Origin of the sequence: Streptomyces camelliae, from assembly GCF_027625935.1 — a bacterium.
GTDB classification, from domain to species: domain Bacteria; phylum Actinomycetota; class Actinomycetes; order Streptomycetales; family Streptomycetaceae; genus Streptomyces; species Streptomyces camelliae.
Genome location: NZ_CP115300.1, coordinates 631,253 through 684,900, shown reverse-complemented (window position 1 = coordinate 684,900; position 53,648 = coordinate 631,253). Strand labels below are relative to the sequence as shown.

Here is a 53,648-nt window from a genome sequence, read left to right as displayed (position 1 = left end):
GGATCTCACCACTCACCGAAGGAGTACGACCATGACCAGCACCGACCCCAGGGCCGTCGTCATCCGCTACGTCGAGGCCGTCCGTGACGGCGACGCGGACGTCATCCACGACAGCTTCGCCGAGGACGCCACCTGGCACTACCCGGGCGATCTGCCCATCTCCAAGGTGTGGCACGGACGGGACCGGATCATCGGCGAGTTCCTCGGCAGCATGGGACCGATCCTCGTGCCCGGCACCCTGGAGATCGAGCTGATCAGCACGATCGCCGAGGGCGACCGCGTGGTGGCGGAATGGACCTCCAAGGCCAGGACCGTGTACGGCGGCGTCTACGACAACCGATGCCTCGGCATCTACACCGTCCGCGACGGCAGGATCACCTCGGTCGTCGAATACGCGGACACCCGCCATGTGGCCGCGACCCTGTTCCCGGGCCACGACGCCGAGTGAACGCGCCCCTTGGCCGCCGCCGGCCGACGTCTCAGAGGTCCTTTCGCATCAGCACGCACATCGTCTCGTACCGGTGGATCGACCCGTCAGGCCCTTCCACGTCCCAGGCATCCGGGGCGCGACCGTACGCGACGTACCCCAGGCGCTCGTACAGGGCCCGGGCCCGCGGATTGTCCTCTTCCACGGCGAGTTCGGCCCTGCCCAGCCCACGGCCCGCGATGCGCTGTTCGGCGGCGCGGATCAGCAGCGTACCCAGGCCGCAGGACTGCAGTGCCGGGAGCACGGCGAGCTGCCAGATGGTCCCGGCGCCCTCGTGGGCCCGGTAGTCGACACCGCCGATCGCCACCGGCAGATCCACCGGGGTGCACACGGCCAGATAGTCCACCTCGCCCGCCGTGGCACGCACCAACTCCCGCTCCACCTGGCGCAGATGAGCGGCCGAGCCGGACCAGGCGCAGGCGGGCAGATCCCGCGGCGACAGGTCGCGCACACGGACGGACGCGACGAGGGTGGCCCGGCCGGGACCGTCTTCGGTGACCATGGCCGTGAGCATGCCGCCCGAGCGACGGCAGGGCAACGCATTTCCCCCCCCGGCAGGGCCCGCACCGGCACCGCCTCGGAACCGAAATTCCCAGGTGGTCGTGGTGACGAATCCCTTACGGTGCCCAGATGGTGACGGTGCGAGAGATGACGGAAGCCGACATCAGGGCTGTCTCGGCGATACGAGTGACCGGCTGGAAGGCCGCGTACGCCGGGATCCTGCCTCGGTCCTACCTCGATGGCATGACGGTCGAGGCGGATGTGCGGCGGCGCCGACAGCACGTCACGAGGCCGCGGCACGGCATGGCCGACCTGGTGGCGGTCGGCGCCGGCGGAGCGGTCGTGGGCTGGGCCTGCCTCGGCCCCTGTCGCAGTGCCGACACCACCGCCGGGACCGCCGCCGAGCTGTACGCCCTGTACGTCCAGCCCGCGCTCATCGGTTCCGGTATCGGTCGCACACTGCTCGAAGCCGTGCATGCCCGTGCCCTCGGCCACGGCTTCGACCAGGTGCTGTTGTGGGTCCTCACCGGGAACACGTCGGCGCGTCGCTTCTATGAACGAGCTGGATATGTCCCCGACGGGGCGGTCCAGGCCGACGACTACGACGGTGTGTCCGTACCCGAACTCCGTTACCGGCGCGCCCTGTAGCAGGCACGTCCGGCGTGGTCAGGGGGCGGGGCGGTGGTCCGTGATCCAGTGGGCTGCGAGCAGGCCTCAGCCGGCGGTGAGGATCGCGGCGGTGACGACCGTGGCATCGAGGCCGAAGCCGTTCGCGAGGAGGCCCGCGATCAGGGCGTCGGCGGCGTAGCCGAGGTCGTGCCAGAAGCGGTAGGTGCCGAGGGCCACGGCGGACAGGACACCGGCGAGCAGCGGGCGTTCGAGCAGGGTCAGCGCGAGGACGAAGCCCGCGGCCTGGATGAGCATGCCGGTGACGATGAGGGGTTTGCGACCGATGTCGTCGGCGAGGTGGCCGGTGGGGATCTGGCCCATGCCTCACAGGATCGGACAGAAGCCCTTGATCAGTCCGACGGCGGCGATGCCCAGGCCGTGGTCGGTGAAGAGGAGCGGGAAGACGCCTCAGGTCAGGTCGTCGTTGCAGTTGTTGACCAGTCCGGTCTGGCCGGCGCCGCGCAAAGAGCGGTCGTACCAGGACGTCAGGGCGAAGGCGGCCCCGAGTCCGGTGCCCTCGCGGTCGGCCAACGACGTGGCGCGCTGGGCGAGTTCGAGAGCGACATGGGCCCCGTGTCGCGTACGACCAGGGCGAGCCCGAGCCCGGCGGCGACGAACACGGCGCCGATCAGCTCGGGATCGGGCGCAGACCGTAGGCCGTGGCGAGGTAGCCGGTGAGTAGCGCGGTCGTGCCCACGGCGGTGTATCCGGCGGCCTCGTTCAGACCCGTCGCCAGTCCGCGGCGGGCCGGGCCGACCGGGCCGATCTTCATGTTGACCGTCATCGACCAGGTCAGCCCCCGGTTGAGCCCGAGCAGCACGTTCGCGGCGACGATCCAGCCCCAGGACGGCGCCCGCGCGGGCGCGAAGGGGACCCGAGCGCGGCGAGGTTGGGGAGGGCCTTGGTGAGGCCGAAGGCGATGATGAAGGAGGAGACGGCCAGGTCGTCGGTGATGCCGAAGGTGCGGCTGCCGATGAGCGGAACGGTGGCGCGTTCCAGCCCGAAGACCGCCGACGCGCTCGTTGACGACGACGAGCGGGGACGCCGCCCTCACCGTCGACGGCACCGGCCTGCTCTGCCTCACCCCCCTGACGCGTCCGCGCAAAGGCACCGACAATGCCCCGCCGGGTACGGTCGTCCGCGTCATCGCCACCGACCCTGCGGCCCCGCTCGATCTGCCCGCCTGGTGCCACATGACCGGACACCACTACCTCGGCCCCGTGCCCGGCACCGGCCGTCCGGCCTCCGCGCTATGGCTCGCAACCGGCGCCCGACCCACCCGCCCCGACGCGCCCTGGCACCGCTCCGGCGACGACGGCAGTGCGGTCGTCTCGTAGTACGGCAGGGCGGTCGTCTCGTAGTCATGCAGAGCGGCGACCACATCGGTGCGAGGAATCCGTCCAGCTCGGTCAGGCCGCCCCACATGTGCACGCCTGTCTCGTTGAGCGGTACCGCACGGACGGCCGAGGCACTGCGCACCTTCGGCAGGGCCCAGTTGACGCCGTACAAGTGCCCCCGCGACTTCGTCTTCAGCTCGTCGCTGCCCCGTACTTCCTCCGGGAAGTTTCAGCGTGGCCTGTTGCGCGGATCGTAGGCGGCGGCGGTTAGTGTGCTGCCAGGAACGCGGCAGCAGTACCGGCACCCCGACGAGGAGAAGCGATGGTTTCCGCCGAGCCCACCTACGCCGTCACCGGTGCCACCGGGCGCCTGGGCGGACGAATCGCCCGCCGCCTGGCCGCGGCGGGCATCCCGCAGACCCTCCTGTGCCGGACCCCGGCCCGCGCCCCCGAACTGCCCGGAGCGACGGCCGTACCCGGTGCGTACGGGAACCACGACGCCGTCGTACGTGCGCTGCGTGGCACCGACCGCGTCTTGATGGTCTCCGCCTCGGAGTCTCCCGACCGCCTCGACCAGCACCGCACCTTCGTCGACGCCGCGGCCGAGGCCGGCGTCGCCCACCTGGTGTACATCTCCTTCTACGGCGCCGCGCCCGACGCGACCTTCACGCTGGCTCGCGACCACTGGCACACCGAGCAGCACATCCGCTCCAGCGGCGTGCCGTTCACGTTCCTGCGTGACAACCTGTACGCCGACTTCATGCCCGGCCTGGTGGGCGAAGACGGTGCGATCCGCGGCCCCGCCGGGGACGGCCGGGCCGCCGTGGTCGCGCAGGACGACATCGCGGACGCCGCGGTCGCGGTGCTGCGTGAACCGGGCCCGCACGCCGGTCGCACCTACGACCTGACCGGCCCCGAGGCACTGACGCTCACCGAGATCGCGGCCACGCTCACCGAGGTCACCGGGCGCCCGGTCTCGTACGTGCGCGAGACGGTCGAGGACGCCTACGCCTCCCGCGCGGGCTACCGGGCTCCCGACTGGCTCCTCGACGCCTGGGTCTCCACCTACACCGCGATCGCCGATGGTTCCCTCGCCGAGGTGAGCACCGCCATCGAGGACCTGACCGGCCACCCCGCCACCACACTGGCGCAGGTGCTGCGCGGCGCGGGCGCCGCTGGCTAGCCGGCTTCCCGCGCCATCACCCGGCGGGCCGCCTCGGACTCCGCCGCCGGCGGGGACAGCTCGTCCAGCGTGTCGAGCTCGTCGTCGGATTCCAGTTCCCGTTCCCAGGCCGCCGCCAGCTGTTCCTGCTCCTGGCGCGGCCTGGCGCTGACAGCATCGCGGTGTTCCGGGTCCAGGGCCGCCAGGAATCGTTCCACCGGGTCCGAGGTCATACCGTGCTCCTTGTCGCAGGGAAGGATGGGTGTCACTCGTGGCCCAGCATGGCCAGAACGGGCCCGCCCCGGCCGCCCGACACCACCTGGAAACACCCTGATGGCCCCGCCGCTCCCCCCCGGAGCCAGGAGGACGCCGGGCCGCTGCTCGCACCGACCGAGATCAACAGCCGTATGTACAGGACCACTTCAGTGGCCCACGCGCAGTGCGTCCCCGGAGGTCGATCCGGCCCGGCGTGCCGCGACGGCCATGATGACGACGGACGTCAGGGTGATGCCCGCGCCGACGTAGAGCGGGGCGGTGTAGCCGAGGCCCGCGGTGATGGCCAGGCCGCCGAGCCAGGCGCCGAGGGCGTTGCCGACATTGGAGGCGGAGACGTTGGCGCTGGCAGCCAGTGCCGCGCCGTGGGCGAAGTCGGTGACGCGGGTGATCAGTCCGGGGACACTGGCGAACCCGGACACTCCCATCAGGAACACCAGGATCACGGACGCCGTGGCGCTGCCGGCCAGCAGACCGAACACGGCCAGGGTGACGGTGAGTGCGAGGAGGGAGAGGAGCAGGGCGCGGTCGCGGTCGTGGTCGGCGGCCCGTCCGCCGATCAGGTTGCCGACGACCAGACCGACGCCGTACACCATCAGCAGCCAGGCGACGTCGGCGGGGGAGAAGCCGCTGACCTCGGTGAAGGTGTAGGCGATGTAGCTGAACGCGCCGAACATCCCGCCATAGCCGAGCGCGGTGGCCGCCAGTGTCAGCCAGACCTGCCAGGACCGGAAGGCGCGGAACTGGGCTCGCAGGGCGGTGGCCGGCAGCGGGCCCGAGCCGTCCGGGGCCGTCGGCGGCGGGGTCCGGCCTGCCCGGCCGGGGACGAGGACGGCGATGCCCACCAGCGCCAGCACGCCGATCGCGGTGACCGCCCAGAACGCCGCCCGCCAGCCCCACCGCTCGCCGACCAGCGCGCCGAACGGCACGCCCAGGACGTTCGCGACGGTCAGCCCGGCGAACATGACCGCCACGGCGCGGGACTTCCGCTCGGGCGCGACCAGGTCGCGCGCGACCAGTGAGCCGATCCCGAAGAACGAGCCGTGGCACAGGGCCGCGACGATCCGCCCGAGCAGCATCACCGGATAGCCGGGCGCGACGGCGGACAACAGGTTGCCGATGACGAACAACGCGACCAGGCCGACCAGCACGCTCTTGCGGGGCAGCCGCGTCGTCGCCGCTGTCAGCGCGATGGCGCCGATCGCCACACTGAGCGCGTACCCGGAGATCAGCCGGCCCGCCGCCGCCTCGGACACCGCGAAACTCGACGCCACCTGCGGCAGCAGCCCGGCGATCAGGAACTCGGTCAGCCCGATCCCGAAACCGCCGAGCGCGAGCGCGAGGAGGCCGCTCGGCATCCGCCGCGGTTCGGGCGCGAGGCCGGTTTCGCTCATGGGACGACCCTCACCCCGCGGCGGCGGATCCGTCCATGGACAAAGACCGGCGCCCCTTGGACGAAAGTGAAAGTGAAGGTGTCCGGTCCGGTCGTAACCGATGGGCGCCCGGGGAACCTGTGCTGACTGCCGCTTCCGGTGGTTGTGACGGGTCAACGGGCGCTCTGTGACAGGTCATCAAGCGTCTCCGCCTCGGGCGTGTGAGGATCGACGACCATGACCGGCAGCGAGCAGGAGCCCATGGACAGCGGCCTGGCCTGGGACGACGAGCAGGACTTCGCCGACGCGGACCGGGGGTTCGTCGCCCGGCTGGACCCCGGTGTGGTGCGGGACGCGGACGGCCGGGTGGTGTGGGACGCGGACGCCTACGCCTTCCTGGACGACGAGTGCCCGCCCACCGCGCATCCCTCGCTTTGGCGGCAGAGCCGGCTCGTGGCGCGCCAGGGGCTGTACGAGGTCGTGCCCGGCATCCACCAGGTGCGCGGCCTGGACCTGTCGAACATCACCTTCGTGGAGGGCGAGCGCGGTGTCGTCGTGATCGACCCGCTGATCAGCGCGGAGGTCGCCGCTGCCGCGCTCGCCCTGTACCGCGAGCACCGCGGCGAACGGCCCGTGACCGGCGTGATCTACACCCACTCCCACATCGACCACTTCGGCGGTGTGCGCGGCGTCGTCGATCCGGCCGAGGTGGCCGCCGGGCGGGTGCCGGTCATCGCGCCGGCCGGGTTCCTGGAGCACGCGGCCGGCGAGAACGTCGTCACGGGCACGGCGATGGCCCGCCGGGCGGCCTACATGTACGGGGCCGCGCTGCCCAAGGGACCGGCCGCGCAGATCGGCTGCGGGCTCGGACAGACGACGTCGACCGGCAGCGTCGGCCTGATCGCGCCCACCGTCGACATCACCGCCACCGGTCAGGAGGAGACCGTCGACGGGGTGCGGATCGTCTTCCAGCTCACCCCCGGCACCGAGGCCCCCGCCGAGATGAACTTCCACTTCCCGGACCTGCGGGTGCTGTGCGCCGCCGAGAACGCCTGCCACACCCTGCACAACGTGCTCACCCTGCGCGGGGCCCTCGTTCGCGATCCCAGCGCCTGGGCCCGGTATCTGACGGAGACGATCCGGCTGTTCGCCACGGACACGGACGTCGTCTTCGGCTCCCACCACTGGCCCACCTGGGGGCAGGACCGGGTCGTACGCTTCCTGGAGGAGCAGCGGGACGCGTACGCCTATCTGCACGACCAGTCCGTCCGGCTGATCAACACCGGGCACACGGGAGCGGAGATCGCCGAGCAACTCCGCTTTCCGCCCGCCCTCGAACGGGCCTGGCACACCCGCGGCTACTACGGCTCCCTCAGCCACAACGCCAAAGCGGTCTACCAGCGCTACATGGGCTGGTTCGACGGCAACCCGGCCCACCTGTGGCAGCATCCGCCCGCCGAAGCCGCCGGCCGGTACGTGGAGTTCATGGGCGGCGCGGACACCGTGGTCGCCAAGGCGAGGAAGTCCTACGAAGCCGGTGACCTGCGCTGGGTCGCGGAGGTGCTGAGCCACGTCCTGTTCGCCGAACCCGGCCACGGTGAGGCCCGCGCCCTGCAGGCCGACACCTTCGAACGGCTCGGCCGGGGCGCGGAGTGCGGACCCTGGCGCAACTTCTACCTGATGGGCGCGGCCGAACTGCGCGGCGGCATCCTCGGCACGCCGACCCGCCGGGCCCCGGACATCCTGGCAGCCCTGACGACCGAGCAGATCTTCCGGTCCCTGGCCGTACGCGTCAACGGCCCGCGCGCGGCCGCGGCCGGACGGCTGCTGCTGCGCTGGGAGTTCATCGACAGCGGCGAGGTGTGGACCCTGCTTGTGTCCAACGGCGCGCTGACGGCGACACCCGGTGACGCCCCGCGCGGTGAACGGCCCACCGCCGTGCTGCGGCTGGCCCGCACCACGCTCGACACCGTGCTGGCCGGCGCTTCCACCTTCGCCGACGAGATCGCGGGCGGCACGGTGGTCCTCGACGGCGACGCGCATGCCCTGATCACGTTCGGATCGCTGCTGGACGCCCCGGATCCGGACTTCGCGATCGTCACCCCGTGACGCCTGCGTCCGCCTCTGTCTCTGTCTCCGTCTCCCGCAGCAACAGGGCCGCGAGGACCAGGGCGGTGTCCCGAGGGTCGGCCAGGCTGACACCGGTCAGCTCCTGGACACGGGCGAGCCGGTGGTCGACGGAGTTGGGGTGCAGACTGAGCCGACGGGCCGTGGCCCGGCGGTCCTGGCGCTCCTCCAGATGCGTGCGCAGCGTCTCGACCAGTTCGGGCCGGCCGGCCAAGGGGTCGAGCAGGGCGGCGATCCGGTCGCTGCCCTCGCTCGGCCGGGACAGGTGGTACTCCAGCAGCACGTCGTCCAGCCGGTGCAGACCGGGCGCCCGGCCACACGCGGCCGCGACCCGGACCACCTCCCCGGCCAGCCGTGCCGCGCGCGGTATGTCACCGGTCCCCGCAGCGCGGGCCGCGGCCAGCCGTACCTCATGCCCGGTCGCCTCGCGCACCAACTCCACCATCCGGGTGGGTGGTTCGACTGCTCCCGGTACGACGGCCAGGCCGCCGCCGGCGTCCAGCAGAGCGGGCACGTCCATCCCGAAGACCCGGTCCAGCGCCGTCTGAACACGCCGCACCAGCCGCCGTACCCCGACCGCGGAACCCGAACCACCGCACGTGACTGCCGAGTCGCCGAAGCGCAGGCACAACACCAGTGCGGGCCCGCCCGGCACGGGTCCGCCGGTGACCGGCCGGCCGTCCAGCAGGGCGCGGGCGAGCGAGCGACGCTGTTCATGCCGTTCGGCGGCGAGGGCCGCCTGTTCGTCGAGATAGCTCTCGGTGACGGCGCCCACGACCCGGTCCGCCGCGGTGAACAGCGCCTCGGCGAGCTCCGCCAGGGCGTCCTGCTCACCGGGGCCGGCGGTCTCCCGCAACGCCCGGAACAGCTCCTTCGTACCCAGGGTGTAGGTGCGCAGCAGGAGGTGCAGCGGCATCCCCTCCTCGGCGCGCTGGGCGGCGCGCTCCTGGAAGTGCTCCAGCGCATCGGGCCGCGGCCGGGCGGACCCCCGGCGCAGGAACAGTCGCATGCCGTGCCGGGCCGTCGCGGCGATCTCCACGTCCTTCACATCGGCGGGCAGCTCCGCGTACCCGCGCACCTGCTCGAAGACGTCGCCTGCCATGCGCCGGGCCAGCTCGTTCACCCGAGGCTCGCACCGAGCGGCGAGCGCCGCCGCACCGGCGGACAGCTCCCGCGGACGCTCGCCGTCGCGCCGGTCCCCGTTTTCCTCCCGCGCCATGGATCACCTCGCCGCCGCTTGTGATCCGTCACGATAACGGGCGCCCCACGTCGGTGACCTCGAAGGGTGCCGGTCAGGAACCGGCGGGCCGAGGCCTGTTTCGGCACAGATCAGAGATCTCGGAGGAGCTCGATCAGAGTGTCGGTGAACTCGGCCGTGGTCGCGTGGCCCCCAGGCCGCGGGTGCGCACGTCGGTCGTGGCCAGGACCGAGGCGATCGCGTCGACGATGTCCATGGCCGCGGCGCGGTGGCCGCGGTGGCCGAGCATCACGGCCGCCGACCAGATCGCCCCCAGCGGACTGGCGATGCTGACGGATCCGACGACGGCGACGACGGCCGCGAGGCCGCTGCGCATGTCGCCGAAGAGGTTGGAGGCGACCACGACGTGGAAGTGGGCCGGTTCGAGGGCGAACGTGGCCGCCGGTGCGTCGATGTAGGCAGGAGCGCCACTCGGTGCCCGGTCTCGGCGGCGACGGTGGCGTTGACGCCCCGTTCCCGCAGCGCGTCGGCGCAGGCGCGCATCCGGGTCCCCGGCTGCCCGACGATCAGCCGTTGTCCCGCGAGCTCGCGACACTCCACCCGCGTCCGGCCGGCGAACGGACCGTCAGCCGGCACCACCAGCACGAGACGCCGGCTGCCCAGCGCATGCCAGGCGACCTCCTTGCCGGAGACCGGGCTAGGGGACGCGAGCAGGCCCAGCTCCGACCGCCCTCTGCTCCGCCCGTGCCGACGTCATCAGCGGCCGGCCGGCGACCGGCTGCCGAGGGCGGCCGCGAGGAGCAGTGCGGTGGTCGCGGTGAGGCCGATGCCCTGCCAGCCGAGGGTGTTCAGAAGTGGTGCGGTCACGGCGGTGCCGACGGCGCCGCTGGTGAAGTACAGCACGAGGTAGACGCTGCTGAGGCTGCCGGAACGTGCGGGGGCGAGGGCGATGATCCGGCTCTGGTTGGCAGCCTGGGCGGCGAAGCAACCGGCGTCGAAGACGGCGAGCCCGAATGCGGTCACGGGCGGGCTGTCGAGGCCGGTCGCGAGCAGCGCGGTGCCGGCCGCGGCGGCCAGTACGCAGGCGGTGCGCACCGTCGCCGGGGCGTACCGGTCGGCGAGGCGCCCGGTGAGCGGGAGCGCCGCGAAGCCGAGGAGCCCGGCGAGGCTGTACAGGCCGATGGCACCCGGGCTGAGCGAGTGGGGCGGCTGAGCGAGGGCGAGGGCGAGGGCGACCCAGATCAGATTGAAGGCGAAGTACCACAGCCCGCCCATGGCCACCGCGCGGCGCAGCTCCGGGAACTGGCGCAGCAGCGGCGGGAGTGTGGCCAGAGCCGCCCGGTACCCGCGGTCGGAGTGCGGGCGCTGCCGGGGCAGGAGCGCGGCGGCGGCGATCGCGCCGAGCAGGGCCAGGGCGGCGAACACGAGGAGCATGCCCCGCCAGCCGAGGACACCGGTGAGCGCTCCGCCCGCGAGCCGGCCGAGCAGGATGCCGGCCGACATGCCGGCGGCCACCGTGGCGACTCCCGTTCCCCGACGCCCTGTCGGGGCATGGCGACCGGCGATGTTGCTCGCCTGGGCCGCGACACTGGCGGTCGCGCCGATGAGGAGATACGCGGCCAGGAGCACGCCCGCGCCGGGTGCGGCCGCGGCGAGGGCGAGGGCGGCGGCCAGCGCGGTGAGCTGCGCGCCGACCAGGCGGTGGGGGGCGAGGTGGTCGGTGAGGGGCAGCAGGAGGGCGAAGCCGGCCATGCAGCCGGTGAGCGCCGCGGTCGGGACGAGTCCGATCACGGCGAGCGGCACGCCCAGGTCGGCGGCGACCGCGGTGAGTTCGGGCTGGATGGTGTAGTTGTTGGCGATCGCCGTCCCGGCTATGGAGGCGAGCAGAAACGTGCCGCCGCGGGGGAGCGGACGGGTCACGGGGTGGTGCCACGGGTGAGGATGACGGCGTAACGGCACTCGCTGTCCGTGGTGTTGGCGAACACGCGCTCGGCGGGCTCGCCCAGCTCGATGGTGTCGCCCGCGCCCAGTTCATGGACCGTGTCGCCGTCATGGAAGGTCAGGTGGCCGTCGAGGACCCAGACGACCTGTCGTACGAAGGCGAACGCGGCGGCCGGATACGGCACGCGGGCGTCGGCCGGCAGATGGATCTCGGCGATCTCCGCGGGGAAGCGTGGCCCGGTGATCTGGCGGCGCCGGTAACCGGTCGCGGGGTCGCGCCACTCGGCCGTGTCCGCCGGCCGGCGCACGCCCGACGCCCCCTCGGTGTCGTCCGGCGCCCCTTCGGCGAGGGCGAGCAAGGAGGCGACGCTGAGCTGGAAGGCCGCGGACAGCTTGCCCAGGACGACGGCGGTGGGGCTGCTCTCCGCCCGCTCGATCCGGCTGATCATCGCCTGGGACACACCGGAGGCGTCGGCCAACTGGGCCAGGGTCCAGCGGCGGCGTTCCCGCTCGGTGCGGACACGTGCCGCGATCCGCTCCACCAGGGGATCTACTATGTTGGACATGACTGCAATATACGCAAGGAATCCGGCGGCCGTGAGCGTCCGTCCCGCCCGGCCCGACGACGTGGAGGCGATCCGCGCGATCCGCAACCACGCCATCGAGCATTCGACGGCCCTGTGGACCCGGACTCCGCAGACCGCCGCCCAGGGCGTCGCCTGGCTGGCGGCCCATCTGGAGCGCGGTTCGGCGTTCGTCGCGGAGGCCGGTGGCGAGGTCGCCGGGTTCGCGGTCTACGGCCCCTGGCGGGAGCTGGACGGATACCGGCACACGGTGGAGAACTCGGTCTACGTCCGCGAGGACCGGCACGGACTCGGCATCGGCTCCGCGCTGCTGACCGCCCTCATCGCCGCCGCCCGCGAGGCCGGCCACCACGTCATGATCGCCGGCATCGAAGCCGGGAACACGCCCTCGATCCGCCTGCACGAACGCTTCGGTTTCCAGCACGCCGGCACGCTGCCGGAGGTCGGCACCAAGTTCGGCCGCTGGCTCGACCTGACACTGATGCGACTGCCCCTGAGCTGAGCCGCGGTGCCCCGGCCTGCCAGGTCACTCCGGCTGAGCAGGGATCCGCAGGCTGACCTCGTAACCCCCCTCGGCGGTCACGCCGGAGGCGAACGTGCCGTGCAGGATCTCGGCGCGCTCCCTGAGGCCGACCAGGCCCTGTCGCGAGCCGGGCAGGGGCAGGGAAGGACGGGTGGGGCGGCTGTTGGTGACCGTGACGCCGACATGGTCGCCGTCCCGCCACAGCTCCACCGTCGCACCGGCTCCCGGAGCGTGCTTGCGCACGTTCGTCAGCGCCTCCTGCACCGTGCGGTAGATCGCCCGCTGGGCGGGAGTGCTGACCGTGTCGGGCAGCCGGCCGGTCAGCTCCGCGTCGATACCGCTCGTGGCGACCAGCCGTCGTACGTCGGCCAGCGTGGGCTGCGGGGTGAGCTCGGTGGCACGGCCGCCGGAGGCGCGCAGCAGGGCGACCATGTTCCGCAGTTCGTCCAGCGTGGAGACGCTCAGCGAACGGATGGTCCGCGCGGCCTCCCGGGAGTCCGTGTCCTTGGCGGCGACCTGCAGGGCGCCGGCCTGGACGGCGATCAGGCTGACCTGGTGCGAGACGACGTCGTGCATCTCACGGGCCAGCTGGGCGCGTTCACGGGCGAGCACGGCCTGGGCGTGCAGCGCCCGCTCGTGCTCCCTCGCCTCCTCGATCTCGGCCAGGCGCTGCGACAAGTCCCGCCGCGCCTGCACCAGTTGGCCGAGCAGCACGGGGGCGGCGGTGCCGGCCAGGGTGTAGACGAACTGGATCAGCGTCCATGTACGGTCGCGTGAGTCGGGGTCGTGCCACGGCCAGGGCGCGGCGGAGGCGGCCGCCATCAGCACGGCGCACCCTGCCGGCAGACGGCGGTCACGGGACCGTTCGGCCAGGGCGAACAGGGCCGCGAGCGGGGCGAAGACGAGGTCCGCGACCACGGTGGCCGGCAGCGTGAGCAGGACGACGGCGAGCGGCAGAAAGCGGCGCAGCGCGAGCGCCGCACAGGCCACCGCGGCGAGCGCCACCCCCAGCCAGGAGGTGTCCGACACCGCGAGCCATGCGTCCCCGGCCGCCACGGCGACAAGCCCGCCGTCGACCAAGGGCGCCGGCACCCGCGCCCAGCCCACTCGCCGGTCTCTCGCCGACGGGCCTTCGGCCGGCCCGGCTCGCCCGGCGTCGACCACCCGCGCCCAGCCCACTCGCCACCCGTTGGTCGGGGAGTGCTCGGCCGGCCCGGCATGCCCGCCATCGACCACGGGTGCCGGCACCCGCGCCCAGCCCACTCGCCGCCTGCTCGTCGGCGGGCCCTCGGCCGGGCCTGCTCGCCCCGTGTCGGCCGCGGGTTCCGGCACGTCCGCCCGTCGGCCGCTCACCGGCCGGTCCTCGGCCGGTCCCGCTCGTCCAGGAGCCGGGCCCGCTGGGCGAGGAGCGCGGCCTGTATGCGGCTGGTCACCCGAAGCTTGGCGAAGATCGCGCTGACGTGGTCCTTCACGGTGCCGGCGCTGAGATGGAGGCGCGTTCCTATGTCGGTGTTCGACAGCCCTTCCGTGACGAGCATGAGCACATCGCGTTCCCGTGCCGTCAGCCGCTCCACGCGAGCCGTCTCCTCGGCGTCCACCGCCTCCGTGCCGGGATGGCTGAGCAGCAGGGTCCGCGACGCCTTGGGGGACATGACGATGCCGCCGGCGGCGAGCGTGCGCACCATCTGGGCCAGCTGTTCCGGCTCGGTGTCCTTGAGCAGGAAGCCGGCCGCCCCGTGGCGCAACGCCGCCAGCACGTACTCGTCGGTGTCGAACGTCGTCAGCATCGCCACGACGGGCGCGTCCGGCAGCGTACGCACCTCACGCAGCACGGTGAGCCCGTCCACGTCCGGCATGCGGATGTCCAGCAGGACGACGTCCGGACGCTCCTCGCGGACGCGGGCCACGGCCTCGGCGCCGCTCACCGTGGCGACCACCTCGATGCCGTCGGCGGCGTTCAGGATGAGCTGGAAACCGGAGCGGACGAGCGCCTCGTCGTCCACCACCACTACCCGGATCACGTGCATCGCGTCCCGCTCTTGTCCGTTCTGGGTCTGTCGCCTACGACCTTAAGAGGGGCCGGCCGCCGGCACGGTTGCCCGGACGAGTGATCCAGCCAGGTGGGGGGTCGCCTCCCGCCGGCCGGCGGGGGTGCTCCGGCCGGCCGGCGGATGTCCCGCGCGCCAGGCCCGGTCCGAGGCTGGACGGCATGACGCACAGCACGGAAACGGACGCCCGGTGAAAGGACAGCTCGGTGGCGGCAGGGAGGCCGCCCTCCTGATCGTCATGGCGTCGGCCGCGGTCCTGGCCGTCCTCCGTCCGGACGTGTACGCCGCCCTCGCCCAGCGCGCCGCCTCGGCGCTCGCCGGACTGTTCGGCTGAGCGGACCCGAAGAGACCCGATGAAGATCAGTTTCCTGCTCTACGACGCCCACGGCACCGACGGCACGGTCCGCGCCACGGCCAACCTCGCCGGCGCCCTCGCCGACCAGCACGACGTGGAGATCGTCTCCTGCCATCGCACCGCCGACCGGATGCGCCTGACACCGGCGCCGGGCGTGAAGGTGCGCACACTGGTGGACCTGCGGCCGGCCTCCCGGCACTACCCGGGTCGCATCGGCGACCAGCGGGCCCGCGGCACCATGTGCCCCCACGACACGGTGCACCACGGCCCGACGCCCCCCGGCACACTCGGCGAGGAACGGCTCGCACGCTTCCTCCGGGACACCGACGCCGACGTGGTGATCGCGACACGGCCGTACCTGACCTGCTTCCTGGCCGAGTACGGCCGCCCGGACCAGCTGCGCATCGGCCAGGAGCACACCGGCCGCGATCTGCACCCGGCGGCGCTCCGGGACGACCTGGACAGGGCCGTGTCCCTCCTCGACGCCTATGTGAGCGTGTCCGCGGCGGACGCGCGCGCCCACCGCCGGGCCCTGCATTCCGCGCGCACCCGCCTCACGAGCATCCCCGCGTGCAGCCCCGCGCCCCGCACGGAACCCTCGTCCGGGCAGTCGCGGACCGTGGTGACGGCGGGGCGGCTGACGGCGCCCGAGCGGTACGACCGGCTCGTCGACGCCTTCGCCAAGGTCGTGGCGGTGCACCCGGACTGGACGCTGCGCATCTACGGCCGCGGCCCCGAGCGCGGCCGCCTGCGCCGCCGTATCGACGAACTCGGTCTGCACGACCACGTCCTGCTGATGGGGGCGCGCACGCCCATGGACCTGGAGTGGGCCAAGGCGCCATCGCCGTCGTGCCGAGCGGCGCCGGACCCTCCGGCCTGCCCCTCGTGGAGGCCATGAGCTTCGGGGTGCCCGTGGTGAGCACCGACTGCGGCCACGCCCCCCGCGAGATCGTCACGCACGGCGAGGACGGCCTGCTCGTTCCGGCGGAGGGAACTGTCGAGGACGCGCTCGCCGACGCGCTGTGCCGCTTCCGGGCCCGGCTCCAGGGACGCCAGGACCGGGCCTTCGACGCCCCCTGCCACGTCGACCCGTACGGCGACTTCCACATCGTCATCCCGCTCACGACCGCCGCCGAACACCACCCCGGCACAGCGGCACGGTGGGACCTGCGCCTGAGCGCGTACGGCGGCCCCGAACTCCGCCTGGGCATGCTGACCGGCGACCTCGCGGACCGCGGGGACATCACCGCGTTCCCGGCGGCCCACCGCTCGACGCCTGAAGGCCGGTTCACCGTCCAGCTCTGCCTGACGCCCGATCACGACCTGGCGCTCACCACCCGGGATGCCGTGCTCAGCCCTCGATCGTGATGGACAGGATCGCCCCGATGAACCCTCCGGTGCCCACCTGGACACCGTGCCAGGTGTCGCCCGAATCCGGCCTGGTGCCGTACATCTTGAAGAAGAACAGGGGGTCGCCGCCGGACGCGGTGGCGTTGCCGACGCCGGGGTCGCGCCGGGCGTAGTTCTCCATGGTGACGTAGTCGTTGCCGCTCGTCGCCACGGTGGCGCCGAAGTGGTACTCGAAGGTGTTGTCCCGGTCGCGGCCCGCCTCCTGCTGCGCGTCACCGTAGCCGACCGTCACCAGGGCGGAACCGGGAGGCGGCGGCGGCAGGAACTCGTTCAGCCCCAACTGCCTGAGCGCGTCCTCCAGTTGGGGCGAGCCGGCCGCCTTCAGGTCCTGGAAGGTACGGCTCATCCGCTGGGAGTAGGCCAGGTAGGCCTGCTGGTCGCCGCTGACGCCCTTCTCGAAGGCCTCCTTGACGCCGTCGAGATGCTCGCTGCCGCTGTCCTCCACGATGTCGAGGACCCTGGCCAGGAAGTTCTCCCAGGCGCCGATGCCCTGGGCGGACAGCCCCTTCCTGCCGGTGACGAACTCCGCCATCTCGTTGCAGCGTTGCGGGGTCAGGATCGACAGCCCGGTCGCCTTCCTCGTCATGCCCAGCTTCCCGGCCACACCGGCCTTCTTGGTCTCCACGACCGGCTTGACCTGGTACAGCCGCAGCTCCCCCGACTCGCCCTGCACGCGCAGATAGCGGGTGCCCCGGTGGAGCCGTACGCGGCCGGCGAGCGCCTGGTTCGCCCGGTCGATGTGCGCTTGGGTGGCGAAGAAGACCTTGGACTCTCCCGGTCCCTGCTCGATCGCCAGATCGAAGCCGTCCGACAGACGCAGCCGGACACTGCCGTTGAAGACGATGTTGGCCGTCCTCGACTGCGTGTCGGAGAAGTAACTGCCGTCCGCTTCCTGCTGGCTGGGAAAGAAGTGGTCGTCGCTCTCGGCGCTCTTGGTCGAGCCGATGGACGCGCGCCGGTGCTTGGTGGGGTAGTTGTCGGCGCCGGGTTCGATCTCGACGTAGCGCTGGACGGCGGCCCGCCCGCCGCCGCCGGTGTCCCCGGCGCGCTGGAGGGCGGGGGAGGGGGTGCCGCCCGACATGACGCGGTGTGCCATGGCCTCGGCCTCCCGCTCGAAGCGGTCGGAGGGGTCGCTCAGCCGCAGGCCCTGACCGGTGTCGGTGCCGGAGACGGGACCGGAGCGCTGCTGGACGACATGGGTGAGCTCATGCGCGAGGGTGTGCTTGTCCCCGCCGTTCGCACCGATGACGATGTGATGGCCGGAGGTGTACGCGCGGGCGCCGATCTCGCTCGCCGAACGCTGGGCGGCGGCGTCCGCGTGCACGCGTACGTCACCGAAGTCCGCGCCGCCGAAGCGGCTCTCCATCTCGGTGCGGACACCGGAGTCCAGGGGCCGGCCCGGGGAGCGCAGTACGTCGTGCACCCCGGCCCCGGGTGCGTCGTCGGTGCGCTGTCCCTGCTCCGGCTCGGACAGCAGCCGCGCCACCACCGCGTTCCCCACGGAACGTTGCAGCGCCCGTGCCGCGGCCGGGGACAGCCGTCCGGCCCGGACCGGTGCGGGCACCGGCGAGCGAGAGCCGACGGCGGCCGGCCGGACCGGCGTCCTGTCCGTGGTGGTGCCCGACTGCTCGTGCTTGCGCATGGTGCCCCTTCGCTGGAGGCCGGTGGCAGGATCCTCACCGGGAGTCTCGGCCGTGCCCCGGCGGAGGGGAAGAACCGGAAGGGCAGTCCTTCGGGCAGACCTGGTCAGGTCTCCTGATAGAGGTTGACGATATTGCCGTCCGGGTCACGCAGCCACACCGACCGGCGCCCCCACGGCTGGGTCGTCGGTGGCTTGAGGATCTCGACCCCCTGGGCCGACAGGCGCTCGTGCCGTGCGTCCACGTCGGTGACCCGGAACTCCAGGGTGAAGCCTCCACGCGCGGCGGCGGCCGTCGACCCGGGCACCATCGCCTCCATGCCCTGGGTGGAGAAGAACGACAGGACCGCACCGGGAACCGTCACGCGGGCGAAGGGATCGCCCCCCTCGACATCCGCCTCCAGGACCGTGGCGTAGAAGACGCCGAGGTCCGGAACATCGTCGGTGATCAGTGCGGTGCCGGTGAAGTGTGGCTGCATCCGGGCATCGTAGGCCGACGGTGTGGTGCAGGCGCGCCCTCGCGTCGATGTCCTCGACCGTGACGTGGGGCTGCGTCCGCGCCGGCTCGCGCAGGTCACGGGACAGCCCCTTGGCGTAGGCGGCCATGAGTTCGTCGAACCACGGCAGTCCGGGTGCCGCCGGGTGGGGGCGGGTGAAGGCGCTCCGGGTGCTGATCAGAACGCGGGACATGTCCTGAAGGGCCTCGTACGAAGGGAACGCCTCGGCCGACCTTGACGGCTTCCCCCTGCGGAAGCCGTCCTCGACCAGCTCCGCACCGTCTCGGCGAGAACCGAGCGCACCATGTCGGCGTGTTGGTGATCAGCGAGATGGCCCAGGCTGAGGATCTGAGAGCGGAGTTGGTGCTGTGACGGAAATAGCGAAGGATATGCGGGCTGCCGGGTCGGAGACCGATGGTCCGAGCCTATGGCGTCAGCGGGATTTCATGCTGCTGTGGAGTGGCCAGACGGTCAGTGAGATGGGATCGGCGGTCACCGAGGTCGCTTTGCCGCTGCTCGCGGTCGTCGCGCTCAGGGCGAGCACGTTCCAGGTCGGATTGCTGACCGCGGCCACGACGCTGGCCTTCGCGGTGATCGCGTTGCCGGCGGGTGCGCTGGTGGACGGCGCCGCCAAGCGTTCCATCATGATGGTCTGCAACGTTCTCCGTCTGGTGATCATCGGCTCGGTTCCGGTGGCGGCGGCGTTCGGCGTCCTGACGATGGCGCAGCTGTACGTGGTCGCGCTGGCGGCGGGTGTGTGCTCGGTGTTCTTCGACGTCTCGTACCAGAGTTATGTGCCGTCACTCATCCGCGCCGATCACCTGATGAGCGCCAACGGCAAGCTCGGGACCACCCAGGCGTTCGCGCAGCTCGGCGGACCGAGTCTGGGCGGCGGGCTGGTCGGGTTGTTCGGCGCCGCGGGCGCGATGACGGCCGACGCGGTCTCCTACGCGGTCTCGGCCCTGTCGATCCTCGGGATCAGGACCCGGGAGGAGCCGCCGCCGGCGCGCCCGTCGGACGAGACGCTGCGGCGCCGGATCGCCGAGGGGCTGAAGTTCGTCTTCGGGCACAGCATTCTGCGCAGGGTCGTGGCGTGCACGGGCACCGCGAACTTGTTCAGCGGCATGAGTTCGGCGCTGGCGATGGTCTTCCTCATCCGGGTGCTGCACGTGCGCCCCGCGCTGACCGGGCTGATCATGGCGGGCGCGGCCATCGGCGGGATCACCGGGGGAGCGTTCGCCGGCCGGCTCGCCAAGAAGGTCGGCTCGGCGCGGATCATCTGGGTGTCGATGCTGGTCTTCAGCGCGCCGCAGGTCATCGCGGCGGCCGCCTGGCAGGGCTGGGGAGTGCTGCTGTTCCCGCTGGGCTGGGGCATCGCGTACTTCGCCGGCATGGTCTACAACATCGCCCAGGTCAGCTACCGGCAATCGGTGACACCGCCGGAGCTGATGGGCCGGATGAACGCGGCCGTCCGCTGGGTCGTGTGGGGCACATTGCCGCTCGGCGGTGTCCTCGGCGGGGTACTTGGCACCCTGATCGGAGTGCGGCCCGCGCTCTGGCTGGCGTTCATCGGTTCCTGGGCGGCCGGCTGGTTCGTCTTCTTCTCCCCGCTCCGCCACATGCGCGATGTTCCCCGACCCGCGCCCGAGTCCGCCCCCGCTGCCGGCACGAGTTGACGGTGAGCGCGGGGTCGCGCGGACCCGGACGGTCAGCGCCTTGCCGGGTCGACTTCTTCGTCCCCGTGGCGCTGATCATCGCCGCTGCGACACGCCCAGTTCGATGAGGGAGCGCCTGGTCACCCGGCCGCCGTACCGCCCGTCGAGCAGGGCCGCGATGCAGTCCAGCAGTCCGTTCCTGGCCGCCTCCGGCAGGGCTCGGTGGCCGGAAAAGGTGCGCAGCAGATCCAGGTACTCGGCTGTGGTGTACGTGAGGTCCCTCTCGTAGCGGCGGAACACCGTGGTGGCGAACCGGCCGCTGCGGGCCACCTCCTCCGCATGGTCCGAGTTGTCGACGTCGGCGGCCGCGGGAAGCCGCAGCCCCGGTGGTGTGTTCGGGTCGAACCGTTCGTAGCAGCGCTGGACCTCGCTGAAGAACTCCTCGGTGCCGCCCGCCACATGCTGGCCGCGCACCACGGCGAGCGCTCCGCCGGGACGCAGCGCGTCCGCCGCCCTGGCCATGCGGACCGCCGGGTCGATCCAGTGGAACGCCGTCGCCGAGACCACCACGTCGAACGGCTCCTGAGGCAGCGGCCAGCTCTCGAACTCCGCCGTCACCACCTCCACCTCCGCGGCCCCGGCCAGATTGCGGCGGGCGACCGCGGCCATGCCCGGTCCCGCCTCGACGGCGGTGATCCGGCAGCCTCGCCCGGCCAGCGGCACGGTCGCCTGGCCGGTCCCGCAGCCCACCTCCAGCACCCGGCTGCCGGGGACCGCCCCCGCGAGTTCCGCGAGGTCGTCGTACAGTTCCGGCGGATATCCGGGCCTGGCCCGGTCGTACAGCTCCGCGTCCTCGTCGAACGTCCGGCTCAGCCGCTGCCGCCGGGACTCGTCGGGCCTGTCGTCGCGAGGTACGTGTGTGATGTCGTCGGACATGCGGAGCAGGCTAGCGGCCGGCCGCCCGCGCCCGCCTCCGCATAATCCTGAGCTCGGCGCGCATCTCTCGGCTCGTGCGAAGGTCACCTCGGCGGAGGCGCGCCGGGCCTCGCGTCGGCCGGCGACGCGGAGCCGGTTACTCTCGGCGCGGGTCCGCATGAGATCCAACGGAACGTCATTGCCGACGAGTTGGTGAAGCGAGGAGGGCTTGACGCGTGAAGGACGTCGCCGAGCTGCTGGAGGCGGCTTCTCTGCTCGTGCCCGAGGAGATCGCCACCGAGGACGACGTCACGGTGCACGACGTCTGGGAGTACCTCGTCCGGGACGAGTGGGACGTGGCTCTCGGACTGCTGGAGGAACTCGGCGGCGTACGGCCACAGCCGCCCGCCTTCTGGGAGACGCTGGCCGGCGTGGCCGAGCAGCTGCGGCTGGAGAGGAGCGCGGCCTGGTGCCGTTGGCGCTGCTCCGAAACCCGTAACGGTGTCATCCGCGCCGACCTCACGCTCCGCCCGGGCGCCGAAGGCCGACGGCGCACGCCCCTCTCCGGTGCCGGGCTGCTGCGCCCGATGTGGGACATCGGACACCGCACCCCGACCGGCGAACCGGCCCTCGCCATCGCCCGCCTCTGGGTGGAGTACCCGCACTCCTTGGAGCCCGGTGGGCAGGCCACCGTACGACTCGCCCCTCTCGACCCCGCCCGCTGGCGTCACCTGCGGCCCGGCCAGGTGATCGCCCTGCACGAGGACCGGTCGGTGGCCGACACGGCGGTCGTGCGGGAGGTTCGTCCGTCTGGGGTCGCCTCCGGGTAGCCGAGCCGGCGAGGTGTGAACCGCGCGGAGTGCACGGGTCGTTGCCTTTCAGGAGCCGGCACAACCCCTTTCTCAGCCGTCGATGTCGAGTGCCGTGCCGTACAGCCGGTCCACCTTCAACCGGATGACCACCCGCCGTTCGGCCACCAGCTGCTCCAGGAACGCGTCCTCGTCCTCCGGCTTCGCCGCCTCCGGGATCATGTCGAGCAGTTCACGCCCGACCGCGTCGCCGGGCACCGTCGTGATCCCGGAGATCTCGGTCTCGCCCTCGGCGACGGCGAAGGACCACACGTCGCCACCCTGCACATGCAGCGCGGCCCGCGGGTTGTGCCGCAGGTGCTTGACCTTGACGCGGTCGGCCGTCGTGGAGAACCGGACGATGCGGGCGTCGGGGTCCCAGTGGTACAGCATGGTGGTCAGATGGGGGTGCCCGCTGCGCTTGATGCTGGCGAGCGTGCCGAACTGCTGCTTGCCGAGCAGGTCGGAGAGGGCTGCGTCGGACAGTGCGCGGGGCGCTGGGTCTTGGGGCATGGCTTGATCAACGTCCGTGCCCGGTCCGGTGATTCCCGGACACCGACGGTATGACGGCCTTCCACGGAGGCGGAGCACGCGGGCGAGGCGCGGTGCTAGCCGGCCGGGGTGGCGGACGGCGTCGTACCGGTTCGGAACACCGGCCAGCAGACCTCGGTCCGCCACCGCCCGCTGTCCGCGGTCTCGCGGTGGCCGACGAGGTAGTACTCGCGGATCGGCCCGCTGACGGCCAGCGCGTGGCGCGCCACGTAGGCGGCCAGCGTGCCGTATGCGCGGTCGACCTCGGACGGCGGGCCGCAGTGCTCGATCACGGCGAGTTCCATGGCCGGGACCACCAGTGGCCTGACCCGGCCGACGGGTCGGACCGGGCCGGCGCAGGGTACGAAGACGGTCGCCTGCCCGCGATGGCTGGTGAACAACTCGTCCGCGAACACGCCACCGGGGTGGCCGGTCTCCCGAAGCCCCTGCCCGGCCACCGTCGCGCACAGCTCGCCCAGCGCACCCTGGCACCAGGCCGCGCAGTCCCCGGCGTCGACGGTTTCGGTCACGCCGGCGGCCTGCACGGCCGGGACGCTGCGCAGCCCGATCGCGGCGGCCGCGGCGCCCGGTGGCGGCGCCAGCAGGTCGCGCAGTGCGGTGACGGCACGCCGGGTGCGGCCGAGTTGCTCCTCCAGGCGGCTCAGGTGCGCGGTGATCTGCCGGTTGCGGGACTCCACGTCGGGCGCGGTCAGCACGGCCCTGATGTCGTCGAGCGGCATCCCGAGGTCGCGGAAGCGGCGCACCACCTGTGCCGTCGGGATCTGGTCGGCCGCGTACCGCCGGTACCCGGTCTGCGGATCGACGTCAGCCGGTTCCAGCAGTCCGATCTCGTGGTAATGGCGCAGCGTCTTGACGGTCATATGGGTGGCGCGCGAGAAGTCGCCGATGGACAGGTAACTCGACACGAACCCGATTGTGCGCCCTCCCGTAGGGGGAGAGTCCGGCGGGGCGACCTCCCTTGACCCTCCTGCCACGGATTCCCGAAAGGTGATGCCCACGGCCGGAACGCGGCCGCAAGCCGACGCAACACGGGAGTTGATACACGATGTCGCAGACCGCCACCGCCACCGCCGCCCTGGACGTGGATCTGATCGTGGAGCGCTACGTCGCCGTCTGGAACGAGGCGGACGCCGCGGCACGAGCCCACGCGGTGGCCGAGTTGTGGCCCGCTCAGGGGGTCGAGTTCGTCGAGGGCGCTCAGTTCCGGGGCCGCGAGGCGCTCGTGGACCGGGTGACGCAGGCGCACACGCTCTTCGTGGCCACCGGCCAGTACGAGGTGACGCACGAGGGACACGTCGCCGTCCATGACCATGTCGTCGTCCTCACGATCCAGTTGGCGCACGCCTGCGGCGAGCAGGCAGGTGACGTGGCCTGGGCGGCGCGGGTCTTTCTCGTCCTGGACGACGACGGACGGATCCTGGAGGACTACCACCTGACGGTGCAACCCCTGCCCGAGGCCTAGGCGCTGTGACAACGCGCGGCGCCCACACCCGCCGCGCCGCGTCCTTCGCGCCGAGCGGGGCTCCGTCCACGGGGCCACTCTCGTACATCGCCAGGATGATCCTCGCCGTGGGTTACCTCCGGGGGGTGATGAAGGGACGGTTCGTCGCCGCCTACCGTCCCTGTCATGACCACCGAGGAGATCAGCGGCGCGGACGCCGGGCGTGAGCAGGCAGTCGTCCGGGTGCGCGGCCTGTGCAAGGAGTACGGCGACACCGTCGCCCTGAACGGGGTGTCGCTGGAGATCGGCGCCGGGGAGGCGGTGGCGGTGATGGGGCCGTCCGGCTGCGGCAAGTCCACCCTGCTCAACATGATCGCCGGGCTGGACCGGCCGAGCGGCGGCTCCGTGCACGTACACGGCGAAGATCTGGGGCGGATCAACGAGACCGGGCTGGCGCTGTTCCGGCGCCGCCGGATCGGCATGATCTTCCAGTTCTTCAACCTCATCGACGACCTGCCCGCGCTCGACAACGTCGCCCTGGCCGCCCAGCTCACCGGGACACCCGCCCGTCAGGCCCGGCGCCGGGCGCTGGAGCTGCTGGACGAACTCGGCATCGCCGACCGCGGGAACGTCTACCCCGCCGCACTGAGCGGCGGCGAGCGCCAGCGGGTGGCCGTGGCCCGCGCGTTGATGAACCGGCCCGCGCTGCTGCTCGCGGACGAGCCGACCGGCGCTCTGGACAGCCAGGCCGGCGAACAGGTGATGGACCTGCTCATCGATCTCAACGAACTGGGGCAGACCCTGCTGCTGGTGACCCACGATCAGCGGCTGGCCACGAGGTGCGCCAGCCGGCTGGTGACGATGGGGGACGGCCGGATCACCGGCGAGCGGACCCTGGAGCGGACGGCATGAGCGCGGTGTGGCGGGCCTCCCGCGCGGCCGTGCGCCGTCGACGGCTCCAGACCACTGTGATCGGGGTGGTGGTCCTCGCCTCCAGCATGGCTCTCGTGGTCGCCCTCGGCCTGCTGGACGTCGTGTCCGAGCCCTTCGACCGGCTCTTCGGCCAGGCACACGGCGCGCACGTCGTCGCCACCTTCGACGCGGCGAAGGTCTCCGAGGCGGAGGTGGCAGGCTCCGCGCACCAGCCGGGCGTACGGGCCGCGGCCGGGCCGTTCCCGGAAGCCGTGGTCGAGATGCCTGAGGACGCGGCATCCGAGATGCCCGGAATGGGGCCCGGCCCCCTGACGGTGGTGGGGCGGGCGGATCCCGGTGGCCCGGTCGACCGGCTGGACCTGTTCGCCGGGCACTGGGCCACCGGGCCCGGTCAGCTCGTGCTGGAGCTGCCGGACGCGCCCGGGATGCACAACGGGCCGCACTCGCCGCTCGGCAAGCGGATCCAACTGCCCGGGCAGCGGCCGCTGACCGTGGTGGGGCTCGCATCCAGCGTGAGCAGCACCGCGCAGGCATGGGTCTCCCCGCAGCAGATCACGGCCCTGCACCCCACGACGTACCAGATGCTGTACCGGTTCGACCGGGCGGCGACTGCCCGCCAGATCAGCGTGGACACCGACACGGTGACCGCCGGTCTGCCGTCCGGATCGCTGGTCGCCCAGCAGTCGTACCTGACGCTGAAGGCCCAGGTCGCGGCCGCGCCCAACGCCTTCGTGCCGTTCCTCATGGCCTTCGGGATCCTCGGCCTGCTGGTGGCGGTCCTGATCGTGGGCAATGTGGTCAGCGGTGCCGTCGTCTCCGGCTTCCGGCACATCGGGGTGCTCAAGTCCCTGGGATTCACCCCCAACCAGGTCGTCGCCGTCTACTTGGTGATGGTCTGCGTCCCCGCCACGGTGGGCGCGGCGGTCGGCACCGCCCTGGGCGGGGTGGTGGCGCGGCCGCTGCTGCACCAGGTCTTCCAGGGCGCGAACCTCGGCACGGTGAACGTCGTACCGACGATCAGCTCCTGGGTGTACGCCACCACGGCGCTCGGCATGCCCGTGGTGGTGGTGCTGGCCGCGCTGATCCCGGCGCTGCGCGCACACGGTCTCTCCGCCGCGCGTGCCATCAGCGCGGGCAGCGCGCCGCGTGCCGGACGAGGGCCTGCGGTGCAGCGGTGGCTGGCCGGAGTGCGGCTGCCGCGCCCGGTGACGCTGGGCCTGGGCATGCCCTTCGCCCGGCCCGGACGGGCCCTGCTCACCGTCGCCTCGGTCCTGCTCGGCGTGGCGACGGTGACCTTTGCCACCGGCCTGTCGGCCACCATGGTCTCCTACGGCGATGCGGTCGAGGGCGTCGGCAACGTGCAGTCCATCGTGTGGCGGGGGCAGGCCAGGTTCGACGAGACCGTCCCGCACCACGGTGACGTCGCGGCGCAGACGCTGCTGCGCTCCCTGCCGCACGCGGCAGACGTGGCCGGGGTGGGCTTCGCGACCGTGCGGATGCTCGGGCGGAGCGAGGACGTGACCATCATGGGGCTGCGCGGCGGGCGCTCGACCGGCCAGGACGACCTGGCCAGGGGTCGCTGGATGCGGGGGCCCGGCGAGGTCGTGGCCTCCGGCAGGTTCCTGGCCAAGCAGGGTCTGCGGCTCGGTGACTCCTTCACACTGAGCGCGGCCGGCCGGCAGGAGCGGGTGACCCTGGTCGGGGAGGTCATGTCGGGACCGGCGGACTGGATGCGCGCGGACTGGGCGACGATGACCGCCCTGGCGCCGGACGCGCAGGCCAACCAGTACTGGGTGCGGCTCACCCCAGGTGCCGATGTCGGCGCCTATATGAAAGCCGTGCGGGCCGCCGATCCCGGGCTCCACCCGACCGAGAAGACATCGGTGAACGCCGGGGCCGTGACCGTGATCAGCTCCGCGTCCGCGCTGACCCTGATGCTGACGACGGTCGCCGCGATGGGCGTGTTCAACACCGTCGTCCTGAGCGCCCGGGAGCGCCGGCGCGACCTCGGGATGCTGAAGTCGATCGGCATGACGCCACGGCAGGTCACCGTGATGATGGTGGTGTCCATGGCCGGGCTCGGGCTGGTCGGCGGGCTCCTGGGGCTGCCGCTCGGAGTCGTGGCGTACCGTGTGGTGATTCCGATGACCGAGCACGCCGCCCAACTCACCTTCCCTGGCCGCATGCTGGACGTGTGGCACCCCGGGTCGATGACCCTGCTGGTGCTGGCCGGGGTGGCGATCGCCGCGGTGGGCGCGGTGATTCCGGCGCGGGCGGCGGCACGGCAGATCATCGCGCGGGTCCTGCGCACGGAGTGACGGCCGCACGCCTATCCGATGGGGGCGTCCGCCCGGTCCTCAGCGGCCCGGCGGGTGCCCCTCACGCTCTCCGGGAGCCTGATCACCCGAGGCGCGGGGGTCACCCCGATGTCCCACCCCCACCGCTCCACCGACCGGCCGTCACCTCCCGTGCCACGCACCGCCACTGCTCCTCCCCACCGGGAAGAGGCCAGGCCCAGCTGGGCCGTTGAGCGGTGTGCAGGTCCCGGAGGCGACGGGCCAGGTCCGGCCCCGCGATGGCGGCACCGTCCGGGACAGCGTGACCGTGGGCGGCGCGCAGTTCGGTGAAACGGGCCAGCTCGGTCTCGTAGCGGCGCACCGCCTGCTCGGTGCCCGCGGCCACCTCGTCGCTGGGGGCGGTGCGGTGCAGATGCAGCAGCGGGGGTACGGCCGACTCGGCGATCGCCGCGGCGAGCCGTGCGTGGCCGTCCAGCAGGAGATGGCAGTCCAAACCGCTGACCCACCAGAGCAGAACGGGCGGCAACGTGCCGTCGCGGGCCTGCTTGCGGTAGGCCTTGACCCGGCTGTCGTCGGCGTCCGGCATCGGCCGCAGCGGCAGAATCTCCCACGAGCCGCTGTGGACGAACCAGTCGATGTATCCGTCCGGATGGCCCTCGATGAGCATCGACGCCCAGAACTCGGCCTCCGGTCGCCGGCTGTGGTTCCAGCGCAGGAGCGGACTCTCCGGCGAAAGCAGCCAGCGGCCGTCGTGCAGTGGGCTGCCCGGCGCATCGAGCAGGTGCTGTACGAAGCGGTGCGCCCAGCGATCCGGGCGGCCGGCCAGCGTCCGTCCCGTCTCGGCACGCAACGGCGGCAGGGGCGATCGGTAGGCGTCGGTGCGCCAGAACTCCACCCCGCAGAAGTCCTCGTCCACGACAGTCAGCAGCACGGGGCACGACTGCTGGGCGAGCAGCAGCCGCCGCCCGGCGCTGAACAGGCACAGGCCTGGTCGGCGACCTGCCTCCACCTCCACTGACAAGCCTGTCCACGTGCCGTCGTCCCGGGTGATGTCCGTGCGCCGCATGCCGAGACGATACGCCGGGGGGGGGAGGTCCGGGAGGCCTGGGGGTTCCAGCGGCCGCAGCTGTCGCCGCGTGACCGCAGCCTGGTCAGGGTGAGCAAAATGGCCGCGCTCATGATGCTCGTGGCCGGAGCCACCGGGCACTTCGGAATCGCTCTGCTGAAGCAGCTGCAGGCGTGCGGGGCCGGCCGGTGCGGGGCATGCGGTGCTCGTGTCGTCCATCACCGTCCTGGGGCGGGATGCGGTGCTGGATGTGACGGGCGGTGTCCTCGACGACGCCCTGCTGAGGGTCCGCGACACGGTCCCCGGGGTCACCGGCTCCCCGGGGGAATTGGCCTCGGGTGATCGGCCGAAGGGGATTGTCAGACCCGCACGCTACGTTGATCCCATGACCACCACTGTTGAAGGCAGCACCGAGCGCATCAGGCCGCAGCAGTTCCATGAGACCCCTGGCCTGGGGGACTGGCGTGTCGTCGGAGAAGGAGCGTGCGCCTTCTTCCGAACCGGGTCGTTCGCCGCCGGTGCACGGCTTGTGCAGGCGATCAGTGAGTTGCCGGGCCTGGGGGACGAGCAGCCGGACGTGGACCTCAGACACCAGGGCGTGAGCGTGCGGCTGATCACGGTCACGGACGACTACTACGGGCTGACCGAGCGGCACACCGAGGTGGCCCGGCAGATCTCCGACGCCGCGCGCGCACTGGGGATACCGGCCGACCCGTCCGCCGTACAGACCGTCCAGGTGACGGTCGACGCCCTCGTGGGAGCCGACGTGGTGCCCTTCTGGCGCGCCCTGCTCGGCTACGAGGAGCGTGCGCGCAGCGGCGAGGACCTCATCGATCCGCTCCGGCGCGGGGCACCCTTCTATTTTCAGCACATGGACGCACCGCGCCCGCAGCGCAACCGCGTTCATGTCGATGTCTGGGTGCCGTACGACCAGGCCGAGGCGCGGATAGCCGCGGCGCTCGCGGCCGGCGGACGTCTGGTGAACGACGCCGACGCGCCGTCGAACTGGGTGCTGGCCGACCCCGAGGGGAACGAGGCGTGTGTCGGCGTGGCGGGCTGGATCGGGCCGGACTCCGGCCCCCAGTGACACCACGGCCGTCCAGGACGTCAGGACCGGCCATCGAGACCCTTGCGAAGGTACCGCGCGCCATCCGGCCCAGGCCGGTGCTGCCAGTCCGGCGCCCATGATGAGATCGCGAAGGACGCGTACCGCGCGTGCGTGCCGAAGGCGACGGTGCCGCCGTTGACCTTCACCCTGGGGAAGGCCACAGCATCGGTGGGGTCGGGCGATGTGCCCGGCATGAGGAGGGGCGGGCATGGGACTGCTGACCATCGGGGCGTTCGCGAAGGCGTCCCGGCTGTCGCCGAAGGCGTTGCGTCTCTACGACGAGCTCGGCCTGTTGGCTCCCGCGCGCGTCGACCCGGTCACCGGCTACCGCCTGTACGCAGCGGAACAGCTCGACCAGGCCCGACTGGTCGCCTGGCTCCGGCGTCTCGGGATGCCCCTGGCCCGGATCCAGCACGTCTGCACGCTGGAGGCGGGCCGGGCGGCCCAGGAGATCCGCGCCTACTGGGGTCAGGTGGAGACCGATACCGCCGCACGGCGGGACCTGGCCGCCTTCCTCATCGACCATCTGTCCCGGAAGGACTCTGCCATGGCCCCGACCGTCAAGCCCCTGGAGATCCGGTACGCCGCCCTGTCCGATGCGGGCCTCGTCCGCGAGAGCAACCAGGACACCGCCTACGCCGGGCCCGCGCTGCTCGCCGTCGCCGACGGCTGCGGCAGCACGGGCGCCACCGCGAGCGCGGCCGCCGTCGAAGCCCTCAAACGCCTGGAGGCCGACTGCATTCCGGCCGGCAACCTCCTCAACATCCTCGAAGACGCCGTCGACCGGGCCCGGCAGGCCGTGTACGACGCCGCCGGAACCGGCACCTGTGCCGAACGGGCCGGTACGACTCTCACCGCGATGCTCTGGACCGGCTCGCAGATGGCCCTCGTCCACATCGGCGACTGCCGGGCCCACCTCCTGCGCGACGGGAGGCTGTTCCAGATCACCCACGACCACACCGTGGTGCAGTCGATGATCGACGAGGGACGCCTCAGCCCGGAGGAAGCCCTCTCCCACCCCCAGCGGGCCATGCTGGCACGAGCGCTGGGCCTGGGCTCCGACGGCACCCCCGACCTGCGCCTGCACGACGCCCAGCCGAACGACCGGTACCTGCTGTGCTCCGACGGTCTGACCGGCGTCGTACCGACCGAGGCGATCCGCGAGGTGCTCGCCGGGACGCCGGAGCCCGAGCAGGCCGCCCGCGAACTCATCGCCCTGGCCAATGCGTCCGGCGGTCCCGACAACGTCAGCTGCGTGGTGGCCGACGTCGTGGGGTGACGCCAGGGACGTGACCGGGAGGTGGGGCGCATGCCGCGGAGCGCGGACCTGGCCGCTACTCGACGGTCGGGTCCTCCTGGCTGTGCCACAGGGCCCGCTTCACGGCCTGCTCCACCTCGCACCGGTCGGCACAGGTGGCCGCGGCATGCGCGGAGATGGCCGCCTGGACCGCCTCGGACGCCTTGTGCCAGCGCCGCAACTGCGCGTCGTAGGCGTCGCCGGAGAGTCCCGCCAGCTTCGCGCGCTCTTCCTCGGCGGACCGTTCCAGCTTGATCAACTCATCAGGTACCTCTGCCACGGGCCGGATCGTAGACGCCGAGCACACCACGCCGACCGCCGGACGCACCGGGCGATCGGGTGGAGCCGCCGCGGCCCGCGCACAGGAGGCTCCGGTCAGAAGTGGGTGGCGATTCCGAAGGCACGCCGGAGTTGAGCCATGTCGTGCAGATCGCGTTCCGACGGCTGGTATCCCTGGTGGAAGTAGACCTGCTGCTCGGCGGACAGACACCGGACCGCCGATCCCCGGATGGTGCCCGTCACGAAACACGACGAGGGGTAGGTGAACGGGTGCCCCGGCAGGGGTGACGCCTGCCGCGCGGATCCGTCCTCGGCGAAGACCAGTGGGTGCATGTCGACCTCCCGTCCGTCCGGCGCGGCGACGACGAACCGGACGGGCCTCCAGTCGAGGCTCTCCGCGAAGCCCGCGCCGGAAAGGGCGGCCACCACGGCGGTTTCCTGCTCCTGCCGGTGCATCAGATCCAGGTCGCGGTGGTCTCGCGTCTGCTTGCCGATCAGCGCGTCGATCCCCCAACCGCCACCGACCCAGACGTCGGCCCCGGCACGTCGTAGGACGGCCAGGACGGACAACACGTCTTCGGCTGTCATCACTCGACGCAGGCTAGAAGCGATCCCACGCAAGAGCGAACCAATTCCCCCCGGCCCGTGGTCGTGGATTCGCTGCTCGTCGGCGCGCAGGAAGTTCCGCAGGCTCACTCGCGAGGTGCGATCTCCCGTCCGTTCGCGTCCCGGACGGTGATGGCCAGCATCGGGCAGATGTCGGCGGCTTCCAGGGCACGGTCGTCGCTCTCCGCGATGTGCTCGCTGACGGGGTGTGCGTGGTCGTCGTCGAGGGCGAACAGATCGGGGGCGGCCCCGGCACACATCCCGGAGCCGATACAACGGTCGGAGGAGACGTGCAGCTGCCAGCTCATGGGCCGCCTCACCAGCCCACCGGCATGACGCGGGGGCCGCGTACCAGCATCTCGGTCTTCCAGGTGATGTCACCGGCGACATGCAGCCGGGGGAAGCGGGCCACCAACGCGCCGATGGCCTCCTGGAGTTCGAGGCGGGCGAGGGGTGCCCCGAGGCAGTGGTGGACGCCGTGCCCGAAGCCCAGATGCGCGTTGCCGCTGCGGGCGATGTCGAGCGTGCCGGCCGCGCTGAAGCGCAGCGCGTCGCGGTTGGCCGCGCCGACGGCGACCAGCACCGGCTCCCCCGCCCGCACGAGGGTGCCGCCGACCTCGATGTCCTCCTTGGCGTAGCGGGGCTGACCGGCGCCGCTGCCCAGGGGCACGAAACGCAGCAGCTCCTCGATCGCGCTGGTGATGAGCGCGGGCTCGGCGCGCAGCCGGGACAGCGCCTCGGGATGGTCGAGGAGAGTGAGCACGAAGTTGGGGATCTGGGTGGCCGTGGTCTCGTGGCCGGCGACGAGGATGCCGACGCACAGGTCGACGAGCTCCAGCTCCGACAGCCGGTCGCCCTGATCACGCGCCTCGATCAGCGCCGTCATCAGGTCGTCCCGCGGCCGCTCGCGATGCGCGGTGATCAGCTGGGCCATGTACGCGCGCAGCTCTTCGCGATTGCGGTCGAACTCCTCTGCGGTCAGCGAGCTGGTGGACAGCGCCGCGTCGCTCCAGGTGCGAAAGCGCGGGCGGTCCTCCTCCGGGACTCCGAGGAGCCGGCAGATCACCGCGACCGGGATGGGCAGGGCGTAGCGGTCGACCAGGTCGACCGGCGGCCCCGCCGCCGTCATCTCATCCAGCAGAGCGGACGTCAGCTCCCGGATCTGCGGGCGGAGTTTCTCGACCTGGCGGACGGTGAAGGCCTTCGCGACCAGGGAACGCAGCCGGGTATGGTCGGGCGGATCCATGCTGAGGATCCCGCTGTCCCGCCTGCCCTCGGAGGCACGCGGCTCGTCGTGTTCGAGGCCCAGGGCCCGGCTGAAGCGCTGGTCACCGAGGACCAGCCGGGCGTCCGCGTAACGGGTGGCGAGCCAGGCCGGCTCCCCGTACGGAAGCTGGACGCGTAACAGGCCCGGGGTGTCACGAGCCCGTTCGTACGCGTCGGACAGGGCCAGTTCCTGGCTGGAGTTGAAGGGATAGGCGAGGGGTGCGTGGTCCGTGGCCGTCACTGCTGCCTCCCTTGTGTAAGCATGCGCTTACAACGCTAGGAGCTGGTCACCGGGCGGTCAACGACGCTAATCAGCCGTTACCCTGACGGCTCCTCGGCAGGCGCGAGCGGGCTCACGGCGGCACAAAGGAGTAGAGGGTGGACACCGACACCGGCGAGCACACGCGGCAGCAGGACCGACCCGACGGCGGCCCGCCGAGCGAGGACGTCCCACTGGTCAAGGGCGTCCCACTGGTCGAGGACGTTCCGCACCGCCCGCGTGACGCCCGGGGGACCCGTGCGCGCATTCTGCACGCGGCGGGCGCGGTCTTCGCGGAGCGTGGATACGAGGCGGCCACCGTCCGGGACATCGCCGGCCGCGCCGGAGTGAACCAGGCGCTCATATTCCGCTATTTCGGCTCCAAGAAGGCCCTGCTCACGGAGGTCATGGCGCAGGGAGGCAAGGAGCAGTTGGTCAACACGCCGCCGGACCGGCTGTTCGAGACCGCGCTGCGCGGTGTCCTCGCGGACGGCGGCAGACCCGACTGGAACCGGATGCTGGCGGTCTACCTCCGCTCCATAGGCAGCGCCGACGCCGCCCCCGACACCGTCCGCGCACTGGGCGAGGAGTACGCCGCCGCGCTCGCCACCCTCTCCTCGGCCGACGACAGCACACTGCGCGCCCAGCTCGCCATGGCCTGGTTGCTCGGCATCGGTGTGATGCGGACCGTGGTCGGCCAGGAACCGCTGGCCAGCGCGGAACCGGACGAGATCTGCGGCCATGTGCTCACGGCCCTCGAAAGCCTCCTGCACGACGAGGACGAGGGAGGTCCCGGGGGCCGCACCGAGGAGCAAGGACCCGCCGACCGGCCGTAGCACCCGTGAACCGGTCCAGGAGGCTTCCCCGGGGCGCTGGGTTTGTCATGATCCAGCCGTGGCCGAAATGAACTCGCTCACGTACGAGGCGCGGTACGGCTGGGACCGCCGGACCAGCGCGGTCGTGGCGCTCAGTGCCGTTTTCACCGTGGCGCTGCTGCTCCCCGGTACGCCGCTGTACGCACGCATTCTGGGCCTGCCGTTGTTCAGCGCGGGTGGGCTGTTCATGGTGTACGTGGCCAGGAGCGGCAAGGTCGCGTTCCGGGCCGACGAAACGGGCGTACTACTGGGCGGGAGCCCCGCGAGGTACGAGGCCACCACCGCCCACGGGCCCTGGGACGACATCACGGGTGTCGTCCTCTGGCAACCAGCGCGCGGGCAAGGCCACCGTCCCCTACGTCGGGGTGAGCCGGCGAGAGGGCGCCCCGGCGCTGCCCGGAGGCGGTCCGGCGGCTCGTGCCGTCCTGGAACACTTACTTCTGTTGCCGGCCGACATCGTGGTCGCGTCCCGGGCGGTGACAGGCTGGCGTCCGGACGCGGAGCGGTTGATCGGCGCCGTCACCCACTTCGCGCCGGGCATCCCCGTGCTTGAATATCCGCGCTCCTAGGCTGTGCGCCCCGCGGCGGCCCGCACCGCGGCTCAGAACGCCCAGCGCGTATGGGTGTACACCCCGTCGTGACGGCCGAAGCCGTACGCCGTGTCCGGGACCACCGCGAACAGCACCGCGTCCCCCGTGCGCAACGCGTCCCCGATCCCGTGGAAGGTGCCCTCGGGCGAGGTGATGTGCGCCCCGTACTTCGCCTCGTACGCCGCGATGACCTCCTCCAGCACGGCCGGATCGGCGACCGGCTCGGCGTCGCCCACGACCACGAGGTCGAGGCCTTCGCCGAGCGAGTTCCCGCCGGTGGTCAGCGCGCAGTGCCGGTGACGGGCGAGGTTGCGCGCCTTCTGTTCCCCCGGACCGGTGGAGAAGTACAGCACCCCGTCGTGCCAGGCGGCGATCACGGGCGTGACGTGCAGCCGGCCGTCGGGCCGCACCGTCGAGACCCAGAAGATCTCGGCGGCCCCCAGCTTCCGCTGGGCCGCCTCCCACTCGGTGGCGGTGACGTCCGCGGCACCGGGGCGTGGATTGAGCGCGGAACTGTAGCGGGCGTCCAGCTCAGTCGTGGGCTGCTTGACTGGTCCTCGTCCGGGCATGGCAGATCTCCTTGCTCCCAGCTGTGAAGACCGGCGCGACGGACGGAAGTCATCGCCGCGTCGACGGCCCGTTCCCCAGTGGGTGAGTGACAGGCGTGGGCTGTGACGCGCCTGTTGCAGAATATGTGAGGTACGTCACAGCTTCCGGCAGGCTCTGCCTGGTGGGCTCGGCGGGTGACGTCGCTGTTGATTCTGCTTGTCCCGGCCGGGCTGATCCTTTCCGTCGCCCTCACCGGCTATGGCCTGGGGAGCCTCGGGCGGGTCGGTCTGCGCCGTGCGAGCGGTCAGGTGCGGCTGAAGAGCGCGGCCGCTGTCCTCGGAGCCGTTGCCGTGGCCCTGTACGCGTGGGGCCTGCTCCACATCGCCGGCGCCGTCCTGGACGCGGAGGACGGTGGCACCGGGTCCTCCCCGCTCCTGCCCTGCCGGATGCACGGACAGGGGGAACGGGCGCTGACCGTTGTCGACTACAGCGTGGACTACATACCCCTGCGGTTCGTCTGCGAGACGAAGGGCGGGGGAGGCTATGCCGCCGAGTCCGTTCCCGGCTACATCAACCCCGCCGTGCTGGGCTGCGCGCTGGCCGCCGTCGTATGTGCCGGTGCGGCCGCCGTCGAATCCGAGCGTGGCCTCAGGAAAAGGCCGGGCGCGTGACGTCGGCCGGCCGCAGCGGCGTGAGCGCCGGCACCCGTCAGTTTCTGATCCTCAAGTCGCCGGATCCGTGAGGCGGTTGATGCGATACACCTCCGGAACACAGAGATTGAGCACCGCAGCGGCGGCGATCAACCCGGCGCATGCCAGCAGGACACTGCGGCTGTCCCATACGCGGGACGCGAGCGCGGTGATGAGGTAGCCAAGGGGGATGGCGAGGCGTTCCCCGACACCGTTGAACGCGCTCATACGGCCCTGTTCGGCCTGGGGCACGTGCTGTTGGAAGGCGGTGGTCCACGCGACGATCGCGACGTCGAGCCCGAGCCCCGCCAGCGAAGAGGCCAGCAGGACGACGGGCAGTGCCACACCGCAGGCCATGCAGGTCAGGGGCAGTGCCAGGGCGCCGCCCGCCGAGACCGCGACCGTGAGCAGGCGGTGCGGTCTCCAGCGCAGGCACACCAGGGTGCCGGCGAGCAGGCCGGAGGCGAACGCCGCCTGGACCAGGCCCCAGTCGCGCGCCCCGGCATACTGCTGTGCGGCGACGAGAGGCCCCAGCAGCTGGAACCCGGCCAGCCACGCTGCGACGAGGACGGTCCCGGCGACGGTGTAGGTCCACAACCAGGTACGTGACCAGAAGCCCGTCCACCCCGCCCGCAGGTCGGCCGGCACACCGCCGGTGCCGCCGGGCGGAGCGTCCAGCCGCAGGCCGAGCAGCAGGACAGCCGCGGCGGCGAATGTGAAAGCGTCCCAGGCCAGGGCCCAGGCCGCGCCACTGGCCGCGACGACGAGTCCGCCGACGACCGGCCCCAGAACCTTGACCGCGTTGCCCGGCAGCCTGAGCAACACGTTGGCCCGCTGTACATGCTCAGCGGGAACCATCTGCGCGACGGCGCCCTGCGCGGCGGGGACGATGAAGGACGCGGCGGTCCCGGAGACGAAGCCGCACACCGCGATCGATGCCGTCGTCGCATGTCCCGTGGCCACGGTGACAGCCAGCGCACTCTGCGCGCCCGCCGCCAGCAGATTGCCGACGAAGAGGATTCTGCTCCGGGACAGGCGGTCCGCGAGAACGCCGCCCGCCAGGAGGAACACGATCGTGGGGACGGTGTTCGTGGCAAGCACGAGACCGAGAGATCCCGCGCCGCCGCCGCGCTCGATGACGGAGTAGGCCAGCGCGAGAGGGGCCATCGCGGACCCGGTGGCCGAAATGAGATGGGCCGACATGAACCGCCGGAAGGCCACGACTCCCCACGGGCCGTTCATGATCGGCGGTGCCTCGACGGCGGTCTTCATGGTCTCCCTTGAGCCTCGGATGCGGCGAGCCCGTTGCCGTCGTCCGCTGCGAAGTCCCCTGCGCCTGACGCGTGTGAAGGACAGCCCCGCACCCTACGCCTCAGTAGGCTTGCGGGTCGAGCAAAGGAGCGCTGCGCATAGCCTATCGATTAAAGACGATCAGCCGCGAGGAACATCTGGCCTTTGTCGGAAGCCGGGTGTCGGTGAGTCACCTGCAGGTTCCCTCGTAGGGCGATGTGAAGCCGGACTGGCGGGCGGAGAGCCTCGGTTGGTACGACGCGGAGGATCGCCTGGTGGGGACCGGACTGGTGCTGATGCGCCCGTTGCCCAGGCTGAAGCGGTACCTCGCCTGCCCGAGGGCCCGGTCATCGACTGGGCCGCGGCGGATCTGGAGCACTGGCTTCAGCCGATGCTCGCGTATCCGAAAGAGCGGGCGCTTTCTCGGCCAGAATGGGGCCGCTCGCCGTTGGAGCGCCGACGCGGTCAAGGCGGACATCACGGACCCGCGGGCCAGGCGGCTGGGGGGAGGTGACAGTCACCGTGCACGAGCCGCGGGCCTTCGACCTCGCCGACCGGCTGTCACGGATGGGCTGGCGGCGGACCGGGGCCGACGGGCAGGACGGCTTCGCCGCGGGCCAGCCGCGCTACGTCTTCCAAGTCTCCTTCGCCGGGCGCACGTGGGAGGACATCCAGCGTGCCTTCAACCAGCTGTGGCGCCGCAACATCAAGAAGGCCGAGAAGGCCGGCGTCAAGGTCGTCCACGGCGGCTACGACGACCTGCCCGCCTTCTACGAGCTCTACGCCGAGACCGCCGAGCGGGACCGTTTCATCCTCTGTGCGACGCCCACGAACTCGGAGTCGGCATCTACGACTTCCGTGGCATCACCGACACACTGGAGGAGGACAACCTGCTGGGACTGCTCCGGTTCAAGGTCGGCACCGGCGGCCAGGCGGTCGAACACATCGGCGAGTGGGACTACCCGCTCAACAAGATGCTGCACAAGGCCCTCGGCCTCTACGTGTCCCGGCGCTGATCGAGTGGAGGAGGAGCCCGGTGGAGTTGCGCAACGTCGTACCGGACGATGTCGACGCCTACGTCCGGATGCGATGCGATCCGGTCATGATGGCCGACCTCGGCGGACCGCTGCCGCGCGCGGGCATGGCGGACAAGGTCCGCAGAGATGCGCGGGAGGCGGCCGCTGATGTCTCCTGGATCAAGGCGATCGTTCCCGATCCGGCCCGCCCCGACGTGGTCGCGGGAACGGTGACCATCTGGTCCCACGCATCCCACGACAGCGACGACATCGATGACCCTTGGGACGGCGATGACACCGGCGACGGAGCGATGTCCGAGATCGGCTGGATGGTTCTGCCGGAATTCCAGGGCCAGGGGCTGGGCAAGCGCGCCGTCCGCGCCCTCCTGGCGCAGGCCCGTGACCAAGACCGCTGGGGCCTCGTGCACGCCTTCCCGGCGACGGCCAACGCGGCCTCGAACGGCATCTGCCGCTCCGTCGGCTTCCGGCTCCTCTCGCAGACCGACGTGACCTTCGCAGGCCGGATCCTCAGGTCCAACCACTGGGTCATCGACCCCGCGCAGGACTTGGTCTGACCTGCGTGCCGCCGGCCGGAACGCCCCCGTGTCCGGCTCAGGCGGGCAGGTTCAGCTGCCAGGAGACGCCGAAGCGGTCGTTGACCCAGCCGAACTTGGTGCTGAATCCGTAGGTCCCCAGAGGCATGAGCTCGGTGCCTTGCTCGGCGAGGGCCGCGTAGAGGCGGTCGAGCTCGGCCTCGTTCTCGCACTGCACGAAGAGCGAGATCGAGGGCGTGAAGGTGAACTCGTGCTGCGCGGGGCTGTCGATGCACATGTAGTGCTGGCCCGCGAGTGAGAACGTGGCGTGCTGCACGCTCCCCTCCTTGCCGGGACCGTCGGCGCCGTAGCGGGTGATGTTGACGACCTCGGCGTCGTCGAAGAGCGAGATGTAGAAGGTCATCGCCTCTTCGGCGGTGCCCTCGAACATCAGGAACGTGGTGATCTTCTGTGGCGTCGTGATGTCCATGTACGTGCTCCTTCGGCGCCATCAGGGGGCGAGACGCGGTCATGGTATCCGGTGCCACAGCGAAACTGACGTTCCGTCACATGCGTGGGCACTCCTTTCCCGGGTTCGTGATCTGCGCCTCCCTGCGCGTGTGAGCCCTGTATGCGCCCCCGTCCGGGCGAGAAAACTGCCCTGGCGGCGGTGGAGTGGCCCAGAAGTGACCCACCGCATTCGTCCAAGGTGGGGAAGGCAGGTCGGTCGCCGTGTTGTTGCGTCTGCCCACGTCGGTGTCCGAAACGCAGGAGTGCCTGGCCGAAGGTGCTGTGCCGATCGGCGGGGCCACGCTGGTGTGGGCCACGTGGCAGCGGGACGGATTCCCCGACCTGGCGGTGTCCCTGCGTGAGGTGCCGGAGGCGAACGTGCTGGGCCGGGAGTCCGTGGGGGCCGCCGTGGTCCTGCACCGCATCGACGACCGGGTACCTGACGTGCTGCGCCTCGCGGCCGCCACGGTGGGCACCGGGGCCGTGCGGAGGACGGCGACGGTCGGCGGGAACGTCGTCGGCAGCACACTGCGCTGCCTGCTCCCCGCGGCACTCGTCCTCGACGCCCGGGCGACGGTCCTGGAACCCGACGGCGTCCGCGAGACGGACCTGGGCGAACTGGTCACCAAGCACCCCCTCCTGCTCAGCCTGCACTGGCGCACCCCGATCGCCAGCGCTTACCGCAAGCTGCCCGGTGAGGCAGGCGGCCCGCCGCCCCTGGTCGTCGCCTCGGCACGGTATGCGGAGGACGGCGGCGACCGTCTGCGGGTGGCCGTACGCGACGGCTACGACGTGCTCAGCGGCACCATCACCTGTGCCCCCGACCCCGACGAGACCCTGCACGCGCTGCGTACGACGGCCCTCGGCGACCTGCCGACCCCCGCATGGGACGCCGTCCGCGCCCAGGTCACCGGTCTCCTGAGCCGTCCCGGTACGGACTGAGTCAGCGATCACCCACAGCGACGACCGGTCCAGGAGGGGGCCCGCCGCGATGATGCGGCGGGCTTCTGCGCTCTCGCTGGAGTGTCATCTGTGTCACTTCCTCGGGCCGGACCGGAACGCACGGTGCTCGCGACACGTCATCGGGGGTGCCTTTGGTGACTGGGGGAATGATCATGAGCCTGACCGGGACGCCGTTCTTCGTCCTGCTGATCGTGGCCACCGCCGTGTGCGTGGCCGGCACCCTGGTGCTCTGGTCACGGCTCAGAGGCCCCCACTCACTGCGCTGGCTGCTGCGGCTGATGATGATCGGCCTGTGCCAGCTCACCGCGATCTCGGTGGTGGCGACCTGGATCAACAACGACTACGGCCTGTACGCCTCCTGGGACGACCTGCTGGGCAACGCCAACGGGGCCGCCGTCGCCATGCCCGGCCCCCCGGCCGACCGCGCGAAGTTCACCCACGGCGACTCGGGGATGCTCGACACCTACTTCCGGGGCAAGCACTCGCAACTGTCGGGGCAGGTCATCGTATGGACGCCGCCGCAGTACAGCCAGCCCCGGTACCGCCACACCCGCTTCCCGGTCGTGCTGCTCCTGCACGGCGTACCGGGCAGCCCCGCGTCCTGGCTGGAACACGGCGGCATGCCCCATGACTTCCAGCAGCTGATGAACGCGCGCACCTCACACCCCTTCATCCTGGCCATGCCGGTGGTCGACCCGGGCGGCGTCGACACCGACTGCACCGACCAGCCCAACCGGAAGGTCGCCACCTGGATGGCGCGTGACGTGCCGGAACTGATCAGCCACACGTTCCGCACCCTGCCCGGCCCCAAGGGCTGGGGCGTCATGGGCTTCTCCACCGGAGGCTTCTGCGCCGCGCGGCTCCCGCTGGCCTACCCGAAGGTCTTCGGCGTCGGCGCCGCGCTGGATCCCGACGCGCTGACCGGCGACACGGGCGTCATCGAGGACCCGGTGGCACGCGAGCACACCAGCCCCACGTACATGGTGAAGCGCAGCACCGCGTCGGTCAGCCTGTTTCTGGCCACCTCGGCCGAGGACCGGCTCAGCCCGCCGCACTACATCGAGCAGTTCGCGAGGGACGCTGCCGCGACGAGGGTCCAGACCCAGACCATGGTGCTGCCCGACGGCGGCCACAACTACAACACCTGGACGCGTCTGTACCCGGCCGCCTTCAGCTTCCTCAGCCGCCACACCACCGCGCCGAAGGGATGACCGGACAGCGAAGGACGCACCGGCACCCTCAAGACCTGCTGTGACCTGACGAGCAGCCGGCCTTGTGCTTCGCCGCGCCGAATCCCAGCGGCCCCCACCGGGCAGCCGAGGCCACACATCACGCAGGATCACGGAACGCCCTTGCCAGGATCTCGCTGTGTCAGTGGTGCCTGCGAGGCTGGTCCCCATGGACAGTGACGACGAGCAACTGCTGCGCGGCCGGGTGTACGGCCAGGACTACGACCGACCGGGCCCGCGGGCGGGGCAGCGGTACGTGGAACTGGTGGGCGGCCCACTGGACGGGCTGCTGCTCGACGTCACCGACCGGACGCCGGACGAGCTCGGCCCCGGTGTCGCCCTGGCCACCGAACTGGGGCGGTTCGGCGCCGGCGGCCGGGCGCTGTACGCACCGCGCCCCGGCGATCCGCGCCGCTTCGACTGGGTCGGCGACGCACCGTGAGAGTCCCCGACACCGCCATCGGCATCACGAGCGCGGGGCCGGGTCACTGTCTGGGCGAGACCGCCCGGTGTACGAAGGCCGGCGGAAGGTTGGGCCACACCACTGGGCCGCGGTCAACCGCGTGGAAGCGGTTCCGGAGGTCGGCGGCGAGGCGGCGGCCGGGCGGCGTCCACGCGGCGTGCAGATAGGCGAAGGTGGTGAACCGGCCGTTCGGCGTCAGCGCGCGCACCACCGCGTCGAGCGTCCGCCGCCGTTCGTCCGGCGGCATCACGGTCCACGGCAGCCCGGACACCACCGCGTCCACCGGCCCGCCCGCGGCCCGCGCCAGCTCGGCCGCGGCCCCGTGCACCACCGTGAGCCGGTCGTCGCGTCGGGTGGCCACCAGCCGCTCGGCCAGGTGCGGGTTGAGTTCGATGGCCATGAGCCGGGCGTCCGGTGCCAGCAGCCCGAGCACGGCGTCGGTGAACACGCCGGTCCCCGGGCCGAGTTCGACGACGAGCTTCGCCTCCTCCAGTCCGATGTGCTGGGTCATGGCCCGGGCCAGCCGGCGCGAGCTGGCGGCCACCGCGCCGGTCATGAGGGGGCGCCTGAGGAATTGAGTGGTGAGTGACACGGCCGACATGCTCGGCGGCGGCCGCGTGGCCACGCGTCGTGTCCCTGGCCCGCCCGGGTGGTCTTCCGGGCCTCGCCCGGGTAGTCCTCAGGGTCCGTCCGGGTAGCTCTGGGGGAGGACCCCGGTGACGACCCTGGGACGACGCCCGGCAGGCCGCCGGAGCCGTAGCGTGAACCGGTGCTTCGCCTGATCCAGACCCTGCCGCGTCTGCGGCTGCGCCACCCCTGGCTGACCGACGCCGTGCTCGTCGCCCTCGTCGCCGTACCCCCGGTGCTCGGCGAACGGCCCGGCTGGCGGCCTGTGTGGGTGCAGGTCATGGTGTACGCCGCCTTCGTACTGCCCCTGCTCGTGCGGCGCACCCGGCCGGTGGCGGCCGCCGCGGTCGTCACGGCCGCCTTCTGGGCGCAGTACCTGTGGCACGTGTGGGGTCAGGAACCGGGGCGCGGGGTCATCGCGCTGGCCGCGGTCTTCTACACCCTGGTGGTGCGGGGGCTGCGTCGGCAGGCGGCCGTCCTCGCGGTGTGCGCCGCGTCGTGTGTCCTGCTGTGGGTGCCGGACTGGCTGACGGCAGCCGCCGCCCGGGACCGCACTGTGTGGTTCACTCCGGCGTCCGTGCTGTTCTGGCTCGCCGGTTCCTGGATGTGCGGCGCGTACGTCCGGGCCCGCCGCGCCTACCTCGGCGAGTTCGCCCGGCGCGCCGAGCTCGCCGAGTCGACGCGGCTGGCGCTGGCCCGTGCCGCCGTCGCCGAGGAACGGGCCCGTATCGCCCGTGACATCCACGACGTCCTCGCGCACGGCGTGACGGTGATGGTCCTCAACGCCGAGGGCGCCCGGCTGGCCGGTGCCACCGACCCCACGGCCGCCGACCGGGCCCTCGCGGTGATCGGCGCCACCGGGCGGGACGCGCTCGGAGAACTCCGGCGCCTGCTGGACGTGTTGCGCGGCGAGGAGGATGTGGCCGCGCACACCCTGGACGACCTTGCCCCGCTCGTCGCCCGCTGTCCCACCGACACCGTCCTCGAACTGCTCGGCGAGCGCGCGGAGGTGCCGGAGGAGGTGGTCGAGGAGACGTACCGGATCGTGCAGGAGGCGCTGACCAACGTGGCCAAGCACGCCTTGCCGGGCGCGCGGGCCCGGGTGCGGGTCGACCTCGGCGCGCCGGGCCCGGACCGCCGGATCCACGTCCGCGTCGACAACACGGCCGGCGGCACCCACGGCATCGACGGCACGGACGCCATCGCCGGCGCCACCGCCACCCGTCCCGCACCGCCCTCCGGCGGACGCGGCCTCACCGGCATGCGGGAACGGGCCGCCCGGCACGGCGGCGCCGTGACGGCCGGTCCCACCCCCGACGGTGGCTGGCGCGTCACCGCGAGCCTGCGGCCCCAGCCGGTCCCGGCGGTGACCCGGTGAGCGCCCCGTCCCGGATCCTGCTCTGCGACGACCAGGAACTGATCCGGATGGGACTGCGCATGGTCATCGACAGCCAGCCCGATCTCACGGTGGTCGGTGAGGCGGCGGACGGGCAGACGGTGCTGGAACGCAGCGCCGAACTCCGCCCGGACCTGGTCCTGATGGACATCCGCATGCCCGGCGTGGACGGCCTCGCCGCCACCCGTCGGCTGTGCGCCGGCCCGGCCGCGCCCAAGGTGCTCGTGGTGACGACGTTCGACCTCGACGAGTACGCCTACGGTGCGCTGCGCGCCGGGGCCAGCGGCTTCCTGGTGAAGGACGCGCTCGGCGAGGAGATCCTGGTGACCGTCCGCGCCGTCCTGCGCGGCGACGTGATGATGGCTCCCTCGGTGATCCGCCGCCTGGTGGAGCGCTTCGTGCTGCCGGAGAGCTCCGCCGTCCACACCGATCGCCTCGGCCTGGTGACGGACCGGGAACGGGAGGTGCTCACACTGGTCGCGCGCGGCCTGAGCAACCGGGAGATCGCCGGCCGGCTGCACCTCGGCGAGACGACGGTGAAGACCCATCTCGGCCGGATCCTGGCCAAGCTGGACCTCCGGGACCGCGTGCACGCCGTGATCTTCGCCTACGAGAGCGGACTGGTCCGGGTGGGCGCCTGACCGGTGACGAGGGACTCCAGGGCGCCGGCGGAGGGCGAACCGGGCTCGGCCGTGATCAGGACCACCTCCTGGTCGTCCTCCGGGACCAGCAGCACATCGCAGTTCAACCGCAGCCTGCCCAGCTCCGGATGGTCCAGGGTCTTGGCGCGGTGACCCGGCGCGTGCACCGGATGGGTCTGCCAGATCTTCCGGAACTCGTCGCTCTCGGCATGCAACTCCTCCAGCATGGCGGCGAGTTGGGGATCCTGCGGGTAGCGTTCCGCGGCCCGGCGCAGCCGCGCCACCGCGATGTGCCCGAACTCCGGTGTCCCGGACGTCTCGTACGTGCGCCCCTCACCGAGGAAGCGCCGCCGGGCCAGGTTGGCCGTGTCCCGTACCAGGTCGTCGCCGAGCAGGGCCCGGGCGGCCCGATTCCAGGCGACGACGCCGTAGGTGGCGTCGGTGACGATCGCCGCGGTCGCGGGCAGCCGCTCAAGCATCCGCGCCACCTGCGGGCGCACCCGCCGCACGGGCCGGGTGGCGGGCGGGGCGGCCGAGCCGGCCAGCCGGAACAGAGGAGTGCGCTCGGCCGGGGCGAGCCGCAGCGCGGAGGCGAGCGCGTCCAGGACGCGGGGGGAGGGGCGGGGCCCGCGGGCCTGTTCGAGCCGGACGTAGTAGTCGACCGACATATGGGCCAGCTCCGCGACCTCCTCCCGGCGCAGGCCGGGTGTCCGGCGCGGGACGCCGTCCGGCAGGCCGACCTCCCGCGCGCTGAGCGCCGCCCGGCGTTCCCGTAGGAAGCGGGCCAGTTCCTGCCTCGCCATGCCGTTGCCTCCCAGTCCGGCCCGGTACACGATGCTGCCTGGTACAGGTGATCCCTGGCAGGACGGCGCCGGCCGGGGAATCGTGGCCGGCATGAACGATCGCACAGCACTCGTCACCGGTGCCAACAAGGGCATCGGCCACCACATCGCCCGCCTGCTCGCCACCGAGGGTTTCACCGTGTACGTCGGCTCCCGTGACGCCGGACGCGGAACGGCCGCGGCGGCGGAGATCGGCGCCGGTGCCCGCCCGCTGCTCCTCGACGTCACCGACGCGGACGGCGTCGCACGCGCCGCGGCCCGCGTCGACCGTCTCGACGTGCTCGTCAACAACGCCGGCATCGCCGTCACCCTCGACCCGCCCGCCGAGGCCACCCTGGCGGACTTCCGCCGGACGTACGAGACGAACGTCTTCGGCGTGGTCGCCGTCACCAACGCCTTCCTGCCCGCCCTGCGCCGCTCGGACCGGCCCCGCATCGTGAACGTCTCCAGCGGCACCGCTTCCCTCACCTGGAGCACCGGCCCCAACCCGCAATTCACCCCGGGCAACGGCTACGGCGCCGCCTACCGCTCCGCCAAGTCCGCGCTCAACGCGCTCACCGTCTTCTACGCCCAGACGCTCGGCGCTCCCTTCAAGGTGAACGCGCTCGCCCCCGGTGCACGGGCCACCGATCTCAACCCCCGGGCCAGGGCGGTGGGCGGCGACCCGGAAGAGGGCGCACGCGGAGCCGTACGACTCGCGTTGCTCCCGGACGACGGGCCGACGGGCGGGTTCTTCTCCTGGGACGGGACACCGGTGCCCTGGTGACCGCCCACACGGTCGCCGGGCACGGGCCTGCCACGGCGGCGGACTGATGACCGAGATCGGGCGCCCGTACGCGTTGATGGGGCGGCGTGCCGAGGCGTGGTCCGTTCAGCGGCTGACGGCCCGGCACGACGGATCACGGTGACGTACTGAGGGCAGGGGCGGAAATTCCGGCACAGGGGCATAGACGCACGGACGGCTGGGAAAAAGTGATCTTGGAGGGTGCGATGCGCGAGGAGACGGGTGCCGAGCTGAGTACCGTGCCGAAGCTCATCGGCATCCACCATCGCGCCGACGTCGAAGGCACCGCGATCCGCCTGAGCCACGAGCACGACGACCACGCCTTCGTCGCGCCGGACGCCCTGGCCGGCCTGTTGCCCTCCGCCCACACCGGGACGCTCAAGATTCTCGACGCCGCGCGGACGCAGCGATGAGTTTTCGCGGCCCGGAGAGTCTCACCATGGTCATCGACTGCCCAGGGAGGAACACGTGGCTCAGCTGCTCAGGGTGCAGAACTTCAACGTCTCCAGCGACGGAATCGGCGCCGGCGAGGACCAGACCTTCGAGAGGCCGTTCGGCCACGTCGACCCCGGGAGGCTGTTCTCCTGGGCCGGTGCCACGGCGAGCTGGCCGATGCGCACCGACCCGGGCGGGAGCCGGGGACTCGACGACTACTTCACCCGGGACTTCGCCCGGAACATCGGTGCCGAGATCATGGGCCGCAACAAGTTCGGGCCCCAGCGCGGACCCTGGCAGGATCACGAGTGGCGCGGCTGGTGGGGTGACGAACCCCCCTTCCACACCCCGGTGTTCGTCATGACCCACCACAAGCGTCCCTCGTTCACGCTCTCCGACACCACGTTCCACTTCGTCGACGGCGACCCTGCCACGGTCCTGGCGCAGGCACGGGAGGCAGCGCAGGGCAAGGACGTCCGACTCGGCGGGGGAGCCACCACGATCCGGGAGTTCCTGGACGCCGACCTGGTCGACACCCTGCATGTGGCGGTCTCGCCGGTGAAGCTCGGGTCCGGTGTACGACTCTGGGAGTCCCCCGACGAACTGCTCGACCGGTTCCACCTTGAGGTCGTGCCCAGCCCGAGCGGCGTGACGCATCACCTGTTCTGGCGAAGGTGACACCGGGGCGCGGACACCTGACCGGCATCGCTGTGCAAGGGAGTGGTCTGTTTGTCCTCCTCCGCCTTCCGTACGGTCCCGGCCTCCGCCGACGTCGTGATCATCGGTGGTGGCGTGATGGGTGCGAGCACCGCCTTCCACCTCGCCGAGGCCGGGGTGCGGAACATCGTCCTCGTCGAACGCGGCGACCTCGGCCGCGGCAGCTCGGGCAAGCCGATCGGCGGGGTACGCGCCCAGTTCTCCGATCCGCTCAACATCGAGCTGGGCAACCGCAGTCTGCGTGCCTTCCGGGAGTTCGCCCACCGGCCCGGCGCCGACATCGGGCTCGACACCGTCGGCTATCTCTTCCTGCTCGACAGCGCACGGCAGGCGAGCGACTTCGAGGCCGGAGTCGGGCTCCAGAACAGCCTCGGCGTGCCGAGCCGCATGATCAGCCCGGAGGAGGCCCGGCGGCTGTGCCCGTACGTCAGCACCGAGGGCCTCGTCGCCGCCGCGTACTCCCCGGCCGACGGGCACGCCCGCCCCGCACGGGTCGTCCAGGGATACGCGCGGGCGGCGGCGCGGGCCGGTGTCACCGTCGCCACCCACACCGGCGTCCACGGCATCGACACGGCCGGAGACCGCATCGCCGCCGTACAAACCAGCCACGGCCGCATCGCGTGCTCCACCGTCATCTGTACGGCAGGGGCCTGGTCGGCGCGGATCGGCGCCATGGTGGGCGTCGACCTCCCGGTGCGGCCGGTGAAGCGGCAGCTGGCGTTCACCGCACCGCTGTTCCCGCCCGCCCCGCGCATCCCGTTCACCATCGACTTCTCCTCGACCGCCTACTTCCACAACAGCGACGACGGCCTGCTGCTCGGACTGGCGGATCCCGGTCAGGAGGAGGGCTTCGACACCACCTGGACCCCGCACTGGCTGGAGCTGTTCCGCGAGGTCGCCCGCCGCCGTGCCCCGGCGCTGGCCGAGATGAGGACCGTCGGCGGATGGGCCGGCCTGTACGAGGTCACACCGGACCACAACGCGCTGATCGGCCGCTCCGGCGCGCTGCCCGGCTTCCTGTACGCCACCGGATTCTCCGGCCACGGCTTCTTGCAGGCGCCCGCCGTCGGCGAAGTGATGCGCGATCTGTACCTGGGCCGCGCGCCGTTCACCGACATCGCGCCGCTCAGCGCCGACCGGTTCCGCCACGGCACCGGCACCCGCCCCGAAGCCCACGTGGTGTGAACCCCCGACCGAGAGGCCGAACCATGCCCACGATCAGCCAGTGGCGGCTGCGGGCCGCGTTCGCGGCGCGGCTGTCGCACATGTACGGGCAGGAGGTGCCCGCCTACACCACGCTCGTGGACGTCTCACGGGAGGTGAACGAGGACGTCCTGCGCGCGCGGGGAGCCGACGCCGAACGCCTCGGGTCCATCGGCCGGGTGACCGCCGAGCGGCACGGAGCCATCCGCGTCGGCACGCCACGGGAACTCCGGCAGGTCACCCGCGTCTTCGCCGCTCTCGGCATGCACCCCGTCGGCTTCTACGACCTGAGGGAGGCCGCCGCCAGCGCCGTACCCGTCATCTCCACCGCCTTCCGGCCCGTCGACGGCGCGGAACTCGCACGCAACCCCTTCCGGGTGTTCACCTCCATGCTCACCCCCGCCGACCCCCGTTTCTTCGACGCCGGCCTGCGCTCGCGCCTGGAGGCCTTCCTCGCCGGCCGCGAACTCTTCCCGCCCGAGCTGCTCACGCTGGCCGACCGCGCCGCCGCCGAGCGCGCACTGCCCGACGCCGAGGCCGAGCGGTTCCTTCAACTGGCGGTCGCAGCTTTCGAGTTGTCGGCCGAACCGGTCGACCGGGCGTGGTACGAGACCCTGGAGAAGGTCTCCGCCGTCGCCGCGGACATCGGCGGCGTCCGCAGCACACACATCAACCACCTCACCCCGCGCGTCCTCGACATCGACGAGCTGTACCGCCGTATGACCGACCGCGGCATCCAGATGATCGACACCATCCAGGGCCCGCCCGCCTGGCAGGGCCCCGACGTCCTGTTGCGGCAGACCTCCTTCCGCGCCCTGGCCGAACCCCGCGCCATGCGCAACCCGGACGGCAGGGTCGTCAGCGGCACCCTGCGGGTCCGCTTCGGCGAGGTCGAAGCCCGTGGCATCGCCCTCACCCGCCAGGGCCGTGCCCGCTACGACGAACTCCTCGGCCGTATCGACGAGCAGGCCGCTCAGAACCCCATGGAAGCCCGCGGGGACATCGCACGCGCGGTGTGGGAGCGGCACATGCCCGGCAGCGAGGAGGAACTCGCCGCCGGGGGACTGGCCTTCTTCACCTATCGGGTCACCGACGACCGGCCCCGCGACGGCAGCCGGCCGCCCACCACCCTCGCCGAACTGGTGCGGCAGGGCTGGGTCCGCGCCGAGCCCATCGTCTACGAGGACTTCCTGCCCCGCTCCGCCGCCGGCATCTTCCAGTCCAACCTCAGCGGCGACGGCACCCGCGACGACGGCCGGCAGGGCGCCGCGTACGACGCCGACTGGCTCTCCGGCGCCATCGGCCGCGACGTCCTCGACCCCTTCGCGCTGTACGAGGAGCAGCAGAACCGCTCCCTCGCACAGGTCGCCCGCGAGCTGGACCTCCCCGCCACCCTCGGCTGACCCTCACACCTCAAGGGACTCCCATGACCAGCACCGCACTGCCCACCACGGACGAGCTGCGCACCCGCGCCCGTGCCGCCCTCGGGACCATCGGCGCCGACGTACCCGAGGGCGACGATCTCCCGGCCCGCTCGCCCCTGACCGGTGAGAACCTCTTCGGACTGACGGCCGCCACCGACGCCGACACCGAAGACGCCGTCACCGCCGCCCGTACGGCGTTCCTGGCCTGGCGCGTCACGCCCGCGCCGCGCCGAGGTGAACTCGTCCGCCGACTGGGCGAGTTGCTGCGCGAGCACAAGAGCGACCTGGCCGACCTCGTCACCATCGAGGCGGGCAAGATCCGCTCCGAGGCGCTCGGCGAGATCCAGGAGATGATCGACGTCTGTGACTTCGCGGTCGGCCTGTCCCGCCAGCTCTACGGCCGCACGATCGCCTCCGAACGCCCCGGCCACCGGCTCGCCGAGACCTGGCACCCCCTGGGCGTCGTCGCCGTCATCTCCGCCTTCAACTTCCCCGCCGCCGTCTGGTCCTGGAACACCGCCATCGCCCTGGTCTGCGGCGACACCGTGATCTGGAAGCCCTCGGAACTCACCCCGCTGACCTCCCTGGCCTGCGACCACCTGCTCGCCCGCGCCGCCGCCGAGACCGGCGCCCCGCGCGCTGTCCACCGCCTGCTCCTCGGGGACCGCACGGTCGGCGAGAAGCTCGTGGACGACGCCCGCGTCGCCCTGGTCAGCGCCACCGGCTCCACCCGCATGGGCCGGGAGGTCGGCCCCCGTGTCGCCGCCCGCTTCGGCCGCAGCCTGCTGGAACTCGGCGGCAACAACGCCGCGATCGTCGCCCCGTCCGCCGACCTCGACCTCGCCGTCCCGGCCATCGTCTTCGCCGCGGCCGGCACCGCGGGCCAGCGCTGTACGACCCTGCGCCGTCTCATCGTCCACCGCGACATCGCCGACACCCTCATCGAGCGGCTGACCGCCGCATACACCAGGCTGCCCATCGGCAACCCGTTCGACGACACCACACTCGTCGGCCCGCTCATCTCCACCTCGGCCCTCGACGCCATGCACAGCGCCCTCACCCGCGTCCAGGCCCAGGGCGGCAAGATCCTCGCCGGCGGAAACCGGCGCCTCGCCACGGCGGCACCTGCGGCGGCCTACACCGAACCGGTGCTCGTCCGCGTCGACGAACAGACCGACGTCGTACGGGAGGAGACCTTCGCGCCGATCCTGTACGTCCTCACCTACGACACCCTCGACGAGGCGATCACGCTCCACAACGACGTCCCCCAGGGCCTGTCGTCCAGCATCTTCACCCGCGACCAGCAGGAGGCCGAGATCTTCCTGTCCGCGGCCGGCTCCGACTGCGGCATCGCCAACGTCAACATCGGCACCTCCGGAGCCGAGATCGGCGGCGCGTTCGGCGGCGAGAAGGACACCGGCGGCGGCCGGGAATCCGGCTCCGACGCCTGGAAGTCCTACATGCGCCCGGCCACCAACACCATCAACTACTCCAGCGAACTCCCCCTCGCCCAGGGCATCAGCTTCCTCTGACCGGGCGCCACGCGAGCGGCTGGCGTGTGGCCAAGAACGATCCCGTGCTGCTCCCGTGGCTCTTCCTGGACGTCGACGGAACGCTTATGCCCTACGACGGAGGAGGTGATAGCTCCGCTGCCCGAGCTTCCGGTGGCGGACTTGCCGGAGGTGCCGGAGGGGGCCGGGGCGGGCGCGCTGAACTGGAAGACCAGTGCCCTTGTCCGGGCCGCGGCGGGGCGCCCGTTCATCTGGGTGGACGACGCGATCACCGAACTCGACCGGGCCTGGCTGTCCACGCACCACCGAGGGCCGGCCCTCCTCCCCCCCATCGACTCCAGGACCGGACTCACGGAGCCCGACTTCGCCGTACTGGACGACTGGCTGACCCGTTGCCTGCCACACGATGACCAGGTGGTCATGCGGTGTTCACCCGGGCGCCGCTGAGGGGCGCCAGTGTGCGGGGGCGTCAGCTCAACTGTTCGGCAGGGAGGGCATCATGACCGCACAGGCAGACACCCCGGACGGGTCGCCGACGGCTTCCGACGGGGTCAGCCGCCGTCACGCACTGGGGCTTCTCGGCACCGCGGGGGCGGGCGCGGCCGTCACCCCCTTGCTGGGAGCGGGCCCGGCGCAGGCCGCCCCGCTCGGCGCCCCGGCGCTCCACCGCACCGCGGACTCGGCCGGCGCACCTCCGGTGCAGGGACTGCATCTGACCTTCGGGGCGGACCCGCGGACCCAGATGACGGTCTCGTGGCTCACCGACCGACCGGTGACCAGACCCGTGGTTCACTACGGCACGCTGGAGCACGGCTTCGGGTCCGGCGCGCCGGCCCGCACGGTCAGTTACGTCGACGGCACCTCCGGCCGTACCGTCTACGTCCACCACGCCTCGCTGAACCGCCTCACCCCTGGGACCGACTACCTCTACCTCGCCACGCACGAGGGGGCGACGCCCGACAGCGGTACGTTCCGCACGGCCCCGCGCGGACGCGAGCCGTTCACCTTCACCAGCTTCGGCGACCAGTCCGCTCCGCAGGTGACCTGGGCGGCGGACGGCACAGTGGCCCTGGACGCGAACTCGACCCCCGCGACGAAGGACATCGTCACCGGCATCGAACAGGTCGCCCCGCTCTTCCACCTCCTCAACGGCGATCTCTGCTACGCCAACCTCGACGTCGACCGGGTCCGCACCTGGAACAACTTCTTCACCAACAACACCCGTTCGGCGCGCTTCCGTCCATGGATGCCGGCCGCCGGCAACCACGAGATCGAGAAGGCCAACGGCGCGCTCGGCCTCGACGCCTACCAGACCTATTTCTCCCTGCCCTCCACCGAGACCGACGCCGAACTGGCCGGCTTGTGGTACGCGTTCACGGTCGGCTCGGTCCGGGTGATCGTGCTGCAGAACGACGACAACTGCCTCCAGGACGGCGGCGACCACTACATCAGCGGTTACTCCGGCGGACGTCAACTCGCCTTCCTGGAGCGGGAGCTGAAGGCCGCCCGCTCCTCCCGGGAGGTCGACTGGATCGTCGTCGCGATGCACCAGGTGATGATCAGTTCCTCGGACGCGAACGGCGCCGACCTGGGCCTGCGCCAGAAGTACGGCCCCCTGTTCGACAGGTACGGCGTCGATCTCGTCCTGTGCGGTCACGAGCACAACTACGAACGCTCGCTGGCCGTCCGGGGTGTCGTCCCGGGCAGCGAGACGCTCACACCCCGCCCGGTCTCCCAGGCCACCGACTCCATCGACACGGGCATGGGCACCGTGCACATGATCCTCGGCGGCGGAGGCGTCTCGGGAACGACGAACCAGAAGTTCTTCACCGACGGCACCGCGAAGGTGATCACCGCGGTGTCCGCGACAGCCGGCGCGAACGGCAAGCGCACCTCCACCTACACCAAGGAGGAGGCGGTCTGGACGGGCGTCCGGGACGTCGAACACCCTTATGGCTTCGCGGCGTTCACCGTCGACCCCGGCCGGCACGCCGGTGACACGACACGGATGCACGTGACCTACTACAACGTGAACAAGCCGCACGGCGAGTTGTCGGTGTTCGAGACCTTCACCCTGCACCGCAGGCGTTCCGACGGGCACGCCGAGCGGCTGTGACAGAGTGCCCGTGGAAGAGCCGATCACGGGAAGGACCGTTCATGGCAGCGGAGTTGACCGAGCAGGTGCGCAAGCGACTGGAGGAGCCGAACTTCTGGTACGTGGCCACGGTGACGCCGGACGGGGCGCCGCATGTCACGCCGATGTGGGTGGGACTGGAGGACGGACTGATCGTCTTCAACACCTCGGTCGGCCGGATCAAGGAGGAGAACCTTCGCCACGACGCCCGGGTCCACCTCTCGCACGCCGACGCCGAGAACCCCTACGACCGGGTACAGATCTCCGGCCGCGCGGTGCGCTTCGTGACGGGGGAGGAGGCCGAGCGCGGCATGGACCGGCTGGCCCGCAGGTACCTGGGCCTCGACGGATACCCCTGGCTGATCGAAGGCGAGCAGCGGGTCCATGTCCTGGTCGAGCCGGAGCGGGTGCGCCACATCGTGGGCGTCGAACCGTTCCGGCCCGGCATCATCCCCTCGTGACCTGCGAGTAGGAGCGAACGAACTGGCTCGTTTGCCTCGCGAATAGAGCCGTGTCAGGCTGGCGAACCATCTAGTTCGTTTGATTGGAGGGAGAGGCCTGCCGTCTCCCGCACCGCTATC

61 protein-coding genes and 3 pseudogenes (1 of these 64 cut by a window edge) are annotated in these 53,648 nt (G+C 71.8%); 36 read left to right on the top strand and 28 right to left on the bottom strand.

The window, feature by feature from the left end; all coding sequences use genetic code 11:
• Positions 1-31 precede the first annotated feature (31 nt).
• Positions 32-448: a nuclear transport factor 2 family protein gene (locus O1G22_RS03345; RefSeq protein ID WP_270079890.1), complete on the top strand. Its 417-nt coding sequence runs from the start codon at positions 32-34 to the stop codon at positions 446-448.
• A 31-nt stretch (positions 449-479) separates the two neighbouring features.
• Here O1G22_RS03345 and O1G22_RS03340 read toward each other — a convergent pair whose 3' ends face one another.
• Positions 480-989 carry a GNAT family N-acetyltransferase gene (locus O1G22_RS03340; RefSeq protein WP_270079889.1) on the bottom strand — a complete coding sequence of 170 codons (510 nt, stop codon included), beginning with the start codon at positions 987-989 and terminating at the stop codon, positions 480-482.
• A 146-nt stretch (positions 990-1,135) separates the two neighbouring features.
• Here O1G22_RS03340 and O1G22_RS03335 point away from each other — a divergent pair, with 146 nt between their 5' ends.
• Positions 1,136-1,636, top strand: a complete 501-nt coding sequence (locus O1G22_RS03335) for a GNAT family N-acetyltransferase (RefSeq protein WP_270079888.1) — start codon at positions 1,136-1,138, stop codon at positions 1,634-1,636.
• 66 nt (positions 1,637-1,702) lie between these two features.
• Here O1G22_RS03335 and O1G22_RS03330 read toward each other — a convergent pair whose 3' ends face one another.
• The 3 genes from O1G22_RS03330 to O1G22_RS03320 form a co-directional block, all read right to left on the bottom strand.
• Positions 1,703-1,978 (bottom strand): hypothetical protein, encoded by a 276-nt coding sequence (locus O1G22_RS03330; RefSeq protein WP_270079887.1) that lies wholly within the window; start codon positions 1,976-1,978, stop codon positions 1,703-1,705.
• A gap of 87 nt (positions 1,979-2,065) precedes the next feature.
• On the bottom strand, positions 2,066-2,188 hold the full coding sequence (locus tag O1G22_RS03325) for a hypothetical protein (protein WP_270079886.1): 123 nt from the start codon (positions 2,186-2,188) through the stop codon (positions 2,066-2,068).
• A 97-nt stretch (positions 2,189-2,285) separates the two neighbouring features.
• Entirely contained in the window at positions 2,286-2,477 is a 192-nt protein-coding gene (locus O1G22_RS03320) for a hypothetical protein (RefSeq protein ID WP_270079885.1), read from the bottom strand.
• 202 nt (positions 2,478-2,679) lie between these two features.
• Between O1G22_RS03320 and O1G22_RS03315 the strand changes: the two genes are divergently transcribed.
• The 3 genes from O1G22_RS03315 to O1G22_RS03305 all read left to right on the top strand — a co-directional run bounded on the left by O1G22_RS03315 (position 2,680) and on the right by O1G22_RS03305 (position 4,177).
• Positions 2,680-2,994, top strand: coding sequence for a sulfurtransferase TusA family protein (locus O1G22_RS03315; protein WP_270079884.1), 315 nt, complete (start codon positions 2,680-2,682; stop codon positions 2,992-2,994).
• On the top strand, positions 2,910-3,251 hold the full coding sequence (locus tag O1G22_RS44740; protein ID WP_428986315.1) for an AMP-binding enzyme: 342 nt from the start codon (positions 2,910-2,912) through the stop codon (positions 3,249-3,251). The genes O1G22_RS03315 and O1G22_RS44740 overlap by 85 nt, the downstream gene beginning before the upstream one ends.
• Before the next feature lie 65 nt (positions 3,252-3,316).
• Complete coding sequence (locus tag O1G22_RS03305; protein ID WP_270079883.1) at positions 3,317-4,177, top strand: SDR family oxidoreductase; 861 nt, start codon at positions 3,317-3,319, stop codon at positions 4,175-4,177.
• On the opposite strand, the gene O1G22_RS03300 is transcribed toward O1G22_RS03305, so the two are convergent.
• Positions 4,174-4,389: a hypothetical protein gene (locus tag O1G22_RS03300; protein ID WP_225100072.1), complete on the bottom strand. Its 216-nt coding sequence runs from the start codon at positions 4,387-4,389 to the stop codon at positions 4,174-4,176. The genes O1G22_RS03305 and O1G22_RS03300 overlap by 4 nt on opposite strands.
• Positions 4,390-4,578: 189 nt before the next feature.
• Positions 4,579-5,787, bottom strand: coding sequence for an MFS transporter (locus O1G22_RS03295; RefSeq protein ID WP_270086309.1), 1,209 nt, complete (start codon positions 5,785-5,787; stop codon positions 4,579-4,581).
• 252 nt (positions 5,788-6,039) lie between these two features.
• Here O1G22_RS03295 and O1G22_RS03290 point away from each other — a divergent pair, with 252 nt between their 5' ends.
• Positions 6,040-7,911, top strand: coding sequence for an alkyl/aryl-sulfatase (locus O1G22_RS03290; protein WP_270079882.1), 1,872 nt, complete (start codon positions 6,040-6,042; stop codon positions 7,909-7,911).
• On the opposite strand, the gene O1G22_RS03285 is transcribed toward O1G22_RS03290, so the two are convergent.
• The 5 genes and pseudogenes from O1G22_RS03285 to O1G22_RS03265 form a co-directional block, all read right to left on the bottom strand.
• A complete protein-coding gene (locus O1G22_RS03285; RefSeq protein WP_270079881.1) occupies positions 7,901-9,148 on the bottom strand; it encodes a PucR family transcriptional regulator in 1,248 nt (415 codons plus the stop codon). The two genes, O1G22_RS03290 and O1G22_RS03285, sit on opposite strands and share 11 nt — an antisense overlap.
• Positions 9,149-9,258: 110 nt before the next feature.
• Positions 9,259-9,584, bottom strand: a pseudogene (locus tag O1G22_RS03280) (tartrate dehydrogenase); the annotation flags it as partial.
• A 17-nt stretch (positions 9,585-9,601) separates the two neighbouring features.
• Positions 9,602-9,850: pseudogene (locus O1G22_RS03275) on the bottom strand (LysR substrate-binding domain-containing protein); the annotation flags it as partial.
• Between the two features lie 33 nt (positions 9,851-9,883).
• Positions 9,884-11,047, bottom strand: coding sequence for an MFS transporter (locus O1G22_RS03270; RefSeq protein WP_270079880.1), 1,164 nt, complete (start codon positions 11,045-11,047; stop codon positions 9,884-9,886).
• Entirely contained in the window at positions 11,044-11,634 is a 591-nt protein-coding gene (locus tag O1G22_RS03265) for a helix-turn-helix domain-containing protein (protein WP_270079879.1), read from the bottom strand. Before O1G22_RS03265 ends, O1G22_RS03270 begins: the two co-directional genes overlap by 4 nt.
• Here O1G22_RS03265 and O1G22_RS03260 point away from each other — a divergent pair.
• On the top strand, positions 11,633-12,154 hold the full coding sequence (locus O1G22_RS03260; protein ID WP_270079878.1) for a GNAT family N-acetyltransferase: 522 nt from the start codon (positions 11,633-11,635) through the stop codon (positions 12,152-12,154). The genes O1G22_RS03265 and O1G22_RS03260 overlap by 2 nt on opposite strands.
• A gap of 24 nt (positions 12,155-12,178) precedes the next feature.
• Here the strand turns inward: O1G22_RS03260 and O1G22_RS03255 are convergent, their stop codons facing one another.
• Together O1G22_RS03255 and O1G22_RS03250 are read right to left on the bottom strand one after the other, a co-directional pair.
• Positions 12,179-13,267, bottom strand: coding sequence for a sensor histidine kinase (locus tag O1G22_RS03255; RefSeq protein ID WP_270086308.1), 1,089 nt, complete (start codon positions 13,265-13,267; stop codon positions 12,179-12,181).
• A gap of 257 nt (positions 13,268-13,524) precedes the next feature.
• Positions 13,525-14,202: a response regulator gene (locus tag O1G22_RS03250; protein WP_270079877.1), complete on the bottom strand. Its 678-nt coding sequence runs from the start codon at positions 14,200-14,202 to the stop codon at positions 13,525-13,527.
• 211 nt (positions 14,203-14,413) lie between these two features.
• Here O1G22_RS03250 and O1G22_RS03245 point away from each other — a divergent pair, with 211 nt between their 5' ends.
• The 3 genes from O1G22_RS03245 to O1G22_RS03235 are packed head-to-tail and all read left to right on the top strand — an operon-like array spanning position 14,414 to position 15,946.
• The gene (locus tag O1G22_RS03245) at positions 14,414-14,557 is read left to right on the top strand and encodes a hypothetical protein (protein WP_270079876.1); all 144 of its coding nucleotides are present in this window, start codon (positions 14,414-14,416) and stop codon (positions 14,555-14,557) included.
• A gap of 19 nt (positions 14,558-14,576) precedes the next feature.
• A complete protein-coding gene (locus tag O1G22_RS03240) occupies positions 14,577-15,476 on the top strand; it encodes a glycosyltransferase (protein WP_270079875.1) in 900 nt (299 codons plus the stop codon).
• Positions 15,473-15,946, top strand: a complete 474-nt coding sequence (locus O1G22_RS03235; protein ID WP_333492213.1) for a glycosyltransferase — start codon at positions 15,473-15,475, stop codon at positions 15,944-15,946. The genes O1G22_RS03240 and O1G22_RS03235 overlap by 4 nt, the downstream gene beginning before the upstream one ends.
• Here the strand turns inward: O1G22_RS03235 and O1G22_RS03230 are convergent.
• The gene (locus O1G22_RS03230; protein ID WP_270079873.1) at positions 15,930-17,630 is read right to left on the bottom strand and encodes an eCIS core domain-containing protein; all 1,701 of its coding nucleotides are present in this window, start codon (positions 17,628-17,630) and stop codon (positions 15,930-15,932) included. The genes O1G22_RS03235 and O1G22_RS03230 overlap by 17 nt on opposite strands.
• A 104-nt stretch (positions 17,631-17,734) precedes the next feature.
• The gene (locus tag O1G22_RS03225; protein ID WP_270079872.1) at positions 17,735-18,106 is read right to left on the bottom strand and encodes a VOC family protein; all 372 of its coding nucleotides are present in this window, start codon (positions 18,104-18,106) and stop codon (positions 17,735-17,737) included.
• A 407-nt stretch (positions 18,107-18,513) separates the two neighbouring features.
• Between O1G22_RS03225 and O1G22_RS03220 the strand changes: the two genes are divergently transcribed.
• Positions 18,514-19,800 carry an MFS transporter gene (locus O1G22_RS03220; protein WP_270079871.1) on the top strand — a complete coding sequence of 429 codons (1,287 nt, stop codon included), beginning with the start codon at positions 18,514-18,516 and terminating at the stop codon, positions 19,798-19,800.
• A 75-nt stretch (positions 19,801-19,875) separates the two neighbouring features.
• Here the strand turns inward: O1G22_RS03220 and O1G22_RS03215 are convergent, their stop codons facing one another.
• Positions 19,876-20,715, bottom strand: a complete 840-nt coding sequence (locus tag O1G22_RS03215; RefSeq protein ID WP_270079870.1) for a class I SAM-dependent methyltransferase — start codon at positions 20,713-20,715, stop codon at positions 19,876-19,878.
• Between the two features lie 215 nt (positions 20,716-20,930).
• On the opposite strand from O1G22_RS03215, the gene O1G22_RS03210 reads away from it, so the two are divergent.
• Positions 20,931-21,524 carry a hypothetical protein gene (locus tag O1G22_RS03210; protein ID WP_270079869.1) on the top strand — a complete coding sequence of 198 codons (594 nt, stop codon included), beginning with the start codon at positions 20,931-20,933 and terminating at the stop codon, positions 21,522-21,524.
• Positions 21,525-21,596: 72 nt separating this feature from the next.
• Here the strand turns inward: O1G22_RS03210 and O1G22_RS03205 are convergent, their stop codons facing one another.
• Both O1G22_RS03205 and O1G22_RS03200 read right to left on the bottom strand, forming a co-directional pair.
• The gene (locus tag O1G22_RS03205) at positions 21,597-22,055 is read right to left on the bottom strand and encodes a TIGR03618 family F420-dependent PPOX class oxidoreductase (RefSeq protein ID WP_270079868.1); all 459 of its coding nucleotides are present in this window, start codon (positions 22,053-22,055) and stop codon (positions 21,597-21,599) included.
• Positions 22,056-22,150: 95 nt separating this feature from the next.
• Positions 22,151-22,999 (bottom strand): MerR family transcriptional regulator, encoded by an 849-nt coding sequence (locus tag O1G22_RS03200; RefSeq protein ID WP_270079867.1) that lies wholly within the window; start codon positions 22,997-22,999, stop codon positions 22,151-22,153.
• A gap of 140 nt (positions 23,000-23,139) precedes the next feature.
• Here O1G22_RS03200 and O1G22_RS03195 point away from each other — a divergent pair, with 140 nt between their 5' ends.
• The 3 genes from O1G22_RS03195 (at position 23,140) to O1G22_RS03185 (ending at position 26,786) form a co-directional block, all read left to right on the top strand.
• Complete coding sequence (locus O1G22_RS03195; protein WP_270079866.1) at positions 23,140-23,556, top strand: hypothetical protein; 417 nt, start codon at positions 23,140-23,142, stop codon at positions 23,554-23,556.
• 165 nt (positions 23,557-23,721) lie between these two features.
• On the top strand, positions 23,722-24,447 hold the full coding sequence (locus O1G22_RS03190) for an ABC transporter ATP-binding protein (protein WP_270079865.1): 726 nt from the start codon (positions 23,722-23,724) through the stop codon (positions 24,445-24,447).
• Complete coding sequence (locus tag O1G22_RS03185; RefSeq protein ID WP_270079864.1) at positions 24,444-26,786, top strand: ABC transporter permease; 2,343 nt, start codon at positions 24,444-24,446, stop codon at positions 26,784-26,786. The genes O1G22_RS03190 and O1G22_RS03185 overlap by 4 nt, the downstream gene beginning before the upstream one ends.
• Before the next feature lie 100 nt (positions 26,787-26,886).
• Here O1G22_RS03185 and O1G22_RS03180 read toward each other — a convergent pair whose 3' ends face one another.
• Complete coding sequence (locus tag O1G22_RS03180) at positions 26,887-27,831, bottom strand: hypothetical protein (RefSeq protein ID WP_270079863.1); 945 nt, start codon at positions 27,829-27,831, stop codon at positions 26,887-26,889.
• Between the two features lie 385 nt (positions 27,832-28,216).
• Between O1G22_RS03180 and O1G22_RS03175 the strand changes: the two genes are divergently transcribed.
• Positions 28,217-28,918 (top strand): VOC family protein, encoded by a 702-nt coding sequence (locus O1G22_RS03175; RefSeq protein WP_270079862.1) that lies wholly within the window; start codon positions 28,217-28,219, stop codon positions 28,916-28,918.
• 229 nt (positions 28,919-29,147) lie between these two features.
• Entirely contained in the window at positions 29,148-30,218 is a 1,071-nt protein-coding gene (locus tag O1G22_RS03170) for a MerR family transcriptional regulator (protein WP_270079861.1), read from the top strand.
• A 55-nt stretch (positions 30,219-30,273) separates the two neighbouring features.
• Here O1G22_RS03170 and O1G22_RS03165 read toward each other — a convergent pair whose 3' ends face one another.
• From O1G22_RS03165 to O1G22_RS03150, 4 genes are all read right to left on the bottom strand, one after another.
• On the bottom strand, positions 30,274-30,516 hold the full coding sequence (locus O1G22_RS03165) for a hypothetical protein (protein ID WP_270079860.1): 243 nt from the start codon (positions 30,514-30,516) through the stop codon (positions 30,274-30,276).
• 95 nt (positions 30,517-30,611) lie between these two features.
• Positions 30,612-31,103, bottom strand: coding sequence for a nucleotidyltransferase domain-containing protein (locus O1G22_RS03160; protein WP_270079859.1), 492 nt, complete (start codon positions 31,101-31,103; stop codon positions 30,612-30,614).
• A gap of 104 nt (positions 31,104-31,207) precedes the next feature.
• Entirely contained in the window at positions 31,208-31,429 is a 222-nt protein-coding gene (locus tag O1G22_RS03155; protein WP_270079858.1) for a ferredoxin, read from the bottom strand.
• Between the two features lie 8 nt (positions 31,430-31,437).
• Positions 31,438-32,628 carry a cytochrome P450 gene (locus O1G22_RS03150; protein WP_270079857.1) on the bottom strand — a complete coding sequence of 397 codons (1,191 nt, stop codon included), beginning with the start codon at positions 32,626-32,628 and terminating at the stop codon, positions 31,438-31,440.
• A 137-nt stretch (positions 32,629-32,765) separates the two neighbouring features.
• Between O1G22_RS03150 and O1G22_RS03145 the strand changes: the two genes are divergently transcribed.
• Positions 32,766-33,482 (top strand): TetR/AcrR family transcriptional regulator, encoded by a 717-nt coding sequence (locus tag O1G22_RS03145; protein ID WP_333492212.1) that lies wholly within the window; start codon positions 32,766-32,768, stop codon positions 33,480-33,482.
• A gap of 640 nt (positions 33,483-34,122) precedes the next feature.
• Here O1G22_RS03145 and O1G22_RS03140 read toward each other — a convergent pair.
• Positions 34,123-34,680, bottom strand: coding sequence for a pyridoxamine 5'-phosphate oxidase family protein (locus O1G22_RS03140; RefSeq protein ID WP_270079856.1), 558 nt, complete (start codon positions 34,678-34,680; stop codon positions 34,123-34,125).
• Positions 34,681-34,866: 186 nt separating this feature from the next.
• Between O1G22_RS03140 and O1G22_RS03135 the strand changes: the two genes are divergently transcribed.
• The gene (locus tag O1G22_RS03135; RefSeq protein WP_270079855.1) at positions 34,867-35,331 is read left to right on the top strand and encodes a hypothetical protein; all 465 of its coding nucleotides are present in this window, start codon (positions 34,867-34,869) and stop codon (positions 35,329-35,331) included.
• A gap of 51 nt (positions 35,332-35,382) precedes the next feature.
• Here the strand turns inward: O1G22_RS03135 and O1G22_RS03130 are convergent, their stop codons facing one another.
• Positions 35,383-36,621 (bottom strand): MFS transporter, encoded by a 1,239-nt coding sequence (locus O1G22_RS03130; protein ID WP_270079854.1) that lies wholly within the window; start codon positions 36,619-36,621, stop codon positions 35,383-35,385.
• A 137-nt stretch (positions 36,622-36,758) separates the two neighbouring features.
• Here O1G22_RS03130 and O1G22_RS44735 point away from each other — a divergent pair.
• Both O1G22_RS44735 and O1G22_RS03115 read left to right on the top strand, forming a co-directional pair.
• Positions 36,759-37,655: pseudogene (locus tag O1G22_RS44735) on the top strand (lipid II:glycine glycyltransferase FemX).
• 20 nt (positions 37,656-37,675) lie between these two features.
• Positions 37,676-38,230: a GNAT family N-acetyltransferase gene (locus tag O1G22_RS03115; protein ID WP_270079852.1), complete on the top strand. Its 555-nt coding sequence runs from the start codon at positions 37,676-37,678 to the stop codon at positions 38,228-38,230.
• Between the two features lie 37 nt (positions 38,231-38,267).
• On the opposite strand, the gene O1G22_RS03110 is transcribed toward O1G22_RS03115, so the two are convergent.
• Positions 38,268-38,678, bottom strand: a complete 411-nt coding sequence (locus tag O1G22_RS03110; RefSeq protein WP_270079851.1) for a VOC family protein — start codon at positions 38,676-38,678, stop codon at positions 38,268-38,270.
• Between the two features lie 242 nt (positions 38,679-38,920).
• Between O1G22_RS03110 and O1G22_RS03105 the strand changes: the two genes are divergently transcribed.
• From O1G22_RS03105 to O1G22_RS03095, 3 genes are all read left to right on the top strand, one after another.
• A complete protein-coding gene (locus tag O1G22_RS03105; protein ID WP_270079850.1) occupies positions 38,921-39,640 on the top strand; it encodes an FAD binding domain-containing protein in 720 nt (239 codons plus the stop codon).
• Positions 39,641-39,813: 173 nt separating this feature from the next.
• Complete coding sequence (locus tag O1G22_RS03100; protein ID WP_270079849.1) at positions 39,814-40,872, top strand: alpha/beta hydrolase; 1,059 nt, start codon at positions 39,814-39,816, stop codon at positions 40,870-40,872.
• A gap of 187 nt (positions 40,873-41,059) precedes the next feature.
• Positions 41,060-41,332, top strand: a complete 273-nt coding sequence (locus O1G22_RS03095) for a hypothetical protein (RefSeq protein WP_270079848.1) — start codon at positions 41,060-41,062, stop codon at positions 41,330-41,332.
• A gap of 43 nt (positions 41,333-41,375) precedes the next feature.
• Here the strand turns inward: O1G22_RS03095 and O1G22_RS03090 are convergent, their stop codons facing one another.
• A complete protein-coding gene (locus tag O1G22_RS03090; RefSeq protein ID WP_270086306.1) occupies positions 41,376-41,954 on the bottom strand; it encodes a class I SAM-dependent methyltransferase in 579 nt (192 codons plus the stop codon).
• Positions 41,955-42,122: 168 nt separating this feature from the next.
• Here O1G22_RS03090 and O1G22_RS03085 point away from each other — a divergent pair, with 168 nt between their 5' ends.
• Together O1G22_RS03085 and O1G22_RS03080 are read left to right on the top strand one after the other, a co-directional pair.
• Positions 42,123-43,358 (top strand): sensor histidine kinase, encoded by a 1,236-nt coding sequence (locus O1G22_RS03085; protein ID WP_270079847.1) that lies wholly within the window; start codon positions 42,123-42,125, stop codon positions 43,356-43,358.
• A complete protein-coding gene (locus O1G22_RS03080) occupies positions 43,355-44,017 on the top strand; it encodes a response regulator (RefSeq protein WP_270079846.1) in 663 nt (220 codons plus the stop codon). Before O1G22_RS03085 ends, O1G22_RS03080 begins: the two co-directional genes overlap by 4 nt.
• On the opposite strand, the gene O1G22_RS03075 is transcribed toward O1G22_RS03080, so the two are convergent.
• Positions 43,984-44,820, bottom strand: a complete 837-nt coding sequence (locus O1G22_RS03075; RefSeq protein ID WP_270079845.1) for a helix-turn-helix transcriptional regulator — start codon at positions 44,818-44,820, stop codon at positions 43,984-43,986. The genes O1G22_RS03080 and O1G22_RS03075 overlap by 34 nt on opposite strands.
• Before the next feature lie 91 nt (positions 44,821-44,911).
• Between O1G22_RS03075 and O1G22_RS03070 the strand changes: the two genes are divergently transcribed.
• The 10 genes from O1G22_RS03070 to O1G22_RS03025 all read left to right on the top strand — a co-directional run.
• Positions 44,912-45,625, top strand: a complete 714-nt coding sequence (locus O1G22_RS03070; RefSeq protein WP_270079844.1) for an SDR family NAD(P)-dependent oxidoreductase — start codon at positions 44,912-44,914, stop codon at positions 45,623-45,625.
• 224 nt (positions 45,626-45,849) lie between these two features.
• Positions 45,850-46,056, top strand: a complete 207-nt coding sequence (locus tag O1G22_RS03065; protein ID WP_270079843.1) for an NUDIX hydrolase — start codon at positions 45,850-45,852, stop codon at positions 46,054-46,056.
• A 55-nt stretch (positions 46,057-46,111) separates the two neighbouring features.
• Positions 46,112-46,756, top strand: coding sequence for a dihydrofolate reductase family protein (locus tag O1G22_RS03060; protein ID WP_270079842.1), 645 nt, complete (start codon positions 46,112-46,114; stop codon positions 46,754-46,756).
• A 51-nt stretch (positions 46,757-46,807) separates the two neighbouring features.
• Positions 46,808-47,980, top strand: coding sequence for an NAD(P)/FAD-dependent oxidoreductase (locus tag O1G22_RS03055; RefSeq protein WP_270079841.1), 1,173 nt, complete (start codon positions 46,808-46,810; stop codon positions 47,978-47,980).
• A 23-nt stretch (positions 47,981-48,003) separates the two neighbouring features.
• Positions 48,004-49,401: a 2-oxoadipate dioxygenase/decarboxylase gene (gene hglS / locus O1G22_RS03050; protein WP_270079840.1), complete on the top strand. Its 1,398-nt coding sequence runs from the start codon at positions 48,004-48,006 to the stop codon at positions 49,399-49,401.
• Between the two features lie 23 nt (positions 49,402-49,424).
• A complete protein-coding gene (gene amaB, locus O1G22_RS03045) occupies positions 49,425-50,954 on the top strand; it encodes an L-piperidine-6-carboxylate dehydrogenase (RefSeq protein WP_270079839.1) in 1,530 nt (509 codons plus the stop codon).
• A 105-nt stretch (positions 50,955-51,059) separates the two neighbouring features.
• Complete coding sequence (locus O1G22_RS03040) at positions 51,060-51,380, top strand: hypothetical protein (protein ID WP_428986314.1); 321 nt, start codon at positions 51,060-51,062, stop codon at positions 51,378-51,380.
• A 52-nt stretch (positions 51,381-51,432) separates the two neighbouring features.
• Positions 51,433-53,049 (top strand): purple acid phosphatase family protein, encoded by a 1,617-nt coding sequence (locus tag O1G22_RS03035; RefSeq protein ID WP_270079838.1) that lies wholly within the window; start codon positions 51,433-51,435, stop codon positions 53,047-53,049.
• A 41-nt stretch (positions 53,050-53,090) separates the two neighbouring features.
• Positions 53,091-53,528: a TIGR03618 family F420-dependent PPOX class oxidoreductase gene (locus O1G22_RS03030; RefSeq protein WP_225100028.1), complete on the top strand. Its 438-nt coding sequence runs from the start codon at positions 53,091-53,093 to the stop codon at positions 53,526-53,528.
• A gap of 83 nt (positions 53,529-53,611) precedes the next feature.
• Positions 53,612-53,648: the 5' portion of an MFS transporter gene (locus tag O1G22_RS03025; protein WP_270079837.1), read on the top strand. 1,481 nt of this gene lie beyond the right edge of the window; only the first 37 of its 1,518 coding nucleotides appear in the window; it begins with the start codon at positions 53,612-53,614; its stop codon lies off the right edge, out of view.

Excerpts from the sequence above, each read along its gene's own strand:
- O1G22_RS03225 (WP_270079872.1), bottom strand. The coding sequence starts at position 18,106 with ATGCAGCCACACTTCACCGGCACCGCACTGATCACCGACGATGTTCCG.
- O1G22_RS03305 (WP_270079883.1), top strand. The coding sequence starts at position 3,317 with ATGGTTTCCGCCGAGCCCACCTACGCCGTCACCGGTGCCACCGGGCGC.
- O1G22_RS03170 (WP_270079861.1), top strand. The coding sequence starts at position 29,148 with ATGGGACTGCTGACCATCGGGGCGTTCGCGAAGGCGTCCCGGCTGTCG.
- O1G22_RS03260 (WP_270079878.1), top strand. The coding sequence starts at position 11,633 with ATGACTGCAATATACGCAAGGAATCCGGCGGCCGTGAGCGTCCGTCCC.
- O1G22_RS03090 (WP_270086306.1), bottom strand. The coding sequence starts at position 41,954 with ATGTCGGCCGTGTCACTCACCACTCAATTCCTCAGGCGCCCCCTCATG.
- O1G22_RS03075 (WP_270079845.1), bottom strand. The coding sequence starts at position 44,820 with ATGGCGAGGCAGGAACTGGCCCGCTTCCTACGGGAACGCCGGGCGGCG.
- O1G22_RS03290 (WP_270079882.1), top strand. The coding sequence starts at position 6,040 with ATGACCGGCAGCGAGCAGGAGCCCATGGACAGCGGCCTGGCCTGGGAC.
- O1G22_RS03335 (WP_270079888.1), top strand. The coding sequence starts at position 1,136 with ATGACGGAAGCCGACATCAGGGCTGTCTCGGCGATACGAGTGACCGGC.
- O1G22_RS03160 (WP_270079859.1), bottom strand. The coding sequence starts at position 31,103 with ATGACAGCCGAAGACGTGTTGTCCGTCCTGGCCGTCCTACGACGTGCC.
- O1G22_RS03215 (WP_270079870.1), bottom strand. The coding sequence starts at position 20,715 with ATGTCCGACGACATCACACACGTACCTCGCGACGACAGGCCCGACGAG.
- O1G22_RS03130 (WP_270079854.1), bottom strand. The coding sequence starts at position 36,621 with ATGAAGACCGCCGTCGAGGCACCGCCGATCATGAACGGCCCGTGGGGA.
- O1G22_RS03230 (WP_270079873.1), bottom strand. The coding sequence starts at position 17,630 with ATGCGCAAGCACGAGCAGTCGGGCACCACCACGGACAGGACGCCGGTC.
- O1G22_RS03330 (WP_270079887.1), bottom strand. The coding sequence starts at position 1,978 with ATGGGCCAGATCCCCACCGGCCACCTCGCCGACGACATCGGTCGCAAA.
- O1G22_RS03110 (WP_270079851.1), bottom strand. The coding sequence starts at position 38,678 with ATGGACATCACGACGCCACAGAAGATCACCACGTTCCTGATGTTCGAG.
- O1G22_RS03100 (WP_270079849.1), top strand. The coding sequence starts at position 39,814 with ATGAGCCTGACCGGGACGCCGTTCTTCGTCCTGCTGATCGTGGCCACC.
- O1G22_RS03095 (WP_270079848.1), top strand. The coding sequence starts at position 41,060 with ATGGACAGTGACGACGAGCAACTGCTGCGCGGCCGGGTGTACGGCCAG.
- O1G22_RS03185 (WP_270079864.1), top strand. The coding sequence starts at position 24,444 with ATGAGCGCGGTGTGGCGGGCCTCCCGCGCGGCCGTGCGCCGTCGACGG.
- O1G22_RS03065 (WP_270079843.1), top strand. The coding sequence starts at position 45,850 with ATGCGCGAGGAGACGGGTGCCGAGCTGAGTACCGTGCCGAAGCTCATC.
- O1G22_RS03140 (WP_270079856.1), bottom strand. The coding sequence starts at position 34,680 with ATGCCCGGACGAGGACCAGTCAAGCAGCCCACGACTGAGCTGGACGCC.
- O1G22_RS03030 (WP_225100028.1), top strand. The coding sequence starts at position 53,091 with ATGGCAGCGGAGTTGACCGAGCAGGTGCGCAAGCGACTGGAGGAGCCG.
- O1G22_RS03180 (WP_270079863.1), bottom strand. The coding sequence starts at position 27,831 with ATGCGGCGCACGGACATCACCCGGGACGACGGCACGTGGACAGGCTTG.
- O1G22_RS03195 (WP_270079866.1), top strand. The coding sequence starts at position 23,140 with ATGTCGCAGACCGCCACCGCCACCGCCGCCCTGGACGTGGATCTGATC.
- O1G22_RS03300 (WP_225100072.1), bottom strand. The coding sequence starts at position 4,389 with ATGACCTCGGACCCGGTGGAACGATTCCTGGCGGCCCTGGACCCGGAA.
- O1G22_RS03155 (WP_270079858.1), bottom strand. The coding sequence starts at position 31,429 with ATGAGCTGGCAGCTGCACGTCTCCTCCGACCGTTGTATCGGCTCCGGG.
- O1G22_RS03345 (WP_270079890.1), top strand. The coding sequence starts at position 32 with ATGACCAGCACCGACCCCAGGGCCGTCGTCATCCGCTACGTCGAGGCC.
- O1G22_RS03250 (WP_270079877.1), bottom strand. The coding sequence starts at position 14,202 with ATGCACGTGATCCGGGTAGTGGTGGTGGACGACGAGGCGCTCGTCCGC.
- O1G22_RS03235 (WP_333492213.1), top strand. The coding sequence starts at position 15,473 with ATGAGCTTCGGGGTGCCCGTGGTGAGCACCGACTGCGGCCACGCCCCC.
- O1G22_RS44740 (WP_428986315.1), top strand. The coding sequence starts at position 2,910 with ATGGCTCGCAACCGGCGCCCGACCCACCCGCCCCGACGCGCCCTGGCA.
- O1G22_RS03265 (WP_270079879.1), bottom strand. The coding sequence starts at position 11,634 with ATGTCCAACATAGTAGATCCCCTGGTGGAGCGGATCGCGGCACGTGTC.
- O1G22_RS03220 (WP_270079871.1), top strand. The coding sequence starts at position 18,514 with ATGCGGGCTGCCGGGTCGGAGACCGATGGTCCGAGCCTATGGCGTCAG.
- O1G22_RS03295 (WP_270086309.1), bottom strand. The coding sequence starts at position 5,787 with ATGCCGAGCGGCCTCCTCGCGCTCGCGCTCGGCGGTTTCGGGATCGGG.
- O1G22_RS03285 (WP_270079881.1), bottom strand. The coding sequence starts at position 9,148 with ATGGCGCGGGAGGAAAACGGGGACCGGCGCGACGGCGAGCGTCCGCGG.
- O1G22_RS03190 (WP_270079865.1), top strand. The coding sequence starts at position 23,722 with ATGACCACCGAGGAGATCAGCGGCGCGGACGCCGGGCGTGAGCAGGCA.
- O1G22_RS03205 (WP_270079868.1), bottom strand. The coding sequence starts at position 22,055 with ATGCCCCAAGACCCAGCGCCCCGCGCACTGTCCGACGCAGCCCTCTCC.
- O1G22_RS03340 (WP_270079889.1), bottom strand. The coding sequence starts at position 989 with ATGGTCACCGAAGACGGTCCCGGCCGGGCCACCCTCGTCGCGTCCGTC.
- O1G22_RS03175 (WP_270079862.1), top strand. The coding sequence starts at position 28,217 with ATGACCACCACTGTTGAAGGCAGCACCGAGCGCATCAGGCCGCAGCAG.
- amaB (WP_270079839.1), top strand. The coding sequence starts at position 49,425 with ATGACCAGCACCGCACTGCCCACCACGGACGAGCTGCGCACCCGCGCC.
- O1G22_RS03070 (WP_270079844.1), top strand. The coding sequence starts at position 44,912 with ATGAACGATCGCACAGCACTCGTCACCGGTGCCAACAAGGGCATCGGC.
- hglS (WP_270079840.1), top strand. The coding sequence starts at position 48,004 with ATGCCCACGATCAGCCAGTGGCGGCTGCGGGCCGCGTTCGCGGCGCGG.
- O1G22_RS03240 (WP_270079875.1), top strand. The coding sequence starts at position 14,577 with ATGAAGATCAGTTTCCTGCTCTACGACGCCCACGGCACCGACGGCACG.
- O1G22_RS03035 (WP_270079838.1), top strand. The coding sequence starts at position 51,433 with ATGACCGCACAGGCAGACACCCCGGACGGGTCGCCGACGGCTTCCGAC.